Origin of the sequence: Micromonospora sp. URMC 106, from assembly GCF_051386395.1 — a bacterium.
Taxonomy (GTDB): domain Bacteria; phylum Actinomycetota; class Actinomycetes; order Mycobacteriales; family Micromonosporaceae; genus Micromonospora.
The window spans coordinates 1-52768 of the sequence record NZ_JBPQTP010000040.1 but is presented as its reverse complement, the minus strand read 5'-3'; the positions used below and the strand labels follow the sequence as shown (position 1 = coordinate 52768).

The 52768-nt window shown below is 73.4% G+C and carries 48 protein-coding genes and 1 pseudogene; 12 read left to right on the top strand and 37 right to left on the bottom strand.

Translation table 11 applies throughout. The annotated features are described in order from the left end of the window. Window positions 1-87: 87 nt before the first annotated feature. A pseudogene (locus tag ACSNOB_RS15095) lies at window positions 88-804 on the bottom strand (SseB family protein); the annotation flags it as partial. Between the two features lie 153 nt (window positions 805-957). On the opposite strand from ACSNOB_RS15095, the gene mycP reads away from it, so the two are divergent. Next, on the top strand, window positions 958-2238 hold the full coding sequence (gene mycP / locus ACSNOB_RS15090) for a type VII secretion-associated serine protease mycosin (protein WP_436687207.1): 1281 nt from the start codon (window positions 958-960) through the stop codon (window positions 2236-2238). A gap of 80 nt (window positions 2239-2318) precedes the next feature. On the opposite strand, the gene ACSNOB_RS15085 is transcribed toward mycP, so the two are convergent. Together ACSNOB_RS15085 and ACSNOB_RS15080 are read right to left on the bottom strand one after the other, a co-directional pair. Continuing rightward, window positions 2319-2612, bottom strand: a complete 294-nt coding sequence (locus ACSNOB_RS15085; protein WP_393102063.1) for a WXG100 family type VII secretion target — start codon at window positions 2610-2612, stop codon at window positions 2319-2321. 26 nt (window positions 2613-2638) lie between these two features. Further along, the gene (locus ACSNOB_RS15080; RefSeq protein WP_393102062.1) at window positions 2639-2959 is read right to left on the bottom strand and encodes a WXG100 family type VII secretion target; all 321 of its coding nucleotides are present in this window, start codon (window positions 2957-2959) and stop codon (window positions 2639-2641) included. Between the two features lie 256 nt (window positions 2960-3215). Between ACSNOB_RS15080 and eccE the strand changes: the two genes are divergently transcribed. The 4 genes from eccE to rarD all read left to right on the top strand — a co-directional run bounded on the left by eccE (window position 3216) and on the right by rarD (window position 7152). Then, complete coding sequence (eccE, locus tag ACSNOB_RS15075) at window positions 3216-5105, top strand: type VII secretion protein EccE (RefSeq protein ID WP_436687206.1); 1890 nt, start codon at window positions 3216-3218, stop codon at window positions 5103-5105. 162 nt (window positions 5106-5267) lie between these two features. After that, window positions 5268-5654: a phage holin family protein gene (locus ACSNOB_RS15070; protein WP_393102061.1), complete on the top strand. Its 387-nt coding sequence runs from the start codon at window positions 5268-5270 to the stop codon at window positions 5652-5654. A gap of 80 nt (window positions 5655-5734) precedes the next feature. Further along, entirely contained in the window at window positions 5735-6235 is a 501-nt protein-coding gene (locus ACSNOB_RS15065; RefSeq protein WP_436687205.1) for a GNAT family N-acetyltransferase, read from the top strand. Then, window positions 6232-7152, top strand: coding sequence for an EamA family transporter RarD (gene rarD, locus ACSNOB_RS15060; RefSeq protein WP_436687204.1), 921 nt, complete (start codon window positions 6232-6234; stop codon window positions 7150-7152). The genes ACSNOB_RS15065 and rarD overlap by 4 nt, the downstream gene beginning before the upstream one ends. 105 nt (window positions 7153-7257) lie before the next feature. Here the strand turns inward: rarD and ACSNOB_RS15055 are convergent, their stop codons facing one another. Further along, entirely contained in the window at window positions 7258-8541 is a 1284-nt protein-coding gene (locus tag ACSNOB_RS15055) for a DUF418 domain-containing protein (protein ID WP_436687203.1), read from the bottom strand. Between the two features lie 109 nt (window positions 8542-8650). On the opposite strand from ACSNOB_RS15055, the gene ACSNOB_RS15050 reads away from it, so the two are divergent. Continuing rightward, complete coding sequence (locus ACSNOB_RS15050) at window positions 8651-9406, top strand: TetR/AcrR family transcriptional regulator (RefSeq protein WP_436687202.1); 756 nt, start codon at window positions 8651-8653, stop codon at window positions 9404-9406. Here ACSNOB_RS15050 and ACSNOB_RS15045 read toward each other — a convergent pair. After that, window positions 9387-10079, bottom strand: coding sequence for an anti-sigma factor family protein (locus ACSNOB_RS15045; RefSeq protein WP_436687201.1), 693 nt, complete (start codon window positions 10077-10079; stop codon window positions 9387-9389). The two genes, ACSNOB_RS15050 and ACSNOB_RS15045, sit on opposite strands and share 20 nt — an antisense overlap. Beyond that, window positions 10076-10570: a sigma-70 family RNA polymerase sigma factor gene (locus ACSNOB_RS15040; protein WP_436687208.1), complete on the bottom strand. Its 495-nt coding sequence runs from the start codon at window positions 10568-10570 to the stop codon at window positions 10076-10078. The genes ACSNOB_RS15045 and ACSNOB_RS15040 overlap by 4 nt, the downstream gene beginning before the upstream one ends. 249 nt (window positions 10571-10819) lie before the next feature. On the opposite strand from ACSNOB_RS15040, the gene ACSNOB_RS15035 reads away from it, so the two are divergent. Beyond that, entirely contained in the window at window positions 10820-12895 is a 2076-nt protein-coding gene (locus ACSNOB_RS15035; protein WP_436687200.1) for a PhoX family protein, read from the top strand. Window positions 12896-12991: 96 nt separating this feature from the next. On the opposite strand, the gene ACSNOB_RS15030 is transcribed toward ACSNOB_RS15035, so the two are convergent. Then, window positions 12992-13774, bottom strand: a complete 783-nt coding sequence (locus tag ACSNOB_RS15030) for an IclR family transcriptional regulator (protein ID WP_436687199.1) — start codon at window positions 13772-13774, stop codon at window positions 12992-12994. A gap of 154 nt (window positions 13775-13928) precedes the next feature. On the opposite strand from ACSNOB_RS15030, the gene ACSNOB_RS15025 reads away from it, so the two are divergent. Further along, window positions 13929-15110: an MFS transporter gene (locus ACSNOB_RS15025; protein WP_436687198.1), complete on the top strand. Its 1182-nt coding sequence runs from the start codon at window positions 13929-13931 to the stop codon at window positions 15108-15110. Window positions 15111-15195: 85 nt separating this feature from the next. Here the strand turns inward: ACSNOB_RS15025 and ACSNOB_RS15020 are convergent, their stop codons facing one another. From ACSNOB_RS15020 to paaA, 26 genes are all read right to left on the bottom strand, one after another. Then, complete coding sequence (locus ACSNOB_RS15020) at window positions 15196-16281, bottom strand: polyprenyl synthetase family protein (protein ID WP_436687197.1); 1086 nt, start codon at window positions 16279-16281, stop codon at window positions 15196-15198. Continuing rightward, complete coding sequence (gene nuoN / locus ACSNOB_RS15015; RefSeq protein WP_436687196.1) at window positions 16263-17828, bottom strand: NADH-quinone oxidoreductase subunit NuoN; 1566 nt, start codon at window positions 17826-17828, stop codon at window positions 16263-16265. Before nuoN ends, ACSNOB_RS15020 begins: the two co-directional genes overlap by 19 nt. Before the next feature lie 52 nt (window positions 17829-17880). Further along, complete coding sequence (locus tag ACSNOB_RS15010) at window positions 17881-19416, bottom strand: NADH-quinone oxidoreductase subunit M (protein ID WP_393102052.1); 1536 nt, start codon at window positions 19414-19416, stop codon at window positions 17881-17883. Window positions 19417-19480: 64 nt separating this feature from the next. After that, on the bottom strand, window positions 19481-21439 hold the full coding sequence (gene nuoL / locus ACSNOB_RS15005) for an NADH-quinone oxidoreductase subunit L (protein ID WP_436687195.1): 1959 nt from the start codon (window positions 21437-21439) through the stop codon (window positions 19481-19483). 11 nt (window positions 21440-21450) lie between these two features. Continuing rightward, a complete protein-coding gene (nuoK, locus tag ACSNOB_RS15000) occupies window positions 21451-21750 on the bottom strand; it encodes an NADH-quinone oxidoreductase subunit NuoK (RefSeq protein WP_089002424.1) in 300 nt (99 codons plus the stop codon). After that, window positions 21747-22517: an NADH-quinone oxidoreductase subunit J gene (locus ACSNOB_RS14995; RefSeq protein WP_436687194.1), complete on the bottom strand. Its 771-nt coding sequence runs from the start codon at window positions 22515-22517 to the stop codon at window positions 21747-21749. The genes nuoK and ACSNOB_RS14995 overlap by 4 nt, the downstream gene beginning before the upstream one ends. After that, window positions 22514-23155: an NADH-quinone oxidoreductase subunit NuoI gene (gene nuoI, locus ACSNOB_RS14990; RefSeq protein WP_393102049.1), complete on the bottom strand. Its 642-nt coding sequence runs from the start codon at window positions 23153-23155 to the stop codon at window positions 22514-22516. The genes ACSNOB_RS14995 and nuoI overlap by 4 nt, the downstream gene beginning before the upstream one ends. A gap of 1 nt (window position 23156) precedes the next feature. After that, window positions 23157-24512: an NADH-quinone oxidoreductase subunit NuoH gene (gene nuoH, locus ACSNOB_RS14985; protein WP_436687193.1), complete on the bottom strand. Its 1356-nt coding sequence runs from the start codon at window positions 24510-24512 to the stop codon at window positions 23157-23159. Beyond that, window positions 24509-26998 carry an NADH-quinone oxidoreductase subunit G gene (locus ACSNOB_RS14980; RefSeq protein WP_436687192.1) on the bottom strand — a complete coding sequence of 830 codons (2490 nt, stop codon included), beginning with the start codon at window positions 26996-26998 and terminating at the stop codon, window positions 24509-24511. The genes nuoH and ACSNOB_RS14980 overlap by 4 nt, the downstream gene beginning before the upstream one ends. A gap of 55 nt (window positions 26999-27053) precedes the next feature. After that, a complete protein-coding gene (gene nuoF, locus ACSNOB_RS14975; protein WP_393102046.1) occupies window positions 27054-28370 on the bottom strand; it encodes an NADH-quinone oxidoreductase subunit NuoF in 1317 nt (438 codons plus the stop codon). Next, window positions 28367-29545, bottom strand: a complete 1179-nt coding sequence (gene nuoE, locus ACSNOB_RS14970; protein ID WP_436687191.1) for an NADH-quinone oxidoreductase subunit NuoE — start codon at window positions 29543-29545, stop codon at window positions 28367-28369. Before nuoE ends, nuoF begins: the two co-directional genes overlap by 4 nt. Continuing rightward, entirely contained in the window at window positions 29542-30867 is a 1326-nt protein-coding gene (locus ACSNOB_RS14965) for an NADH-quinone oxidoreductase subunit D (RefSeq protein ID WP_393102044.1), read from the bottom strand. The genes nuoE and ACSNOB_RS14965 overlap by 4 nt, the downstream gene beginning before the upstream one ends. After that, window positions 30864-31601 carry an NADH-quinone oxidoreductase subunit C gene (locus ACSNOB_RS14960; protein WP_393102043.1) on the bottom strand — a complete coding sequence of 246 codons (738 nt, stop codon included), beginning with the start codon at window positions 31599-31601 and terminating at the stop codon, window positions 30864-30866. The genes ACSNOB_RS14965 and ACSNOB_RS14960 overlap by 4 nt, the downstream gene beginning before the upstream one ends. After that, the gene (locus ACSNOB_RS14955) at window positions 31598-32269 is read right to left on the bottom strand and encodes a NuoB/complex I 20 kDa subunit family protein (protein ID WP_393102042.1); all 672 of its coding nucleotides are present in this window, start codon (window positions 32267-32269) and stop codon (window positions 31598-31600) included. Before ACSNOB_RS14955 ends, ACSNOB_RS14960 begins: the two co-directional genes overlap by 4 nt. A gap of 14 nt (window positions 32270-32283) precedes the next feature. After that, window positions 32284-32649 (bottom strand): NADH-quinone oxidoreductase subunit A, encoded by a 366-nt coding sequence (locus ACSNOB_RS14950; protein ID WP_091099323.1) that lies wholly within the window; start codon window positions 32647-32649, stop codon window positions 32284-32286. A 133-nt stretch (window positions 32650-32782) separates the two neighbouring features. Then, complete coding sequence (locus ACSNOB_RS14945) at window positions 32783-34060, bottom strand: geranylgeranyl reductase family protein (protein WP_436687190.1); 1278 nt, start codon at window positions 34058-34060, stop codon at window positions 32783-32785. Window positions 34061-34240: 180 nt separating this feature from the next. Continuing rightward, window positions 34241-34471, bottom strand: coding sequence for a hypothetical protein (locus tag ACSNOB_RS14940; RefSeq protein WP_393102040.1), 231 nt, complete (start codon window positions 34469-34471; stop codon window positions 34241-34243). Window positions 34472-34579: 108 nt separating this feature from the next. Further along, window positions 34580-35290, bottom strand: coding sequence for a demethylmenaquinone methyltransferase (locus ACSNOB_RS14935; protein ID WP_393102039.1), 711 nt, complete (start codon window positions 35288-35290; stop codon window positions 34580-34582). 100 nt (window positions 35291-35390) lie between these two features. After that, complete coding sequence (locus tag ACSNOB_RS14930; protein WP_436687189.1) at window positions 35391-36614, bottom strand: cell wall anchor protein; 1224 nt, start codon at window positions 36612-36614, stop codon at window positions 35391-35393. Window positions 36615-37010: 396 nt separating this feature from the next. Next, a complete protein-coding gene (locus tag ACSNOB_RS14925) occupies window positions 37011-38183 on the bottom strand; it encodes an LPXTG cell wall anchor domain-containing protein (RefSeq protein ID WP_436687188.1) in 1173 nt (390 codons plus the stop codon). 341 nt (window positions 38184-38524) lie between these two features. Continuing rightward, window positions 38525-39715 (bottom strand): cyclic dehypoxanthinyl futalosine synthase, encoded by a 1191-nt coding sequence (gene mqnC, locus ACSNOB_RS14920; protein WP_436687187.1) that lies wholly within the window; start codon window positions 39713-39715, stop codon window positions 38525-38527. Between the two features lie 174 nt (window positions 39716-39889). Next, window positions 39890-40999 carry a 1,2-phenylacetyl-CoA epoxidase subunit PaaE gene (gene paaE, locus ACSNOB_RS14915; protein WP_436687186.1) on the bottom strand — a complete coding sequence of 370 codons (1110 nt, stop codon included), beginning with the start codon at window positions 40997-40999 and terminating at the stop codon, window positions 39890-39892. After that, the gene (gene paaD / locus ACSNOB_RS14910) at window positions 40996-41472 is read right to left on the bottom strand and encodes a 1,2-phenylacetyl-CoA epoxidase subunit PaaD (protein WP_436687185.1); all 477 of its coding nucleotides are present in this window, start codon (window positions 41470-41472) and stop codon (window positions 40996-40998) included. Before paaD ends, paaE begins: the two co-directional genes overlap by 4 nt. A 142-nt stretch (window positions 41473-41614) precedes the next feature. Beyond that, window positions 41615-42340, bottom strand: a complete 726-nt coding sequence (paaC, locus tag ACSNOB_RS14905; protein ID WP_436687184.1) for a 1,2-phenylacetyl-CoA epoxidase subunit PaaC — start codon at window positions 42338-42340, stop codon at window positions 41615-41617. Between the two features lie 76 nt (window positions 42341-42416). Beyond that, a complete protein-coding gene (gene paaB, locus ACSNOB_RS14900) occupies window positions 42417-42737 on the bottom strand; it encodes a 1,2-phenylacetyl-CoA epoxidase subunit PaaB (protein WP_393102032.1) in 321 nt (106 codons plus the stop codon). Continuing rightward, window positions 42734-43801: a 1,2-phenylacetyl-CoA epoxidase subunit PaaA gene (gene paaA / locus ACSNOB_RS14895; protein WP_436687183.1), complete on the bottom strand. Its 1068-nt coding sequence runs from the start codon at window positions 43799-43801 to the stop codon at window positions 42734-42736. Before paaA ends, paaB begins: the two co-directional genes overlap by 4 nt. A 360-nt stretch (window positions 43802-44161) precedes the next feature. Between paaA and ACSNOB_RS14890 the strand changes: the two genes are divergently transcribed. After that, the gene (locus tag ACSNOB_RS14890) at window positions 44162-45118 is read left to right on the top strand and encodes a hypothetical protein (protein ID WP_436687182.1); all 957 of its coding nucleotides are present in this window, start codon (window positions 44162-44164) and stop codon (window positions 45116-45118) included. Next, window positions 45118-46059 (top strand): hypothetical protein, encoded by a 942-nt coding sequence (locus ACSNOB_RS14885; RefSeq protein ID WP_436687181.1) that lies wholly within the window; start codon window positions 45118-45120, stop codon window positions 46057-46059. The genes ACSNOB_RS14890 and ACSNOB_RS14885 overlap by 1 nt, the downstream gene beginning before the upstream one ends. 17 nt (window positions 46060-46076) lie before the next feature. Here ACSNOB_RS14885 and ACSNOB_RS14880 read toward each other — a convergent pair whose 3' ends face one another. From ACSNOB_RS14880 to ACSNOB_RS14870, 3 genes are read right to left on the bottom strand one after another with little or no spacing between them, the layout of a single operon-like run. Next, complete coding sequence (locus ACSNOB_RS14880) at window positions 46077-46928, bottom strand: menaquinone biosynthetic enzyme MqnA/MqnD family protein (protein ID WP_436687180.1); 852 nt, start codon at window positions 46926-46928, stop codon at window positions 46077-46079. A gap of 34 nt (window positions 46929-46962) precedes the next feature. Continuing rightward, a complete protein-coding gene (locus tag ACSNOB_RS14875; protein WP_436687179.1) occupies window positions 46963-48279 on the bottom strand; it encodes an MFS transporter in 1317 nt (438 codons plus the stop codon). Window positions 48280-48320: 41 nt separating this feature from the next. Continuing rightward, window positions 48321-48902, bottom strand: a complete 582-nt coding sequence (locus tag ACSNOB_RS14870) for an ArsR/SmtB family transcription factor (RefSeq protein ID WP_393102026.1) — start codon at window positions 48900-48902, stop codon at window positions 48321-48323. Between the two features lie 280 nt (window positions 48903-49182). On the opposite strand from ACSNOB_RS14870, the gene ACSNOB_RS14865 reads away from it, so the two are divergent. Further along, entirely contained in the window at window positions 49183-51369 is a 2187-nt protein-coding gene (locus tag ACSNOB_RS14865; protein WP_436687178.1) for a HelD family protein, read from the top strand. Between the two features lie 36 nt (window positions 51370-51405). Here ACSNOB_RS14865 and ACSNOB_RS14860 read toward each other — a convergent pair whose 3' ends face one another. Next, window positions 51406-51696, bottom strand: a complete 291-nt coding sequence (locus tag ACSNOB_RS14860; RefSeq protein WP_436687177.1) for a DUF1905 domain-containing protein — start codon at window positions 51694-51696, stop codon at window positions 51406-51408. A 308-nt stretch (window positions 51697-52004) separates the two neighbouring features. On the opposite strand from ACSNOB_RS14860, the gene ACSNOB_RS14855 reads away from it, so the two are divergent. Next, window positions 52005-52766, top strand: a complete 762-nt coding sequence (locus tag ACSNOB_RS14855) for a VOC family protein (RefSeq protein ID WP_436687176.1) — start codon at window positions 52005-52007, stop codon at window positions 52764-52766. Window positions 52767-52768: the final 2 nt, after the last annotated feature.

Here is a 52768-nt window from a genome sequence, read left to right as displayed (position 1 = left end):
GTGGAACCGGCTGCCGTTGGCGCCGACGAACCGGTGTGTCCACGGCCCTTCGGTGAGGACACAGGACTCGTCGACGGCCCCCACGGCGTCGCCGCGCACGGCCTCGCCGGCGGTGGGCTCGCCGTACTGCGGGCCCGGCCAGGTCGACGGGTGCGGGGGTGGGGCGGTCGTGCGGGGCGGCTCCGGCGGTCGGGCCGGCGCCGGCACCCTGCCGGTGGTCGGCGCCGCCATGGGCTCCGGCCGGGCCGGGGCGCCGTTGGCCGGCGCCGCACCGGCCAGGGCGGCGCGTCCCCGGCGGTCGACGGCCGGCCGGGCGCCCGGCCCGTCGGGCGTGTCGTGACCGGTGGCCTGGGCCCGCGCCCGGGCGACCGTCTCCGCCCGTTCCAGCCGCGCCCGCGCGCCCAGGGTGCGGCCGGGCAGCCGGACGTCGCCGCGGGAGAGCTGGGCGACGAACCAGGCCGGCAGGTAGCCCTCGACGGGCAGGCCGGGGTTCACCGCCAGCCACCATTCGTGGTTGGGCCAGCCGGCGGCCAGGTCGGCGTACGTGGTGCGGCGGCTGGAGCCGGCGCTCTCCCCGAGGCACGCCCGCATGGCCGCGGCGGAGGTGAACGCCAGCACATGGGTGCGACCGCCGGTGGTCCAGGTGCCCCAGCCCATCGGCGCCTTCCCGGCCAGCGCCTCGGCGGAGACCGGCAGCAGCAGCTCCGTCTGGGCCAGGATGCGGAAGTAGAGCTGCTGGTCGTTGGCGCGCAACGCGTCCCGCATCGCCGCCTCGGCGTCGGTGGCCGGCTCCCATTCGGTCACGGCCACCCCTCCTCCCGCGAACAGGCCATAGGCATCGCGTACAACCTACAAGGTAGTAACAAGATCACAATGGCTGGCCGGGCGGCGGTCCGCGCCGTCGCGCCGGAGGCGCTAACATCCCGTCCCGGAGTCGACACGATACGGAGGCGGTCGATGTCCCGGTCCCCCGCGCGCCCACTCCTGGCTGCCCTGACGGCGACTCTGCTGACCGCCGCACCCGCCGCCCCGGCGGCCGCCGCGGGTTCGACCCGGGCCGCCGCGGAACCGGTCGCCGCCGGCCGGTCCGGTCCCGCCGCGCTCACCGCGCGGGCGGCCCCCGGCTGCCCGTCACCGCTGGCCCCGGTCCGGCCGGTGCCCGCACCCCCCTGGCCCCAGCAGCGGTACGCGCCGGAGCGGCTGGCGCCGCTGGCCACCGGGGCCGGGGTGACGGTCGCGGTGATCGACTCCGGGGTGGACCGCCGGCATCCGCAACTGGCCGGCCGGGTCCTCGACGGCACCGACCTGCTCGACCCGGGTGGCGACGGCAGCCGGGACTGCGCCGGTCACGGCACCGGCGTGGCGAGCATCATCGCCGCCGGCCCCCGCGACGGCGTGGCGTTCCACGGGCTCGCCCCGGGGGCCCGGATCCTGCCGGTGCGGGTCAGCGAGCAGCAGGTCGTCGAGGGGCGGGAGTCGGGGCGCACGGTCAGCGCCGAGGACTTCGCCCGCGCCATCCGCTGGGCCGTCGACCACGATGCCGACGTGCTCAACCTCTCCGTCGTGCTCTACGCGGACAACCCGGCGGTGCGGGCCGCGATCGGCCACGCGGTCGAGCAGGACGTGGTCGTGGTGGCTGCCGCCGGCAACCTGCACGACAGCGGCGACCCCCGGCCCTACCCGGCCGCGTACGACGGGGTGCTCGGGGTGGGCGCGATCGGGGCGGACGGGGCGCGCGCCGCGTTCTCCCAGACCGGCTCGTACGTCGACCTGGTCGCCCCGGGCAGTGACGTGCTGATGGCCGCCCCCGGCCAGGGCCACCACCGGGCCGAGGGGACCAGCTACGCGGCGCCCTTCGTGGCGGCGACGGCCGCGTTGCTGCGGCAGTACCGGCCGGAGCTGACCGCGGCGCAGGTGGCGCAGCGGATCGTGGCCACCGCCGACCCCGCCCCAGGCGGCGGGCGGGGCGGCGGGTACGGCGCGGGGGTGCTGAACCCGTACCGGGCGGTCACCGAGACCGGTGGCGGGGCACCGGAGCGCCCGCGCCCGGCCACCGCGCTCGCCGACGACCGGGCCGATCCGGCACTGGTCGCGCAGCAGGCCCGCCGCGCGACGGCCCGGGACCGGGCGCTGCTGGTGGCCGGGGTCACCGGGGCGGTCGTGGCGGTGGCGGCGCTGCTGGCGCTGGTCGTGCCGCGCGGCACCCGCCGTCGCTGGCAGCCCGCCGGCCCGCTCTGAGGCGGGCCGCCCCGGAGGGACCCGTCGAACGACGATGGTGGCGTCGACCGGTCAGGGTCGGCGCCACCATCGCGCGGGGCTCACTGGAACAGGCCGACGTTCTTCTTCTCCGTGTCGAGATAGTCGGCCGCGGAGTCGTCGACCGCGAGCTTGATGTCGCGCAGCATGGCCTGCAGGTCCTGCGAGGCGGAACGCCAGCGGGTCTGCCGCTGCTCGTACGCCTGCCGGGCCTCGCCGGACCAGCTCGCGACGAGCGGGGCAGCGTCGCGTTCGAGCTGGCCGAGCTGCGAGTCGAGCGTGTTCAGCGCCCTCTGGATGTCGGCGCTCGCCTGCTGCAACGCGGCGAAGTTGACGACCAGCACACCGTGGTCCATCAGATGTCTCCTCCCCCGAGACCGGGTCAGAGCGGCAGCTGGATGCCGCCGCGGTTGGTGGTGGACACGCGGCTGGCGGCCTCGCTGTCCGAGACGTCGTACTGCTGGCCCGCCGTGCGGATGGCGCCGGCGGTCTCCCGCAGCGCCCGCTGAAGCGTCGCCTGGTCCTGCCCCCACTGCTGCTTGACCTGCTCGAAGGAGCGCCCACCGGCGCCTCGCCAGGCCTGCTGCAACACCTCCAGCTGGGCCATCAGACTGCTCAGCATGGACTGCAAGGACTGGTCGACCTGCTCGAACTTCCCGGCGGTCTGCTGCATCACCGCTGCTTCTGCCTGGGTCTGGGACACCCCGGACGTCACCTCGTCTCCTCGGTCGTGGCTGGCCGTCGGCACGCCCGCTTACCGGGCGCCCCGCTCGCGCCGCCCGGATGTCGAGCACGGCGGGCGCGGGGTCAGCAAAACTCGTCGCTGACGGTAGCCGCCCGGTCGCGGTTCTGCTACCCCGTCGGTATCCCCTGTGGACAACCGCGCTCCCCGTTCCCCGCGCCCGCCCTTACGATGGGCGGCGTCGATGTCGCGGGGAGTGACCGGTCGAGGAGGCGCGGTGACGGTGACGACCACCACGGGCCCGGCCCTGCCCGCGACGCCAGCGGTCGCCGCCGCCGGACCGGTTCCGCCCGCCCCGGCCGGTCCCGGAGCGGGCGCTCCGGGGCCTCGCGCCGTCCCGCCACCACAGTGGATCCCGGCCACCCGGCGGCGGACGGCCGGCGTCCGGGCCGGTCAGGTCGTCGCCGCGCAGGTCGCCGTGGCCGCCCTGGTCGCGGCCGTCGGCCGGGGCGCGCTCGCGACCCTGGCCGCCGTGGCGGTGGCCGCGCTGCTGCTGCCCGCGGCATGGGTGCGGCTGCGGGGGCGCTGGCTCTTCGAGTGGCTGGCCACCGGCCTCGGCTACGCGACCCGCCGCCGCGCGCTGCCCCCGGCCACCGGCCCGGCGGCCCTGCTGGACCTGGTCGACCCGGGCGCGGTCGTCCGCCCCGCCGAGCTGGCCGGCACGCCGGCCGCCGTGCTCGACGACGCCGCCGGCATGGTCGCCCTGCTGGAGGTCGGCGACCCGGCCGACCTGCTCGGCGACGGCCCCCGCGCGCTGCCCCTCCCGGCGTCCCTGCTGTCCGCGGCCGCGCCGGACGGGCCGCCGGTCCGGCTCCAGCTCCTGCTGACGGGCGCGCCGGCACCGACGGTCGGCGCGGGCGGCGGCACGGTCGCCACGTCCTACCGGCAGCTCACCGACGGGCGGCTCGCCGGCCTGGAACGGGCCGTTCTCGCCGTGCGGGTGCTCCGTGCCGAGGGCTGGACCAGCGAGGAGCTGCGGCGGGCGCTCTCCGGCACGGTACGCCGGATCGTGCGCCGCCTCGGCGCGGTGCCCGCCCGCCCGCTGGGCGAGCACGCGACGCTGCGCGTGCTGGCGGAGCTGGCCCACCACGACGACCACCCGGCGCGGGAGTCCTGGCAGGCGGTGCGGGCCGGCGATCTGCTCCAGACCACGTTCCGGCTGCTCCGCTGGCCCGACGCGGGCACCGACGCCGGCCGGCGGCTGGCGCCCCGGCTGCTCGCGCTGCCCGCGACGGCGACCACGGTCTCGCTCTGCGCGGGGCCGTGGGCGGGCGCCGACCCCGCGGCGGCGCCGACCGAGTTGGCCGTACGGCTGGCCGCCGCCACCCCGGCGGAGCTCTCGGTCGCCGCCCAGGCCCTGCGCCGGCTGGTCGGTGAGGCGGGCGGCGAGGTGCACCGGCTCGACGGCGCGCAGCTCGTCGGGCTGGCCGCCACGCTGCCGCTCGCGGCGGCGGACGCGCCGGGGCCGGGGCCGGCGCCCGACGGGCTGGAGCTGACCGTCGGCGAGGCGGGCCTGATGGTCGGCACGAACCGGCACGGCGGCGCGGTGACCGTCCGGCTGTTCCGGCCGGAGGGCACGAGGGTGATGCTCGTCGGCGGGGTACGCGCGGCGCAGCTCGTGGTGCTGCGGGCCATGGCGCTCGGCGCCCGGGTGGTGGTGCAGACGGCGCGCCCCCGCAGCTGGGAGCCGTTCGTGCGGGGCGTCGGCACCCCGGGCGCGATGATCCCGCTGCTTCCGCCGGGCCGGCCGGTGGACGGCGGGCCGGGCTCGCCGCTGTGCCCGCTGCTGGTGGTCGTCGACGCCGGCTCGACGCCGGCCGACCCGGAACCGGGTCCCCCGTGGCGGGCCACGCTGCTGGTACGCGACGAGCTGACCCCGGCGGACGCCGACGCGCTGGGGCGGGCCGACCTGGCGGTCCTGCAACCGCTCGACCCGGCCGAGGCCGCCCTGGCCGGCGCCGCGCTGGGCCTCGGCGGCTCGGCGGAGTGGCTGACCCGTATCCGGGACGACATGGTCGCGGTGGTCAACCGGCGGGCGTTGCGCTGGGCGCTGCTCTCGCCCACCCCGATCGAGTCGCAGCTCATCGGCCGCCCCGCCCGCCGCTGACCACTCCGTGCCCCCGGCCCGCGCCGGCCGGATCGGCCCGCGCCGATTGGGTCAGCCCACGCCCGCCGGGTCGGCCCGTGCCCGCCGGGCCAGCTCACGCCGGCCGCGATCCGCCCGTCTCGCGGGTTCCGCGGGTGGCGGGTCCGTGGCACGATCCCGGCCATGGGTTTCCTCAAGGGGCTGCTGATCCGGCTGGGCAGCACGGCGCTGGCCTTCTGGCTGGCCACGCTGCTCATCCCGGGCATCACGCTGGACTCGGAATCCGCCGTCGAGGCGGTCACCACGCTGCTCCTCGTCGCGGTGATCTTCGGCGTGGTCAACGCGGTGCTCCAACCGATCATCAAGACCGTCGGCTGCGGCTTCTACCTGCTGACCCTCGGGCTGATCGCGCTGGTGGTCAACGGGCTGCTGTTCCTGCTCACGAGCTGGATCGCCGACCAGGCCGGGCTGCCGTTCCACGTCGACAGCTTCTGGCCGGAGGCGGTGCTCGGCGCGCTCTTCGTCGGCATCGTCACCTGGATCCTCGGCGCCGTCCTCGACCGGGACTGACCCGCTGCGCCGCCCGGGGCCGACCAGATCCCGGGAATTGGCTGCCGAGCGGCGCGGGTCGCCGGGCTAGCGTCACCGGGGTGACGACCCTGACCCGCGGCGACGGCTACCTGCTCAGCACCGATCCGGACCGGATCGACCTGGACCGCGTGCACCACTGGCTCTCCACCGACGCGTACTGGGCGATCGGGCGGGACCGGGAGACGGTGACGCGCGCGTTCGCCGGGTCGCTGCCGTTCGGGGTCTACCGCCCCGGTGACGGGCGGCAGGTCGCGGTCGCCCGGGTGGTCACCGACGGGGCCACCTTCGCCTGGCTCTGCGACGTCTACGTCGACCCCGCGGAGCGGGGCCGGGGGCTGGGCACCTGGCTGGCCGGCGCGGTCCGCGACCACCTCGCCGGCCTCGGCGTACGCCGGATCCTGCTGGCCACCTTCGACGCCCACGAGGTGTACGCGAAGGTCGGCTTCGCCCCGATGACGGATCCGCACCGCTGGATGCAACTCGACCAGCGGGAACAACCCGTGAGCCCGGTCACCGGCAAGGATCCGGGTGGCCAGTCGCCCCTTACGGTGGAGGCGTGACGCCACTTCGCCTCGGCTACCTCTACGGCTTCGGTGCGTACCTGCTCTGGGGCTTCTTCCCGCTCTACCTGAAGCTGCTGCGCCCGGCCGGGCCGATGGAGATCCTGGCCCACCGGATCGTCTGGTCGGTGGCGTTCGTCGCCCTCCTGCTGGCCACGATGCGCAACGTGGGCTTCCTGCGGGCGCTGCTGCGCCGGCCCCGCGCGCTGGCCGGCATCGGCGCGGCCGCCGCGCTCATCGCGGTCAACTGGGGCACCTACATCTACGGCGTCAACTCCGACCGGGTGGTGGAGACGGCCCTCGGCTACTTCATCAACCCGCTGGTGGTGGTGCTGCTGGGCGTCACCGTGCTGCGCGAGCGGCTGCGCCCCGCGCAGTGGGCGGCGCTGGGCATCGGCGGGCTGGCCGTGGCCGTGCTGACCGTCGACTACGGCCGGTTGCCCTACCTGGCGCTGGTGCTGGCGCTCAGCTTCGCCGGCTACGGTCTGGTCAAGAAGCGGCTCGGCCTGCCCGCCGCGGAGGGACTCTTCGTCGAGTCGGCGGTGCTGGCGCTGCCCGCGCTGGCGTACCTGGGTTGGCTGACCGCCGACGGCGACGCCACCTTCGGGCACGTCTCGGTCGGGCACACCGCGCTGCTGGTGTCGGCCGGCGCGGCGACCGCGATCCCGCTGCTGCTCTTCGCCGGGGCGGCGAACCGGCTCCCGCTCACCGGGCTCGGCATGCTCCAGTACCTCGCCCCGATCCTCCAGCTCGGCTGCGGGGTGCTGATCTTCCACGAGCCGATGCCGCCGGCCCGGCTGGCCGGCTTCGCCCTGGTCTGGGCCGCGCTGATCGTCTTCACCGTCGACGCCCTCCGCAACTCCCGCCGCGCCCGTGCCCGCGCCCGCGCCGCGGCCCCGGCGCCCGCCCCGGCGTAGCGCCGGCCGACGCGACCGGCGCGCCGGGGCACGGGTGTGCGCGACCGGCGCGCCGGGGCACGGTGTGCGCGTCCCCGGCGAGCCGGGCCGGCCCGACGGCGCGGGTCAGCCGCGCTGGCCGAGCGCGGCGGCGGACGGCTCGCTTACGCCCGGTCCGGCCCCGGTGCCGGCGGGACCGGCGGGCGGCGGCCCGGCCCGTCCGGCCGGCGGGTGGTCGGCGGGCGGGACGAGGAAGGCCGGCCGGCGGGCGTTCGTGAGCCACCGCAGCGCCCACTCGACCGGGCCGTAGCGGAACCGGCGCAGCCAGAGCGCGCTCACGACCAACTGGACCGCGAACACCGTCACCGCGAAGGCGACGAGCGCCAGCGGGGAGAACGTGCCGGCGAGCCCGAGACCGACGCCGGTGAAGGCGGCCAGGCCGGCCACCGACTGGCCGAGGTAGTTGGTGAGGGCCATCCGGCCGGCCGGGGCGAGCGCGGCCCGGACCGCCGCCGCACGCGGGTTGTGCATGATCCGCAGCAGCGTCGCCACGTACGCGGCGGCCAGCAGCGGCGCCGTCGCGACGCTCGCCGCCACCCCGAGGGAGTTGCCGTTGCCGCCGCTGGCGGTGTAGACGACCGAGCCGAGCAGCCCGACCGGGAACCCGACCCACTGGATCCGGCGCAGCACCGGCTCGCCACCGGTGACCCGGGCCAGCCACTGCCGGCGCCCGGCGACCATGCCGACCAGGAACATGCCCAGCGCGGTCGGGCCCTGCATGGACGCCGCCTGGAGCAGCAGCAGCGGCAGGCCGGCGAGGTGCTCCCCGATGACGGCCTCCCAGCCGCCGCGCAGCGCCCGCGTCGCCTCCTCACCGTTGGCCAGCGCCTCGGCCTCTCCCGGCAGGAACGCCGAGCGGTCCACGAGGAGCGCGCCGGCGACCGCACTGACCACCACGAGGGCGTAGAGGACCACCGCGATCCGGATCGCGGTGCGGTCCCGCACGTCACGCAGCAGGAGCAGCACCAGGCACGCCACCGCGTACGTGACGAGCACGTCACCGCCGTAGAGGAAGACGGTGTGCAGGGCGCCGATGACGAAGAGACCGGCGACGCGGCGGAGCATGCGCGCCGAGAAGGCGGCCCCGGCCCGGCGCGCCGCCGCCATCTGGAGCGTGAAGCTGTATCCGAAGAGGAACGAGAAGAGCACGTAGAACTTCATGTCGACGAAGACGGAGGAGAGCACGCGCACGGCGTGGTCGAGCCCGGAGTCGAAGTCGGGGTCGGTCACCAGGTTCCCCGGATAGCCGGAGGCCATGAAGGTGACGTTGACGACGAATATCCCGAACAGCGCGAATCCCCGTACCGCGTCGACGTCGAGGACCCGCCGCACCGCGCTCTGTGTAGTCACAATCCACCCTACTCGTGATCTGCGTATGAGATACAAAGTACGCCGTACAGAGTTGCCGAGATCTAGAGTGAGCACAAGACCCCCGGGCGGAGGACGAGGAGATTTCGACGTGGCGCAACAGCCGCTGCCCCCCGTGGTGGCCCGGATGTGGGGCCGCGAGGCCACCCCCCGGCACGGCCCCCGTCCCAGCCTCGACCTGGGCCGGATCGTCGACGCCGCGATCCGGATCGCCGACCGCGAGGGCCTGGAGGGGGTGACGATGAGCAGCGTCGCCAACGAGGTCGGGATGGCGACGATGTCCCTGTACCGCTACGTCGGCAGCAAGGACGAGCTGTTGACCGTGATGGCGGACGCCGCCGTGCCCGAACCACCCGTCCTCGACGGGCAGCCGTGGCGCGACTACCTGACCGTCTGGACCCGGGCCAACCGGGACTTCCTGCTCGCCCGGCCCTGGCTGCTGGCGCTCGGCCAGCACACCCCGCCCGCCGGGCCCCGGGCGCTGCGGTGGCTCGACCGCGCGCTCGCCGCGCTCGCCGGCACCGGGCTCGGTCACGGCGAACGGCTCAACATCGTGACCACCCTGACCGGCTACGCCACCCGGCAGGCGTCCCTGGCCCACGCCCTCAACGGCGCGGCCGGCGCGATCTCCGGGCTGGCCGACTACGGCCGCGTCCTCGCCGAGGTCGTCGACCCGGACGGTTATCCGGAACTGGCCGCCGCCCTGCGCGCGAACGCGTTCGGCGACGCCGAACAGTGGATCGACGACGCTGACTTCACCTTCGGGCTCGACCTGCTCCTCGACGGCATCCAGGCGCTCGTCGCGCGGCAGGGCGCGGCCGGGGGCGTCACGGGATCGGGTAGGTGAGCAGCGGGGGCCCGTCGGCGCGGTGCAGGGTGATGCGGACCAGTTCGGCGTCGGTGAAGCGGGTCGCGCCGGTGATCCGCAGGTCATCGCCGGGAGCGGCAAGCCAGGAGGCGACCTGCTCCGTCGCGCCGTCCCGGCCGTGGGCCACCAGCCGGAAGGCGTACGCCTTGGCGTAGCCCGCCCTGGCGTCGTACCCGCAGCGCATCCGCACCTCGGTGCCCCAGTCGGTGCCGGTCAGGGCGATCTCGGCGTGCACCGGCACGGTGCCGGCCACCGGCTCCATGGCGACCATCCGCACCTCCCCCGGGGGCGGGGCGACCGCCTCGCGGGGCAGCAGGGCGGCCGTGCCGACGCCGACGACCAGGGCCAACGCGGCGGCGGCGAGGGCGGTGAGGGCGTACCGGCGACGGGCGGCCGACCGTTCGCGGCGGCGGCGCTCGCGGGCGGCGGTGAGCAGCTCGGGCACCCGGGGGTTCTCCGGCGGCGGCACGAACTGCTCCAGGCCGGCCGGGTCGAGCCGGCCGAGCAGGCCGGGCAGGACGGCGATCTCGGCGACCGCCTGGCGACAGGCGGCGCAGCCGGCGAGGTGCCGCTCGTACGCCGCCCGCTCGGCGGGAGCCAGCGCACCCAGCACGTACGCGCCGTCGTCGTGCGCGAACTCGCACCGGGTCATCCGGTCACCCCCATCTCGGCAAGGACCAACCGTAGTGAGCGCAGGGCGTAGTGCGTCCGCGACTTCACGGTGCCCGGCGGCACGCCCAGCCGGGAGGCCGCCTCCGCCACCGACCGGCCCTGGTAGAAGCACTCCACCAGCACCTCCCGGTGGGTGGGGCTGAGCCGGTTCAGCGCCTCGGCGACGGTCCAGGCCTCCACCGCGCGCTCCGCCTCGTCGACGGTCTCCGGGGGCTCGGGCAGCTCGTCCGTGAAGACCTCGCCGACCCGGCTGGAGCGGCGCCGCCAGGCGTCGATGGCCAGGTTGCGGGCGGTGGTGAAGAGCCAGGCGCGGACCGAGCCGCGCGTCGGATCGAGCGACTCCGGGTGCCGCCAGGCCCGCAGCAGCGTCTCCTGCACCAGGTCCTCGGCCCGCTGCCGGTCGCCGTTGACGAGGCGCAGGGCGTGCGCGTACAGCGCCTCCGCGTGCTCGTCGTGCAGCGCGCGGAGCAGTTGGGCGTCGTGGTCGCTGATGGCGGTCTCCTCGCTCTCGGGCGCGAGTCCGGCGGTGGCGTTCGCACGGGAATACGCGCGGTCGCCGCGATCGGTTCAGCCGCAGGTCATCGTGGCCGTCCCGGCGCAGGTGTTCACGCCCGGTTCACGCCGCCGCCGACGCCCGCTCACCGCGTCCTCCTACCGTCCGGCGGGTACGCACGCCAGCGGCTGTCCGGCGTGCACCGACCCCTCCAGGAGGCTCCTTCCATGAGCGACCGTCCCCGGCTGCTCCCGTTGCTGGGCGCCACCCGCCACGGCAGCCGCGACGCCATGACCTGTCTCTACCGGTGCGGCAACGCCTGCGACCACCCGGTGCCGAACACCTCCGACAACGCGTACTTCGGTGACGTGGTGGGCGCGGAGGTCTCCCGGCGCGGCGTGGTCCGGGCCGGCGCGGTCGGCGCGCTGGTCCTCGGCTTCGGTGGCGCGGCGGCCGGCGCGCTGGCCGCCGGCTTCGGCCGTCCGGCCGGCGGCGTCGGCAGCGGCGCCCTGACCTTCAAGCCGGTCCCGCCCAACACCCTGGACAGCCTCGTCGTCCCCAACGGGTACGACCACGCGGTCGTCATCCGCTGGGGCGATCCCGTCGTCCCCGGCGCGCCCGAGTTCGACCTGCACGGTCAGACCGCCGCCGCGCAGGCCAAGCAGTTCGGCTACAACAACGACTTCGTGGGGGTGCTGCCGCTGGACGGTCGCGGCCGGCGGGCGCTGCTCGTGGTCAACCACGAGTACACCAACGAGGACCTGATGTTCCCCGGCTTCACCAGCCAGGACGCCCTCTCCGTGGAGCAGCTCCGGATCGCCATGGCCGCGCACGGCATGTCCGTGGTGGAGCTGGAGCGGGTGGACGGCACCGGGCAGTGGCGGCCGGTGGCGGCCGGCCGGCGGCCGTACAACCGGCGGATCACCGCGCTCGCCACGAAGTTCGAGCTGACCGGCCCGGCCGCCGGCTCGGACCACCTGAAGACCGCCGCCGACCCGAAGGGTCGTACGGTCGTCGGCACGTTGAACAACTGCGCCGGCGGGGTGACCCCGTGGGGCACCGTGCTCTCCGGCGAGGAGAACTTCAACCAGTACTTCGTCGGCGGCGACGCGGTGGTCGCCGAGCTGAAGCCGAGGCTGGCCCGCTACGGCATCACCACCACCGCCCGCTACCCGAGCGGCAGCCGCAAGTGGGAGCGCGCCGACGAACGGTTCGACCTGGCGAAGCACCCGAACGAGGCGAACCGGTTCGGCTGGATCGTGGAGATCGACCCGTTCGACCCGGAGAGCCGCCCGCGCAAGCACACCGCGCTGGGCCGGTTCAAGCACGAGGGCGCGAACGTCATCGTCGCGAAGAGCGGGCACGTGGTCGCGTACATGGGCGACGACGAGCGGTTCGACTACCTCTACAAGTTCGTCTCCGACAAGAAGTTCATGAAGGGCAACTCCTGGGTCGCCCGCCGGCACAACCTCACCCTGCTGGAGTCGGGCACCCTCTACGTCGCCGAGCTGAAGCAGAGCAGCGCCGGCGAGATCGACGGTTCCGGCAAGCTCCCCGCCGACGGCGCGTTCAACGGCCGGGGCCGCTGGATCAAGCTGGTCAGCGGCAACCGCTCGTACGTCGACGGGATGACCGCCGCCGACGTGCTGACCTTCACCCGGCTCGCCGGCGACAAGGTCGGGGCGACCAAGATGGACCGCCCCGAGGACGTCGAGCCGAGCCTGCTCACCGGCAAGGTGTACGTGGCGCTGACCAACAACACCGACCGGGGCAAGGCCGAGAAGCCGGCCGCCGACGAGGCGAACCCGCGCAACCTCAACAAGCACGGCCAGGTGCTGGAGCTCATCGAGGACGGCGGCGACAACTCCGCCGAGACGTTCGCCTGGTCGCTGCCGATCGTCTGCGGCGACCCGGCCGACCCGTCGACCTACTTCTCCGGGTACGACAAGACGAAGGTCTCCCCGATCTCCTGCCCGGACAACGTGGCGTTCGACGCCACGGGGAACCTCTGGATCTCCACCGACGGCAACGCGCTGGGCAGCAACGACGGCCTCTTCGCGACCGCCGTCGAGGGGCCGGAACGGGGCCACCTCAAGCAGTTCCTGACCGTGCCGGTGGGCGCGGAGGCCTGCGGCCCGTTCATCACCGGCGACAACCGCTCGGTCTTCGTGGCGGTGCAGCACCCCGGTGAGATCAGCGGGGCGTCGGTCGAGAAGCCGGCGTCGAACTGGCCGGACGGCGACTACGCCAAGCCCGGCGTGGTGGTGACCTGGCGTCTGGACGGCGGGCCGATCGGCAGCTGACTCCTCCTCGGGCGGTCCGGCGCCGGGGGCCCTCGCCCAACCGGGTGAGGGCCCCCGGTCGTTTCCGTCCGGACACCGCCCCGCGGCGCGGCCGGGTCAGCTGTCGGCGGCCAGGCAGTCGGCGATCGTCCGGGCGACGGTGAGCAGCTTCGCCCGGACCACCCGGGCGGAGGTCATCATCTCGCCGGCCGGCAGCGCGCAGGCCAGCACCACCCGGCGCTCCATGTCCTTGTCGGGGCTGACCAGCACGGCGGCGCAGGCCACGCCCTGCCGGAACTGGCCCAACTCCAACTGCATGCCCCGCCGGTCGCCGGCGGCCAGGTCGGCCTCGAACGCCTCGGGGGTGGTCAGGGTGGCCGAGGTGAACGGGCGCATGCCGTATTCCCGCAGGTAGCGGAAGCGCTGCTCGGCCGTCAGCGTGGCGAGCAGGGCCTTGCCCAGGGCGGTCGCGTGCGCCCCCTCGTCGAACCCGGGCACCATGTCCTCCAGGTACGGCGAGCGGGGCCCCTCGGCGACGGCCGTGACCGCCACCTGGCCGCCCACGAACCGACCCAGGTAGTGGCTGTAGCCGGTGTCCAGGGCGGCCCGGCGCAGGCTCTCGCCGACCGCCGGCGGCCCCCGGAACGCCGTCACCAGCTCGCGGTAGCGGTCGGCCACCTCCAGACCCACGATGTACGTGCCGTCCTCGCGCCGGATCACGTAGCCCTCGTAGGCCAGGGTGCGGACCAGGTGGTAGGTCGTCGCCACGGTCAGCTCACACCGACGGGCGATCTGCTTGACGGTCAGCCCCTTCGGGGCACGACCGACCGACTCGAGCACTCGTAGCGCGCGGGACACGCTCCGGATGAGGTCCGAAGGTTCCGCCAAGGGGTCGCGCACAACCACCTCCGCCGCCGGGGACTTACACCATATGAAAAACAGGCCCGGTGCGAAATGCCCGTTCGGATGGAGGATGCCAGATCATCACGAACCGTGCGTACCCCTGCCGCCACGATCCGTGACCCGAAACGGGCTCGGGTAGCTTGGCCGAGCCATGACCAGCACCGCACTCGACCCCGCTCCGGGCGTCACCCCGCCCCGCCCCGCGCGTGCCGCCGCCGGCGCCGTCGCGGTCACCATCGCGTCCGTCCTGCCGGTCTTCCTGGTCGGCGGGCTCGCCGTGCAGATGGGCGACGACCTCGGCTTCTCCCCCGCCGGGCTCGGGCTGGCCGTCTCCGTCTACTTCGGGGTCGGCGCGCTGGCGTCGGTGCCGTCCGGGCGGCTCGTCGAGCGGTACGGGCCGGCCGTGGTGGCCCGCAGCGCCATCCTGCTCTCCGCCGGGGCGATGCTCGCCGTCGCCGCCCTCGCCCGGTCGTACGCCGTGCTGGTCGGGCTGCTGGCGCTCGGCGCCGCCGCCAACGCCCTCGGCCAGCTCGCCAGCAACGCCGCGCTGGCTCGGCACGTGCCGGCGCGGCGGCAGGGGCTGTCGTTCGGGGTGAAGCAGGCCGCCATCCCCGTCTCCACCCTGCTCGCCGGTGCGGCGGTGCCGACGGTCGCGCTGACCGCCGGCTGGCGCTGGGCCTTCGTGGCGGCCGCGGGCGCGGCCCTGGCGGCGCTGCCGGCCGTACCCGCCCGGGAGCCCCGCCCGGACCGGACGACCACGCCCACCCGGGCCGGGCGTGCCACCGCGGCCCTGCTGGTGGTCGGGGCCGCCGCGATGCTCGCCGCGGCCGCCGCGAACGCGCTGGGCACCTTCGTGGTGGACTCCGCCGTCGACCGGGGACTGACGCCCGGGCTGGCCGGACTGACCCTGACCCTCGGCAGCGCGGTCTGCGTCGTCGCACGGGTCGGTGCCGGCTGGCTCGCGGACCGGCGCGCCACCGGTCACGTGGCCGTCATCGCCGGCATGCTCGTGCTCGGCGCGGGCGGGCTGGGCCTGCTCGCGGCGGCCGGCCCGGCGCCGCTGGTCCTCGGCGTGGTGCTCGGCTTCGGCCTGGGCTGGGCGTGGCCCGGGCTGATGACATTCGCGGTGGTCCGGCTGCATCCGCAGGCCCCGGCCACCGCCACCTCGATCACCCAGACCGGGGTGTACGCGGGCGGCTGCCTCGGCCCGCTGGGGCTCGGCGCGGTGGCCGCCCACGCCGGCTACCCGGCGATGTGGCTGACCGCCGCAGCGGCGATGCTGGCCGCCGCAGCCCTGATGCTCACCGGCAGCCGGCTGCTCACCCGCCGGTGACCGGGCCGGGCGACCCTCGGCCCGGCACCACGGGCACGAGTGACCGGCCGGGCCGGTCGCGCCCCACGCGGGGCGGGCCGGGGTGTCAGCTGGTGCGGTCGGCGATGTAGTCGCAGAGGGATTCGAGGGCGCGGCGGGCCGGGCCCTGCGGGAGCGGCGCGAGCTGCTCCCGGGCCTCCTCGGCGTAGCTGCGGACGGTCTCCCGGGCCCGCTTGAGCGCCGGGCTCTCGCGGAGCAGGCCGAGAGCCTCGGCGTGCAAATCGTCGTCGGTCAGCGGGCCGGTGGCCAGGATCTCCCGCAGCCGCACCGAGGCGGCGTCGGCGTCGTCCGAGCCGAGCGCGTAGAGCACCGGCAGGGTCGGCACGCCCTCACGCAGGTCGGTGCCGGGCGTCTTGCCCGACTCCACCGACTCGGAGGCGATGTCGAGCAGGTCGTCGGAGAGTTGGAAGGCCACGCCGATGGTCTCGCCGTAGCCGGCCAGGGCCTCGATGTGCTCCGGCGAGGCGCCGCCGAACATGCCGCCGAAACGGGCCGAGGTGGCGATCAGCGAGCCGGTCTTGCCGGCGATCACGTCGAGGTAGTGGGCCACCGGGTCGTCCCCGGGACGGGGGCCGACGGTCTCGGCGATCTGGCCGTGCACCAGCCGGGCGAAGGTGCGCGCCTGCAGGCGTACGGCCTCGATGCCCAGGTCGGCGGCGATGTCGGCGGCGCGGGCGAAGAGGTAGTCGCCGACGAGGATGGCGACCGAGTTGGTCCACCGGGAGTTGGCGCTCGGCGCGCCCCGGCGCACGGCGGCCTCGTCCATCACGTCGTCGTGGTAGAGCGTCGCCAGGTGGGTGAGCTCCATCACCACCGCGGCGGGCACGACCTGGGCGTTGGTCGGGTCGCCGAACTGCGCGCCCAGCGCCACCAGCAGCGGGCGGAACCGCTTGCCGCCGGCCTCCACGAGGTGCCGGGCGGCCTCCGTGACGAACGGGTCGGCGCTGGCCACACTGGCCCGCAGCTCGGCCTCGACGCTCTCCAGCAGGCCCAGCACGGACGCCTCGACGCGGGGGTCGGCGAGATAGAGGCCGAGCGCGCCGAACTGACTCGTGCTCACCCTGGTCCGACGGCCGCCGGACCCGGGGGCACCTGAACGCTCGCCAGCCGGATTCACCACGCCATCAACCATGCCACACCCCTCCGACCTGCCCGGGACGGGGGATACGGCGCGGGGGCGACACCGAGGACCAGGGTGGCGATCACGCCGATCATCAGCGCGGCGGAGGTCAGCCCGCCGGGCACGGCCACGGTGGGGGTCGACTCGCCCGGCTCGGAGAGCCACATCATCACCACGACCCGCAGGTACGGGAAGGCCAGCACCATGCTGGTCAGCACGCCGGCGATCACCAGCCACGCCTGCCCGCCGTCGAGCGCCGGGCCGAAGACCGCGAACTTGCTCGTGAAGCCGCTGGTCAGCGGGATGCCGGCGAAGGCGAGCAGGATGAAGGTGAAGATCCCGGCGTAGAACGGCGAGCGCCGCCCCAGCCCCGCCCAGCGGGACAGGTGGGTGGCCTCCCCGTCGGCGTCGCGCACCAGGGTCACCACGGCGAACGCGGCGAGCACCGAGAAGCCGTACGCGACCAGGTAGAACATCGTCCCGGAGACGCCGTCGGCGCTCGGCGCCAGCACGCCGACCAGCAGGTAGCCGGCGTTCGCGATCGAGGAGTACGCCAGCAGCCGCTTGATGTCGGTCTGGGTCACCGCCAGCACCGCGCCGATCAGCATGGTCAGCACCGCCACCGCGCCGAGGACCGGGGTGAAGTCCCACCGGGCCCCGTCGAAGGCGACGTGGAACACCCGCAGCAGGGCGCCGAACGCGGCCACCTTGGTGCAGGCGGCCATGAAGGCGGTGACCGGGGTCGGCGCGCCCTGGTAGACGTCCGGCGTCCAGACGTGGAACGGGGCGGCCGCGGCCTTGAAGAGCAGGCCGATGGCGAGCAGCGCCATGCCGGCGAAGAGCAGCACCGGGCTGGCCGGGGAGTCCGCGACGGCGGCGTGGACGGTGGCGAAGTCGACGCCCGCCGGCCGGCCCGGGATGCCCGAGGTGAAGCCGTACACCAGGGCCACGCCGAACAGGAAGAAGGCCGAGGCGTACGCGCCGAGCATGAAGTACTTCAGCGCGGCCTCCTGGCTCAGCAGGCGCCGGCGACGGGCCAGCGCGCAGAGCAGGTACAGCGGCAGCGAGAAGACCTCGAGCGCGATGAACATGGTCAGCAGGTCGTTCGCCGCCACGAAGATCAGCATGCCGCCGATCGCGAACGTGGTCAGCGGGTAGACCTCGGTGAGGCCGTTCTTGCCCTCGGCCTGCCGCCGGTCGTCGGCCGACTCGGCGGTGACCGCGGCCTGGGCGACGAACGCCCCGCCCCGCTCCACCGAGCGCTCGCCGATGAGCAGCAGCGCCATCGCGGCGAGCACCAGGATCGCGCCCTGGAGGAAGAGCGTCGGCCCGTCCACCGCGATCGCCCCGCCGATGGTGATCGACCGCTCGTCGGCCGCCAGCACCACCATGGTCAGCGCGGCGAGCACCGCCAGCAGGGCCAGCGACAGCTGCACCACGTGCCGGAGCCGGCGGGGCACGAACGCCTCGACCAGCACGCCGAGCAGCGCGGCGCCCAGCATGATCAGAGTCGGCGCGAGCGCCGCGTAGTCGATCGACGGCAGTTTCAGCTCGGTCACTGCGCAAACCTTTCGTTCGCGACTGCGGGGCTCGCGAGCTCACGCCTCGCGCTCACTTTGCCGCCTCCTGGACGGTGCCGCCCGAGGTCGGGGCGGGGTCGGTCCGGCCGACGTCCTGCATGGTCGCCTGCACGGCCGGGTTGATCACGTCGGTCACCGGCTTCGGGTAGAAGCCGAGCAGCACGATCAGCGCGATCAGCGGGGCGACCACGAACTTCTCGCGCAGGTTGAGGTCGCGCCGCATGCCGTCGACCTCGGTCAGCGCCGGGTTGAGCGTGCCCTGCGTGGTGCGCTGCACCATCCACAGCACGTACGCGGCGGCCAGGATGATGCCGAGCGTCGCGATCACCGCGACCGGCTTGTTCACCGTGAACGTGCCGATCAGCACCAGGAACTCGGAGACGAACGGCGCGGTGCCGGGCAGCGCGAGCGAGGCCAGACCGGCGAAGAAGAGCACTCCGGCCAGGATCGGCACCAGCTTGCCGGCGCCGCCGAAGTCGCTGATCAGGGCCGAGCCGCGCCGGGCGATGAGCATGCCCACCACCAGGAAGAGCAGGCCGGTGGCGAGCCCGTGGTTGACCATGTAGAGCACGGCGCCGGTGCCCGCCTGCGTGGTGAAGGCGAAGATGCCCACGCCGATGAAGCCGAAGTGCGCGATCGACGTGTACGACACCAGCCGCTTGAGGTCGTTCTGGCCCACCGCCAGCAGCGCGGCGTAGATGATGCCGATCAGGCCCAGCGCCAGCGCCCACGGGGCGAACCACTTGGCCGCGTCCGGGAACAGCGGCAGGCAGTAGCGCAGGATGCCGAAGGTGCCGACCTTGTCGAGCACGCCGACGAGCAGCGCCGCCGCGCCGGCCGGGGCCGCGCCACCGGCGTCCGGCAGCCAGGTGTGGAACGGGAAGAACGGCGCCTTGATCGCGAACGCGAGGAAGAAGCCGAGGAAGAGCCAGCGCTCCGTGCCCGTGGAGATGTCCACCTGGGACAGCGCCTGCCAGTCGAAGGTCTTCCCGCCGACCACCCAGAGGCCGATCACCGCGGCGAGCATGAACAGACCGCCGACCAGGGAGTAGAGGAAGAACTTCACCGCCGCGTACTGCCGCTGGTGGCCGCCGTAGCTGCCGATGAGGAAGTACATCGGCACCAGCATGACCTCGAAGAACACATAGAACAGGAACACGTCGGCGGCGGCGAAGACGCCGATCATCGTGCACTCGAGGACGAGCAGCAGCGCGAAGTAGACCGGCACCGACCGCTTCGACGACTCGGCGTCGTGCCAGGACGCCAGGATCACCAGCGGCACCAGCACCGCGATCAGCATCAGCATGACCAGCGCGATGCCGTCGGCGGCGAAGGTGAAGTTGACGCCCCAGTTCGGGATCCACGCGTAGGACTCGCGGAACTGGAAGCGGTCACCGCCGACCTTGAAGGTCACCCACATGACCACCGACAGCGCCAGCACCAGCAGCGACCAGCCGAGCGCCACCTGCTTGGCCAGCTCCGGCCGGCTGCGCGGCAGGAAGGCCACCACCAGGGCGCCGACCAGCGGTGCCACGGTGAGCACCGAGAGGAACGGGAAGTCGGACATTATGCGGCCTTACCTCCGTCGTCACTGCGCGGTCCGCCGACGACGGCCGCCTGGAAGAGGTCGATCACGCCAGCCACCCCGCCTCGACGGCCAGGAACGCCGCCACCACCAGCAGCGCGCCGGTCAGGATCGAGGTGGCGTACGACCGGACGAAGCCGGTCTGGAGCCGCCGGAGCCGACCGGAGCCGCCGCCGACCGCCGCGGCGAGGCCGTTGACCAGCCCGTCCACGCCCCGGTTGTCCAGGTAGACCAGCGCCCGGGTGAGGAAGATGCCCGGCTTCTCGAAGACCGCCTCGTTGAACGCGTCGGTGTAGAGGTTGCGCCGGGCGGCGGTGACCAGCACCCCGGCCGGCTGCGGCGCGGTGGCCGTGCCGCCCCGGAACAGGAACCAGGCCAGGCCCGCGCCGACCACGGTCACCAGCAGTGAGAGCACGGTGATCACGGTGTGCGAGAGCACCGCGTGGTGGCCCTCCTCCTGGCCGCCCAGCCCCGCGGTGGCCTCCAGCCAGTCCGGCACCGAGGTGGCGAGCAGGAAACCCGCCCCGACCGAGCCCACGGCGAGGAGGATCAGCGGGATGGTCATGAGCTTCGGCGACTCGTGCGGGTGCGCGATGTCCTCCGTCCAGCGCTTCGGCCCGTGGAAGGTGAGCACGAAGAGCCGGGTCATGTAGAACGCGGTGAGCCCGGCGCCGAGCAGCGCTGCCATGCCGAAGAGCCAGGCCGTCCAGTCCTCCCGCTCGAACGCGGCCACGATGATCGGCTCCTTCGAGAAGAAGCCGGAGAACGGGAACATGCCGATGATGGCGAGCCAGCCCATCATGAAGGTGATCCAGGTGATCTTCATGTGCTTCGACAGCCCGCCGAAGCGGCGGATGTCGACCTGGTCGTTCATCCCGTGCATGACCGAGCCGGCGCCGAGGAACATGTTCGCCTTGAAGAAGCCGTGCGCCAGCAGGTGCACGATCGCCAGGGCGTACGCCGCGCCGCCGAGGCCGACGCCGAGGAACATGTAGCCGATCTGGCTCACCGTCGACCAGGCCAGCACCCGCTTGATGTCGTCCTTGGCCGCGCCGATGACGCAGCCGATCAGCAGGGTCAGCGCGCCGACGCTCACCACCACGAGCTGGAGGGTGGAGTTGGCCGAGAAGATCGGGTTGGACCGGGCGATCAGGTAGACGCCGGCGGTGACCATGGTGGCGGCGTGGATGAGCGCCGACACCGGGGTCGGGCCCTCCATCGCGTCCGGCAGCCACGCCTGGAGCGGGAACTGGCCGGACTTGCCGGTCGCGCCGAGCAGCAGCAGCAGGCCGAGCACCAGCACGGTGGTCGCGCCCAGCGCGCCGACGCCGTTGAAGACCTCGTCGTACTGCGTGGTGCCGAGGGTGGCGAACATGATGAAGATGCCGATCGCCAGGCCGGCGTCGCCGACCCGGTTCATCAGGAACGCCTTCTTGCCGGCCGTGGCGGCGCTCGGCCGCTCGTACCAGAACGAGATCAGCAGGTACGACGCCAGGCCGACGCCCTCCCAGCCGAAGTAGAGCATCACGTAGTTGTTGCCGAGCACCAGCAGGAGCATGGCGGCGACGAACAGGTTGAAGTACCCGAAAAACCGCCGCCGGCCCGCGTCGTGCGCCATGTACTCGACCGCGTAGAGGTGGATCAGGAAGCCCACCCCGGTGATCAGCAGCACGAAGACGGCGGCCAGCGGGTCGAAGAGCAGACCGAAGTCCACCCGCAGGTCGCCGACCGTGATGAAGTCCCAGAGGCTCAGCTCGACCGACTTGTTCTCCAGGCCGCGCAGCTGGAAGAAGTAGGTCAGGCCCAGCACGAACGCGGCGCCGATGGCCGCCACCCCGAGCCAGTGCCCCCAGCGGTCGGCCCGCCGGCCCAGCAGCAGCAGGATCGCCGCGCTGACCAGCGGGATCGCCACCAGCAGCCAGACGCTGCCCAGCAGCCCGTCCGCCGTCGCGTAGGCGATGGTGCCCGCCGGCTCAGCCGGGGCGTTCGTCAGAATCGTTCCCACCGCAGGACCCCTCAGTACTTCAGCAGGTTGGCGTCGTCGACGCTCGCGGAGCGCCGGGTCCGGAAGATCGCCATGATGATGGCGAGCCCGACCACGACCTCGGCCGCCGCCACCACCATCACGAAGAACGCCATGATCTGGCCGTTGAGGTCACCGTTGATCCGGCTGAAGGTGACCAGCGTCAGGTTGGCCGCGTTGAGCATCAGCTCGACGCACATGAACAGCACGATCGCGTTGCGTCGGATGAGCACGCCGACCGCGCCGATGGTGAACAGCACCGCGGCCAGCACCAGGTAGTAGTCGGGCGTCACTTGTCGGTCCCCTTCAGCGAGATCTCCCGGTCGGTGAGCTCGCGCACCGGCAGGATGTCCGGGGTGCTCCCCTCGGTCAGCCGGCCGTCGGGCAGGCGGGCCGGGGTGGCCACCGAGGAGGAGGTCGCGTAGACACCCGGGCCGGGCTTCGGGCCCGGGTAGTTGCCCGGGGCGAAACGCGCCCGCATGGTCGTCGGCTGGTCCATCTTGTCCTGCTTGCGCCGCTCGAGGTGCGCCAGCACCATCGCGCCGACCGCGGCGGTGATGAGCAGCGCCGAGGTCAGCTCGAAGGCGAAGACGTACTTGGTGAACAGCAGCCGGGCGATGCCCTGCACGTTGCCCTCGGCGTTGGCCTGCTCCAGGCCGACGGCCGTGGTGCCGTCCAGCGCGCGCCAGAGCCCGCCGCCGACGAGGCCGGCGAAGCCGAGCCCCAGCACCACCGCGGCGACCCGCTGCCCGCGGAGCGTCTCGATCAGCGAGTCCGAGGCGTCCCGGCCGACCAGCATCAGCACGAACAGGAACAGCATCATGATCGCGCCGGTGTAGACGATGATCTGCACCATGCCGATGAACGGCCCAGCCTGGAGCACGTAGAACACGCCCAGGCAGAGCATGGTCAGCACCAGCCAGAGCGCCGAGTGCACGGCGTTGCGCGCCGCGACCATCCCGATCGCCCCGATCAGCGCCAGCGGGGCCAGGATCCAGAAGGTGACCTGCTCCCCGCCGGAGACACCGCCCGCCGCGGCGAGCACCGTCTGCGTGGTCATGCTCCGTCCCCCTTGCCGGCCGCGGCCCGCTGGGCGTGCTGCTCGGCGCCGGGGAAGGTCACGCCGGGGTGCTCCTCCACCTGGTACCGGCCCGGGTTGTTGGCCGAGTGCTCGGCGCCGGCCGAGGTGCCCGGGTTGGTCAGCGCGCCGACGTAGTAGTCCTTCTCGCTGTCGCCCAGCCGCATCGGGTGCGGCGGCTGCTCCATGCCCGGCAGCAGCGGCGCGAGCAGCTGCTCCTTCGTGAAGATCAGGTCCTGCCGGCTGTCCCGGGCCAGCTCGTACTCGTTGCTCATGGTGAGCGAGCGGGTCGGGCAGGCCTCGATGCAGAGCCCGCAGAAGATGCACCGGGCGTAGTTGATCTGGTAGACGCTGGCGTACCGCTCACCCGGCGAGAAGCGCTGCTCGTCGGTGTTGTCGCCACCCTCGACGTAGATCGCGTCCGCCGGGCAGGCCCAGGCGCACAGCTCGCACCCGATGCACTTCTCCAGCCCGTCCGGGTGCCGGTTCAGGATGTGCCGCCCGTGGTAGCGCGGCGCCGAGACCGGCGGCTTGAACGGGTAGTCGGTGGTGACGACCTTCCTGAACATGTGCGAGAAGGTGACACCGAAGCCCTTGAACGTTCCGGTGATCGCGCCCACGTCACACCTCCCTGGAGTCCGAGCCGGCGGCGATGTTGGCCGGCTCCCGCTCGGCGACCACGCGCCTGGTGCGCGGGCTCGGTGGTACCTGCAGGTCCATCGGGGGCAGCGGGAAGCTGCCGTGCGGCCGGTTGTCGACCTGTTCCTGGACGGTCGGCTTCGGCTGCGGCTTCCGGCTCGGCCACAGCAGCGTGGCGAGGAGCAGGATGCCGGCCGGGATGCCGACCGCGATCAGCTTGCTGCGCGAGTCCCAGTCCTCGATCGAGCGCAGGCCGGACAGGACCAGGATCCAGACCAGGTTGATCGGGAGCAGCACCTTCCAGCCGAAGCGCATGAACTGGTCGTAGCGCAGCCGGGGCAGCGTGCCCCGCAGCCAGACGAAGACGAAGACCAGCAGGACGACCTTGGCGAAGAACCAGAGCATCGGCCACCAGCCGGAGTTGGCGCCGGCCCAGATCGTGGTGATCGGCGCCGGGGCCCGCCAGCCGCCCAGGAAGAGCGTCGTGGTGACCGCGGACATGGTGACCATCGAGACGTACTCGCTGAGCATGAAGAGCGCGAACTTCAGCGAGCTGTACTCGGTCATGAAGCCCGCGACCAGCTCGGACTCCGCCTCGGGCAGGTCGAACGGCGCGCGGTTGGTCTCGCCGACGGTGGCGATGAAGAAGATGACGAAGCTGGGCAGCAGCAGGATCGCGTACCAGCCGGGGGCCGGGACCTCGACGCCCGCGATGCTCAGCCGGGTGCCGTCCGCCTGGGCGGCGACGATCCCGCTGGTGGACATCGTGCCGGCGGTCATGAACACCGCCACGATGCTCAGGCCCATGGCGACCTCGTACGAGATCATCTGGGCGCTGGAGCGCAGGCCGCCGAGGAGCGGGTAGGTCGAGCCGGAGGCCCAGCCGCCGAGCACGATGCCGTAGATGCCCATCGACGAGCAGGCCAGCAGCACCAGCACCGCCACCGGCACGTCGGTGACCTGTAGCGGCGTCCAGTGGCCGAAGATGCTCACCATCGGGCCGAACGGCACCACCGACAGCGCGGTGACCGCGCAGATCACCGAGATGGTCGGCGCGAAGAAGTAGACGACCTTGTCGGCCGCCTTCGGCAGGATGTCCTCCTTGAAGGCCATCTTGAGGCCGTCGGCGAGGGTCTGCAGCAGGCCGAACGGACCGACCTGGTTGGGGCCGGGCCGCACCGCCATCCGGCCCACGACCCGCCGCTCGAACCAGACGCCGAGCAGGGTGGCGAGCAGACCGAAGACGAAGGCGAAGACGATCTTGATGAGGACCAGCCACCACGGGTCCCGGCCGAAGTCGGCCAGCGTCGGGTCCTGGGCCAGGTAGACCGCGTTCACTGGATTGCACCCCCTGCGTTGAGGAGCGGGCCCGGGCGGTCGGTCGCGTCGGCGGCGACCGCGGCGGCGGAGATCCGGACGACCGCGCCGGACGTCGCGCCGAGGCTGCGCCGCACGGTCGCGCCGGGCGAGTTGGTCGGCAGCCAGACGACGCCGTCCGGCATCTCGGTGATCGCCGCCGGCAGGGTCAGCGCCCCCCGGTCGGTGCCCACCGTCACCGGGTCGCCGTCGGCGACGCCGAGCGCCTCCGCGGTGCCCTTGCCCAGCCGGACCACCGGCGGGCGGGCGGTGCCCGCGAGGTGCTCGTCGCCGTCGGTGAGGCTGCCCAGGTCGATCAGCTGGTGCCAGGTGGCGAGCACCGCCTCGCCGGCGCCGGGCTGCGGCACCGTGGCCGGCTCCACCGCCGGCGCGGCCGGCCGGTCGGTGCGGGTGCGCGGCAGCGCGCCCAGCTCGCGGCGGACGCTGAGCACGTCGCCGGTGCCGAGCCGCACGTCGAGCTGCGCGGCGAGCGCGTCCAGCACCCGGCCGTCCGTCATCGCGCCCGTGTTCAGCACCGCCTCGAAGGTGCGCAGCCGCCCCTCCCAGTCCAGGAAGCTGCCGGCCTTCTCCGCCACCGGGGCGACCGGGAAGACCACGTCGGCCCGGCGGGCCACCGCGCTCATCCGCTGCTCCAGGCTGACCAGGAACGGCACCGCGTCCAGGGCCGCCTCGGCCAGCCGGGGGTCGGCCAGGTCGGCCGGGTCGACCCCGGCCACCACCAGCGCGCCGAGCTGGTCGTTGGCGGCGGCGGCGAGGATGCCGTCGGTGTCCCGGCCGGCCTGGCTCGGGATCACCCCGGCCGCGACGTCCCAGGCCTCACCCAGCTCCGCCCGGGCCGCGGGCTCGGTGACCAGCCGGCCACCGGGGAGCAGGTTGGGCAGGCAGCCCGCGTCGACCGCGCCGCGGTCGCCCGCGCGCCGCGGCACCCAGGCCAGCTTCGCGCCGGTACGCCGGGCGACGTCCGCGGCGGCGGAGAGGCCGCCCGGAACGCTCGCCAGCCGCTCGCCGACGATCAGGATCGCGCCCTCGGCGCCCAGCGCCTCGGCGACCGTGGCGTGCTCGGCGAGCACGGTCGCCTCCTCGCCCGGCACCACCCGGGCCAGCTTGGCCCCGAGCTTCTCCAGGCCGCGGGTGGCGAACGGCGCGATCGCGTAGACCGTCAGCTTCTTCTTCAGGTACGCCTTGCGCAGCCGCAGGAAGAGGATCGGGCACTCCTCCTCCGGCTCCAGCCCGACCAGCACCACGGCCGGCGCGTTCTCCACGTCGGCGTACGTGACGTCGGTGACCCCGGCGACGGAGCTGGCCAGGAAGTCGGCCTCCTCACGGGAGACCGGCCGGGCCCGGAAGTCGATGTCGTTGGTGTTCAGCGCGACCCGGGCGAACTTCGCGTACGCGTAGGCGTCCTCGACGGTCAGCCGGCCGCCGGTCAGCACCGCCGTGCCCCGCCCGCCGTCCCGCGCCGCGCGCAGCCCCTCGGCCGCCACGGTCAGCGCCTCGCTCCACGACGCCTCGCGCAGCTCGCCGGTGCGCTCGTCGCGCACCAGCGGGGTGGTCAGCCGGTCGAAGGCGCGGGTGTACTGGAAGCCCCACCGCCCCTTGTCGCAGTTCCACTCCTCGTTCACCGCCGGGTCGTCGCCGGCCAGCCGCCGCAGCACCTTGCCCCGCCGCCAGTCGGTGCGCTGGGCGCACCCGGCCGAGCAGTGCTCGCAGACGCTCGGGGTGGAGACCAGGTCGAACGGGCGGGCGCGGAAGCGGTACTGGGTGCCGGTCAGCGCGCCGACCGGGCAGATCTGCACGGTGTTGCCGGAGAAGTAGGAGTTGAACGGGACGTCGCCCGCCTCCTCGCCGGGCTCCGCGCCGTACTCCTCGTCCCGGTAGATGTTGATCTCCTCGGCGGACGACCGGCCCATCAGGTCGATGAACTTGTCGCCGGCGATCTCCTCGGAGAACCGGGTGCAGCGCTGGCAGAGCACGCAGCGCTCGCGGTCGAGCAGCACCTGGGTGCTGATCGGCAGCGGCTTCGGGTACTCCCGCTTGTGCTCGTGGAACCGCGAGTCGCTGCGACCGGTGGACATCGCCTGGTTCTGCAGCGGGCACTCGCCGCCCTTGTCGCACATCGGGCAGTCGAGCGGGTGGTTGAGCAGCAGCAGCTCCATGACCCCCTCCTGCGCCTTCTTGGCGACCGCGGAGGTGAGCTGGGTGCGCACGACCATGCCGTCGGCGACGGTCTGGGTGCAGGAGGCGACCGGCTTGCGCTGCCCCTCCACCTCGACCAGACACTGACGGCACGCGCCGGCCGGGGCCAGCAGCGGGTGGTCGCAGAACCGGGGGATCTCGGTGCCCATCTGCTCGGCGACCCGGATCAGCAGCGCCCCCTTGGGGGCGGTGACCTCGACGCCGTCGATGGTGAGCGTGACGGTCTCGGGGGCCTTGACCACGTCAGTCATCAGAGCCGCCTTCCATTCGCGACTGCGGGACTCGCAAGCTCGTTCCTCGCGCTCATCAGTGCGCTCCCACCAGCTGCTTGTCCGACAGCTTCGGCGCGGTACGTCCCTCGATGTAGTCGAGGTAGTCCTGCTTGAAGTACTTCAGCGACGAGGTCACCGAGCTGGTCGCACCGTCACCCAGGCCACAGAACGAGCGGCCGAGGATGTTGTCGCAGGTGTCGAGCAGGGTGTCCAGGTCCTCGTGGGTGCCCTGGCCGGCGAGGATCCGCCGGTAGACCCGGACCATCCAGTAGTTGCCCTCGCGGCACGGGGTGCACTTGCCGCACGACTCGTGGTGGTAGAACTCCAGCCACCGGTAGGTCGCGTAGACCGGGCAGTCCTGGTCGGAGAAGATCTGGGTGGCCGTGGTGCCGAGGATCGAGCCGGCCGCCGCCACCCCCTCGAAGTCCAGCGGCACGTCCAGGTGCTCGGCGGTGAGCAGCGGCGTCGACGAGCCGCCGGGCGTCCAGAACTTCAGGTTGTGGCCGGGCTGCATGCCGCCGGCCAGCTCGATCAGCTCCCGCAGCGTGATGCCCATGGAGCACTCGTACTGGCCGGGGTTGGCGATCCGGCCGGAGAGCGAGTAGATCATCGGGCCCGAGGACTTCTCCGTGCCCATGGTCTTCCACCAGTCCGCGCCGCCCAGCACGATGTACGGCACGCTGGCGATGGTGCCGACGTTGTTGACCACGGTCGGGCTCGCGTACAGGCCGTGGGTCGCCGGGAACGGCGGGCGCAGCCGGGGCTGGCCCCGGAAGCCCTCCAGCGAGTCCAGCAGCGCCGTCTCCTCGCCGCAGATGTACGCCCCGGCGCCGGAGTGCACCACCAGGTCCAGGTCGAAGCCGCTGCCCTGGATGTTGCGGCCGAGGTAGCCCCTGGCGTACGCCTCCTGCACGGCGTTGCGCAGCCGGCGCGCGGCGTGCACCGCCTCGCCCCGGATGTAGATGTAGGCGCGGCTGGCCCGGATCGCGTACGACGCGATGATCACGCCCTCGACGAGCGAGTGCGGGTCGTGCGTCATCAGCGGGAGGTCCTTGCAGGTGCCCGGCTCGCCCTCGTCGGCGTTGACCACGAGGTAGTGCGGCTTGCCGTCGCCCTGCGGGATGAACCCCCACTTGAGACCGGTCGGGAAGCCGGCGCCGCCGCGACCGCGCAGCCCGGAGTCCTTGATCAGCTGGATCAGGTCGTCCGGGTGGGCCTTGAGCGCCTTGCGCAGGGCCGCGTAGCCGTCGAGCTTCTCGTAGGTGCCGATCCGCCAGGCGTCCGGCGACAGCCAGCGCTTGGTGAGTACCGGCGTCAGCTTGGCCAGGGTCTCCGGCCGGGGAGTGGTCACTTCTGGACCCCCGTCTCGCTCGCGCGGGCGGAGCCCGCGCCACCGGCGCCGGCCCCCGCCTCGGCTTCCTTGAGGTTGCGCTCCTGCGCCCCGGCCTCGTCGCCGGCGGGCTTGCCGTCGCCGGCCGGCGCGTTGGCCGCGGCTCCGGCGGCCTCCGCCGCCTGGGCGTCCCGGGGCGCCGGCGGCACGGCGTCCGTCGGGACCTTGGTGCCCGGCGCGTCCGGCACGGCGGTCGCCGCGTCGGGCTGCCGGGTCTCGGCGGCCCGTACCTCCGGCGACTTGTCGTCCGGCGCCTTCACGTCGCGGGTGGTGCTGCCGGCTGCCTCGGCGGCGCGGGCCGGCTCGCCGACGCCCGCGTTGGCGGCCGTACCCGGACGGGCGGCGCCGCCGTTCGACGCGGCCTTGGCCGGCTCGGTCCTGGCCGGCTCCGGGGTCGGCTTCGCGGCGGCCTCGGTCCTGGCCTTCGCCTCGGCGGCGGCCCTGTCGGCCTCGGCCTTGCTCCGGATCGGGGTGTTCGGGTCGAAGCCCGGCACCGAGATGCCGTGCTCCTGCGCCAGCCGCAGCCCGCGCAGGGTGGGCTCCCCCGGCCCGCCGTCGGCGACCGCGCCCTCGCGCTCGTCGGCGAAGCCGGCGAGCTGCACCGCCATCTCCTTGAGCGTGCAGAGCCGGGCGCCCCGGGTCGGCATCGGCCGCCCACCGGCGCGCAACTCGTCGACCACGCCGACCGCGGTCTGCGGGTCCACGCCGTCGAAGAAGTCGTAGTTGACGGTCATCACCGGCCCGTAGTCGCAGGCCGCCAGGCACTCGGCGTGCTCCAGGGTGATCTTGCCGTCGGCGGTGGTCTCGTCGTGCCCCACGCCGAGGTGCTCGGCGAGGGTGTCGTAGACCTTCTGGCCACCGAGCACGTCGCACATGGTGTTGGTGCAGACGCTGACCAGGTAGTCGCCGGTCGGCCGGCGCTTGTACATGGTGTAGAAGGTGGCCACCGCGCCGACCTGGGCCTTGTTCAGGCCCAGCACCTCGGCGCAGAACTCCACGCCGGCCGGCGAGACGTAGCCCTCCTCGGCCTGCACCAGGTGCAGCAGCGGCAGCAGCGCCGACCGGGACCGGTCGGCCGGGTAGCGGGCGATGATCTCCCGCGCCCGGGCCCGGGTCTCGTCAGTGAAAACGCTCATCGGTCACAACCACCCATCACGGGGTCCAGCGAGGCGCCGCCGGCGATCACGTCGGCGATCAGGCCGCCCTCGGCCATCGCCGGGAGGGCCTGGAGGTTGACGAAGCTCGGTTCGCGGTAGTGCACCCGGTACGGCCGGGTGCCTCCGTCGGAGACGGCGTGCACGCCCAGCTCGCCGCGGGGCGACTCGATGCCGACGTAGACCTGGCCCGGCGGCACCCGGAAGCCCTCGGTGACGAGCTTGAAGTGGTGGATCAGCGACTCCATCGACTGACCCATGATCTTCGCGACGTGCTCCAGCGAGTTGCCCATGCCGTCGACGCCGATGGCGAGCTGCGCCGGCCACGCGATCTTCTTGTCGGCGACCATCACCGGGCCCGGCCGGAGCCGGTCCAGCGCCTGCTCGACGAGCTTGAGCGACTCCCGGATCTCGGCGAGCCGGACCAGGTAGCGGCCCCACACGTCGCCGTCGGTGTGCGTCGGCACGTCGAACTCGTACGTCTCGTAGCCGCAGTACGGCATGGTCTTGCGCAGGTCCCAGGCCAGGCCGGCGGAGCGCAGCACCGGACCGGTCACGCCGAGCGCCACGCAGCCGGTCACGTCGAGCACCGCGACGTTCTTCGTCCGCTCGATCCAGATCGGCTGCCCGGAGAGGAGGTCCTCGTACTCCTTGAGCTTCTTCGGCATCAGCTTCAGGAACTCGCGGATCTTGACGATCGCCTCGTCCGGCACGTCCTGCGCCACGCCGCCCGGCCGGACGTACGCGTGGTTCATCCGCAGGCCGGTGATGATCTCGAAGATCTCGAGGATGTGCTCCCGCTCGCGGAAGCCGTACAGCATCATGTTGATCGCGCCCAGCTCCATGCCGGTGGTGGCCAGCCAGACCAGGTGCGAGGAGATCCGGTTCAGCTCCATCATCAGCACCCGGATGGTGGTCGCCCGCTCGGTGATCTGGTCGGTGATGCCGAGCAGCTTCTCCACGGCCAGCGCGTACGCCGTCTCGTTGAACAGCGGGGAGAGGTAGTCCATCCGGGTCACGAAGGTGCTGCCCTGGACCCAGTTGCGGTATTCGAGGTTCTTCTCGATGCCGGTGTGCAGGTAGCCGACGACCGAGCGGGCCTCGCGGACCGTCTCGCCCTCCAGCTCCAGGATCAGCCGGAGCACGCCGTGCGTGGACGGGTGCTGCGGGCCCATGTTGACGACGATCCGCTCGTCGTTGATCGGGTCGGTGCCCGACACGACGCTGTCCCAGTCGCCACCGGTGACGGTGAAGACCTTGCCCTCGGTGGTGTCGCGCTCGGTGGCGTAGTTCGACGTGGTCACTGGTACGACCTCCGCTGGTCCGGCGGTGGAATTTCAGCGCCCTTGTACTCGACGGGCACGCCGCCGAGCGGGTAGTCCTTGCGCTGCGGGTGCCCCTCCCAGTCGTCCGGCATGAGGATCCGGGTCAGGTTGGGGTGGCCGTCGAAGACGATGCCGAACATGTCGTACGTCTCGCGCTCCTGCCAGTCCGCCGTCGGGTAGACCGAGGTGACGCTCGGCAGGTGCGGGTCCTCGGCGGGAACCGCGGCCTCCAGCCGCACCGTGCGGCGGTAGGTCATCGAGGTGAGCTGGTAGACGACGTGCAGCCGGCGGGAGTCGGCGCCGAGGTAGTCCACCCCGGACACCGAGGAGCACAGCTCGAAGCGGAGCGCCAGGTCGTCCCGCATCACCTGGCAGACCTCGGCGATCCGTTCCGGGCGGATGTGCAGGGTCAGCTCGCCCCGGTCGACCACGACCTTCTCGATGGCGTCGCCGAAGGCCGGGTACGCCTCCTCCAGCGCGTCGCGGACCTCGTCGAAGTACCCGCCGTACGGCCGGGGGGCGTCCTCGATGGTCCGGCGCTGGCGGACCAGGCCGCCGAAGCCGGAGACGTCGCCGGAGCCCTGGTTGCCGAACATGCCGCGGCCGGCCGGGCTGGCCGGCGGGTACTCGGCCGGCGCGGTGCTGCTGGCTCCGGCCGGCGTCACCGGTACCGGCACGCCGCCGTCGTTCGCCTTGTCGTTAGGTGCGGTCACTTGACGCCCCCGTGCAGGTGGTTCTGGGCCTTCATCCAGTTCTCGATCCGCAGCTGCTCCTCGCGACCCTCGCGGACCGCCTTGGTCCACTCGGCCCGCCGGGCCTTGTCGCTGCGGTACGACGACGGCATCGAGCCGTACGGGACGACCGGGACGTCACCTCGGGCCTGGCGCGCCTCGAGCATCTTGCGGCCGTTCGGGCCGAGCGGCTCGTACATGATCTTCTCGCGCAGCTTGAGGACCGCGTCGATGAGCATCTCGGGCCGGGGCGGGCAGCCGGGGAGGTACATGTCCACCGGGACGACGTGGTCGACACCCTGCACGATGGCGTAGTTGTTGAACATGCCGCCGCTGCTGGCGCAGACGCCCATCGAGATCACCCAGCGGGGCTCCGCCATCTGGTCGTAGATCTGGCGCAGCACCGGGGCCATCTTCTGGCTCACCCGGCCGGCCACGATCATCAGGTCGGCCTGCCGGGGCGAGGCCCGGAAGACCTCCATGCCCCAGCGGCCCATGTCGTAGTGCGGGCCACCGGCGGCCATCATCTCGATCGCGCAGCAGGCCAGGCCGAAGGTGGCGCCCCAGACCGACGACTTCCGCGACCAGTTGACGAGCTTCTCCACCGAGGTGAGCAGGACACCGGCGGGGAGCTTCTCCTCGATACCCATCTGAGGTTCCTCCCTCAGTCCCAGTCCAGGCCGCCGCGCCGCCAGACGTAGGCGTAGGCGACGAAGACCGCGACGATGAACAGGACCATCTCCACGAAGCCGAAGATCGGCAGGGCGTCGAACGAGACCGCCCAGGGGTAGAGGAAGATGATCTCGATGTCGAAGACGATGAAGAGCATCGCCGTCAGGTAGAACTTGATCGGGAACCGGCCGCCGCCGACCGGCTGCGGGCTGGGCTCGATGCCGCACTCGTACGCCTCGAGCTTGGCCTTGTTGTAGCGCCGGGGACCGGCGAAGCGGGCGGCGCCCACGGAGAACAGCGCGAACCCCGCGGCGAGGGCGAACAGCCCGATGATCGGTGCGTAAGGCGAGAGCGACATCGTTTTCTCCTGCTCGTCCTTCCCTGCCCCTGGTCCTTGACAAAAATCACACTATTCACGTCCCTCGCGACGGTTGTCGGCGGGGGTCGATCTTTGTCCGCGCCGCGGCCGTCGCCGGCCGCGAACCCGGCCGTCACACGGCTGGCGCCACCTTCGTCATCGCGTTGATGACCCGGTCCATCGCGTCCCCGCCCCGGGGGTCGGTCAGGTTGGCCAGCAGCTTGAGCACGAAGCGCATCAGCATCGGGTGCGGCATGCCGTGCTTCGTGGCCATCCGCATGATCTCGGGACGGCCGATGAGCTTCACGAAGATGCCGCCGAGCCGGTAGTAGCCACCGAAGCGGGCCTTCAGCTCCGTCGGGTAGGCGGTCAGGGCACGCTCGCGCTCCGCGCCGGCCGGGCGGGCGAGCGCCTGCACGGCGATCTCCGCGGCCAGCTCGCCGGACTCCATCGCGTACGCGATGCCCTCGCCGTTGAACGGGTTGACCATGCCGCCGGAGTCGCCGACCAGCAGCACGCCCCGCGTGTAGTGCGGCACCCGGTTGAAGCCCATCGGCAGCGCGGCGCCGAGGATCGGCCCCTCCGCGTTCGCCTCGTCGGTCATGCCCCAGTCGGCCGGGGTGTTGGCCAGCCAGTCGGTGAGCAGCCGGCGGTAGTTGGTCTTGCCGAACGCGGACGAGGAGTTGAGCACGCCGAGGCCGACGTTGACCCGGCCGTCACCCAGCCCGAAGATCCAGCCGTACCCGGGCAGCAGGTTGTCGCCGCTGTCCTTGCTGCGCAGCTCCAGCCAGGACTCCAGGTAGTTGTCGTCGTGCTTGGCCGGCGAGCGGTAGTAGCGCCGGACGGCGACCCCGATCGGCCGGTCCTCCCGCTTGGCCAGCCCGAGGGCGAGCGGGAAGCGGCCGGAGACCCCGTCGGCCGCGACCACCAGCGGCGCGTGGAAGGCGGCGGGCTCCTTGTCGGGGCCGACCTCCGCCTCGACACCGACCACCCGACCGTCCGGGTCGAGCACCGGGCCGACGACGTTCACGCTGGTGCGCAGCTTGGCGCCGGCGGCGACGGCCCGCTGGGCGAGCAGGTCGTCGAAGTCCAGCCGGGTGCGCACCAGGCCGTAGTTGGGGAAGCTCGCCAGGTCGGGCCAGTCCAGCTCCAGCCGGACGCCGCCGCCGATGACCCGCAGGCCCTTGTTGCGCAGCCAGCCGGCCTCGGGCGAGGTGTCCACACCCATCCGGACCAGCTGCCGCACCGCGCGCGGGGTCAGCCCGTCGCCGCAGACCTTCTCCCGGGGGAACTCCGTCTTCTCCAGCAGCAGCACCCGTACGCCGTGCCGAGCCAGGTGGTACGCGGTAGCCGACCCACCGGGACCGGCGCCCACGACGATCACGTCGGCGTCATGCTCCACCGCGGTCATCTCGCGCCTCCTCCCGCATGCTCGTGAAATGCTTCACAAGCCAGACGGAGGGAGTCTATGACCGGCGTCATATCCCCGCCGGATCAGGGGTACCTAACTTGCCGGAAACCTGCCCGTCGAGGTCGGGACCGGGCGTCCACCGAGGTCGGACCGGGTGCCCGCCGAGGTCCGGACCGCGCGTCAGTGCCGGGCGGGGGTGGCCGCGTCCAGGCCGGCGTCGAGCCGGATCGTCTCGGGCAGGTGCTCGCGCAGCGCGCCGCCGGCGGCGCGGTCCAGCGCGGCCAGCACCTCGGCCACCACCTGACGGACGTCGGCGGGATCCGCGCCGGCCAGCTCCCTGAGCTGGGCGATGAGTTCGGCCGCGTCGTCGTCGGTGGCCTCCGCCCCGGCCGCCTGCTCTGGTCCCGTCATGGGGCGAGCTTACGGGGCAAAGTGGACCAAAAACGGATATTCACGAAAGAGACGGGTACCGCCGTAGCGGCCCCCGGCCGGGGTACCGCCGTAGCGGCCCCCCGCCGGTCAGTCGCGGACCGCCCGGTGCAGCGCCGCCAGGCCGCCGGTCAGGTTCCGCCAGGCCACCGAGCCCCAGCCCGCCGCCTGGATGCGCTGCGCCAGCGCGGCCTGGTCCGGCCAGGCCCGGATCGACTCGATCAGGTAGACGTACGCGTCGGGGTTGCTGGACACCACCCGCGCCGCCGTCGGCAGCCACCGCATCAGGTACGACAGGTAGGCGGTGCGGAAGACGGCGTTGGTGGGGTGGCTCAGCTCGCAGATCACCAACCGGCCCCCGGGCCGGGTGACCCGGGCGAACTCCCGCAGCGCCGCCTCGGTGTCGACGACGTTGCGCAGCGCGAACGAGATGGTCACCGCGTCGAAGACGCCGTCGGCGAAGGGCAACCGCAACGCGTCACCCGCCAGCAGCGGCACCGACGGACGGGTGCGCTTGCCGGCGTACAGCATGCCCAACGACAGGTCGGCGCCGACCGCGTACGCCCCGGACCGGGACAGTTCCTCGGTGGAGACACCCGTGCCCGCGCCCACGTCCAGCACCCGCTCGCCGGGGAGCAACCCGAGCGCCTGCCGGGTGGCCCGGCGCCACGCCCGGTCCCGGCCGGCCGTCATCACCGTGTTGGTCAGGTCGTAACGAGCCGCCACGCCGTCGAACATCGCGGCGACCTCGTGCGGCTGCTTGTCCAGGCCGGCGCGCTGGCCCTGCGGGGTACGGCTCACCCCTCCACTCTGCCAGCCCGGCTCCGGCCGCCGCCCGGCGGGTCGGCGGGCACGCGACAGGGGCGGGGTGGTCGCCCACCCCGCCCCTGTCCGGCGTCACTCAGTCGGTCGACTTCTCGTCGCCGGGGGCGACCAGGACGACGTCGCGCCGCCGGGAGATCAGCAGCAGCGCGCCGCCGGCCAGCAGCACGGCCGCGCCGATGCCGCCGATCAGGCCGGCCTGCACGCCGGTCACCGGCAGCCCGCCGCCGTCACCGTCCCCGCCGCCCGTGCCGCCGCCCGGGGTCGTGCTCGGGGTCGGCGTCGGCTCCCCGCTCGGGGTCGGCGTCGGGGTCGGCTGCGCCGACAGGTCGACGAACGCCTCGAAGACGGTGTGGTTGTCCGTCTCGTCGACCTCGGTGAAGGTCTTCCGCTGTGCCGGCCCGGCGACCTTCGCCTCCGCCTCCGGCTCGCCCTCGGCGGCGTCCAGCCCGTACGCGAAGAGGACGCCCTCCCGGAGCACCGGCTCGGTCACGTCGTCGCCGACGGTCACCCGCACGTCCGCCGTGTAGTACTCGCCCGGCTCGACGACGGCGCCGGAGTCCTCGCAGAACGCCTGCGCCCGGCCCTCGAAGTCCTGCTGGAGGCAGCCCTCGGGCAGCTTCGCGAAGCTGACGCCGGCCGGGAGGGAGAGGCCGTAGAAGAGGCCGGTCGCGGGCCGGCTGCCGTCGTTGTAGACCGCCCAGTCCAGCGGGACCGTCTCGCCCCGGCGGACCGGCTTCAGGTCGGGCTCGTCGGCCACCGCGCCGTTGACCACGACGTTGGCCTGGACGTCCTGCACCCAGGAGGTGAGGTCGTAGCCGGGCTTCGTCACCGTCACCGGCACGTCGACGCTGTTGTTCTCCTTGTCCGGGTCGGCGGTGGCCGAGCTGATCGTCACCTTCAGCACGCCGCCGTCGCCCCTGCGCCCGGCGCTGAACAGCGGGACGCCGAAGTCCTCGCTGGTGCCGCCCCGCAGGTCGCCGAGGAGGCAGGTGAAGCTCTTGCCGGTCACCTCGCAGCCGTCCGGGACGACGAAGCCGACCTTCTTCTTGAGGCCGCTGGTGTCCACGGTCACGGTGACGCCCTTGGCGTCGACGTCGCCCGCGAGGTTGTTGACGGTGAACTTGAACGGCTTGGCCTTGGCGGCGTCCACGCCCCTGGCGAGCTGGCCGCTGATCGGCACCAGGTCCAGATCCGCCTGGTCGGCGGCGTACGCCGGGACGGCGACGGTGGTCAGGCCGCCCGCCGCGAGGAGCGCCACGGCGCCGGCGCGGGCCAGGGCCGAGCGGTGGAACAGGGTCATCGATCCCCCGGGGGTTAGGGAAGAAACGGATGGTTGCGGAACCGAGCGGACCGTATCGAAGGTCGATGCGAACGCGCCAGCACGGGGATCATCTTTCATCCGTCCGTCCGACCCGGCCGAACGGACGGAGGGGGCGGGACGGATGCCCGTCCCGCCCCCTCCTCGGACGTCATGCGCACGGACCGCACGGGCCGAAGAGGACGGCCTGAGGCCGTCGGCTTCTCGTCCCCGGGGCGGTCACGCCCGGCGTCGGGTCGTCCCCTGAGGAGTGCCGGGTCGGCCGACCCGTCCCGGACCCGCGCACGCAAGGGACAGCGGGGGCGGGATGGTCACCCATCCCGCCCCCGCTGCCGTGCGTTATGTGAACGACCCGCGCGGGTCGATGGAGGACGACCGTCAGGCGGTCGGCTTCTCGTCGCCCGGGGTCACCAGGACGACCCGGCGGCGCCGCGCGACCACGAACATCGCCGCACCCGCGATCAGGACCGCGCCGCCGATGCCGCCGATCAGGCCGGTCTGCGGACCGGTCAGCGGCAGGCCCGGCTCCTCGCCGCCGCCGCCCGCGCCGCCCTTGGCGGTCACGACGACAGCGTACGCGTCGGTGTTGTCGGTGGCGTCCACCTCGGTGGCCGCCACGGCCTCGGCGTTGGCCGGGAGCGCGCTCTTGCCCGCGGCGCGGACGGTGCTCGCCTGGCTGCCCAGCGCCTCGACGGTGACCTGGCCACCGGTCAGGCTGCCCGCCTTGACGTCCTTGCCGACGGAGAGCAGGTGGTAGAACCGGCCGCCCGAGATCAGCTCGTCGCCGTCCTTGTCCTGCGACACCGGGATCAGGTCGGCGTCGCGGTAGGTGCAGACGAGCGAGGTCTTGGCGGTGTCGTACTCGCAGCCCTCCTCGGCCTCGGCGAAGGTCACGCCCTTGGGCAGCTTGACGCTGATCTTCAGCCCGGCGGCGGTGGCGTCACCCTGGTTGAAGGTGGAGTAGATGAGCTGGGCGGTGTCGCCGGCGCGCAGGTCACCCGCGACCTTGATCTTGTCGCCCTCGACCGTGACGGCCTTGGTGACGTCGCCCGCCACGACGGTCAGGTCCGGGCCGGTGCCCTCGACCTTGACCTTGACGGTCACCTCGTTGTTGGACTCGTCGGGGTCGGAGCCCTCGTGCAGGATGATCGCGCTGATCTGGCCGGCGTCACCCGTCGCGCCGCCCTTGCGGGTCAGCGGGAAGCCCCAGTCGATGTCCCCGCCGGCGGGCAGGGTGTCACCCTCGATGCCGCAGAGGATCAGGCCGTCCTCGCGCGGGTTGCAGCCGCTCTCGTTGATGTCGACCTTGCTGGTGTCCAACTTGCTGATGTCGAGCCCGACCACGATGCCCTTGGCGTCCACCTTGCTCTTGTTGAGCAGGGAGACGGTCGAAATCTTGCCGGGCGCGCCCACCGCGATGGTGGTGCCGCTCGCCTCGATGGCCAGGTCGGCCGAGGTGTCGGCCAGAGCCGGGGCGGCGAAGAGGCCCGCGGCCAGGATCCCGGCGGCGCCGGCGCCGGCGAACGCCAGCGCACGGTTACGGAAGATCATTGGAGAGTTCCCCCCGTGGGGTGCAGGAACGGTACGGGCCGGGACGTTAGCGGTCCGCGATCAAGCCCGCCACCCCGCCGGCCACCGGGTTGATCAGCGCGGCTAAGAAATGCTTAAGGATTGCCCGGATTGATATGTCTTGCTGCCCTCGGCCAGCCGACCAGGCGGCTGGAACGGCAACCGAATCGAGATCATCGGCTGGCAGCCAGTCACCCGATCGGCCGGGGGCCGGGACCACCGCTGGTCACGCTCGGTCAACTCGCCGTTCACCGGGCCGGTCGGTGTACGGCGACGCCCCACCGTCGGTCGACGGTGGGGCGTCATCGGTGCGGTGGCACCGCTCAGCGGGCGTCGACCAGCGGGAGGCTCTTCCCGGCGCCGCCGCCCGGCAGCGCGATCGAGGAGAAGTGCGAGACGACCCGCTCGTCGGTCGGGTCGTCGGCGGGGGTCCGGTGCACCGCGAGGCGGTTGTAGAGGGTGTCGCGCTGGGCGGGGATCCGGTCCGCCGAGCGGATCATGCCGATCAGCTCGTGCAGGTTGGAGCGGTGCCGCGCGCCGGCGGAGGAGATGACGTTCTCCTCCAGCATGATCGAGCCGAGGTCGTCCACGCCCATGTGCAGGGCGAGCTGCCCGACGTCCTTGCCGGTCGTCAGCCAGGACGCCTGCAGGTGCGGCACCGTCTCGAAGAAGAGCCGGGCCACCGCGACCAGCCGCAGGTACTCGAGGGTCGTGGCCTGGGTGCGGCCCTTGAGGTGGTTGTTCTCCGGCTGGTACGTCCACGGGATGAACGCCCGGAAGCCTCGCGTGCGGTCCTGCACGTCGCGAATCATCCGCAGGTGCTCGATCCGCTCGGCGGCCGTCTCGCCGGTGCCCATCATCATCGTGGCGGTCGACTCGACGCCCTGCCGGTGCGCCAGCTCCATGACCTCCAGCCAGCGCTCGCCCGACTCCTTCAGCGGCGCGATCGCCTTGCGGGGGCGCGCGGGCAGCATCTCGGCGCCGGCGCCGGCGATCGAGTCCAGGCCGGCCGCCTTGATGCGGGCGATGGCCTCGTCCAGGCTGACGCCGGAGACCTTGGCCATGTGCAGGATCTCGCTCGGACCGATCGAGTGGATGGCGAGCTGCGGGTACGCCTTCTTGACCGAGGAGAACAGCTCCTCGTAGTACTCCACGCCGTAGTCGGGGTGGTGCCCGCCCTGGAGCATGACCTGGGTGGCGCCCAGCTCGACCGCCTCACCGCACCGGCGCAGGATCTCCTCGGTCGGGTGGGTCCAGCCCTCCTTGTGCTTGGGGGCCCGGTAGAACGCGCAGAACTTGCACGCCGTCACGCAGACGTTGGTGTAGTTGATGTTGCGGTCGATCAGGTACGTGACGATGTTGTCCGGATAGCGCCGCCGGCGCACCGCGTCGGCGGCCTCGCCCAGGGCGTGGAAGGGCGCCTCGGTGTAGAGCAGCAGGGCCTCCTCGGGCGTGATCCGCCCGCCGTCCGCGCCGCGCTGCAGGATGTCGTCGATCTCCCGGCTCACCGTCACGCCTCCGAGCCTACGTCGGCCGCCCGCGCACCCGCACCGGGCACCACCGCCGGTGACCCGCGCCCCAGGTGCACCGGGACCAACCGCCGGCCCGGGTGGCCCCGGCACGGGCACGGCACGCGGAACCGTCGGGGCGCGCCGTCGCGTCGACCCCGGCCGCCGCCCGGCGGACGGTCAGGCGTCGTAGTCGACCGTGAGCCGGTCGGTGGTCGGGCTGGACTGGCAGGTGAGGACGTAGCCGGCGGCCACCTCGTCCGGCTCCAGGGCGTAGTTGCGGGCCATCGTGACCGCCCCGTCGACCACCTTGGCCTTGCAGGTCGAGCAGACCCCGCCCTTGCAGGCGTACGGCAGCTCGCCGCGGACCTTGAGCGCCGCGTCCAGCACCCGCTCGTCGCGGCCCATGGTGAAGCTCGACGACCGGCCGTCCAGCACGATCGTCACCTCGGCGCCGGCCCCCGGCTCGTCGGCCGGGCGCCGCGGCGGGGCGGGGGCCTCGTCGACGTGGAACAGCTCCGTGTGCACCGCCGACTCCGGCACGCCGCGCCCGGTGAGCACCTCGCGGGCGTCCAATACCATGCCGTACGGGCCGCAGAGGAACCACTCCTCGATGGCGTCGCCCGGGACGATGGTGTCCAGCAGCCGGCCCAGCCGGTCGGCGTCGATCCGGCCGGAGAGCAGCGGCGACTCGCCCTGCTCGCGGGAGAGCACGTGCACCAGGTGCAGCCGGGTCGGGTGGCGGTCCTTGAGGTCGGCCAGCTCCTCGGCGAACATCACCGTGTTCGCCGTGCGGTTGCCGTACACCAGGGTGAAGGTGCTGGCCGGCTCGACGGCGAGCGCCGTCGCGACCAGCGCGAGCACCGGTGTGATCCCCGAGCCGGCGACCACCGCGCCGTAGTGGCGGGCCCGGTCCGGCGCGAAGGCCGTGGTGAAGTGCCCGAGCGGCGGCATCACCTCGACCGTGTCGCCGCCACGCAGCGCGCCGCAGGCGAACGCGGAGAACGCGCCGCCGGGGATCTCCCGCACGCCGATCCGCAGCCGGCCGTGCCGGGCCAGTTCCTCCGGCGTGGAGCAGATGGAGTACGACCGCCGCACGTCCTCCCCCGCGTCGGTGCCGCGCCGGACGGTGAGGTGCTGGCCGGCGGAGAACGCGAAGGTCTCCCGCAGCTCCGGCGGCACCGCGAAGGTGATCGCCACGGCGTCGCCGGTGAGCCGGTCGACGGCGGCGACGGAGAGCGGGTGGAAGACGGGCCGGCGACGAACCGGGCGGGTGATGGTGACAGTCACAGCGCCTTCAGGTGGTCGAAGGGTTCACGGCAGGAGCGGCAGCGCCAGAGCGCCTTGCACGCGGTGGAGCCGAAGCGGCTGACCTGCTCGGTCTCGGGCGAGCCGCAGCGCGGGCAGCGGACGGCGAGGGTCAGTGGCACCACGGTGCCGGTGCGGACGGGGGCCGGCGGGGCGATGCCGGCGGCGGCGAGCTTGGCCCGGCCGGCGTCGGAGATCCAGTCGGTGCTCCAGGCCGGGCTGTAGACGGTGCGCACGTCGGCGTCGGGGTGACCGGCGGCGGCCAGCGCCCGGCGGATGTCGGCGCGGATCACGTCCATCGCCGGGCAGCCGGTGTAGGTGGGGGTGATGGTCACGACGACCCGGCCGGTGGCCGGGTCCTCGTCGACCGCCCGCAGGATGCCGAGGTCGGCGATGGTGACGACCCGGATCTCCGGGTCCACCACCGCCGCCACGGCTGCCCTGGGGTCGGTCACGGGTGCCCCCTTCCGTTCGCGACTGCGGGGCTCCGCTGCGCTGCACTCCTCGCGCTCACCGGTGCCCCCTTCCGTTCGCGACTGCGAGGCTCCGCTGCGCTGCACTCCTCGCGCTCACCGGTGCCCCCTTCCGTTTGCGCGCTCACCACTTCGCCCCGGGGTGGGCGCGGTGCAGCACCTGCATCTCCGCGAGCAGGTAGGACAGGTGCTCGGTGTGCACCCCGTCCCGCCCGCCGGCCGGCGCCCAGCCGCCCTCCGGCCGGGTCAGCGTGGCCTCGTCGAGCACGGCGGACACGGTGGCGTCGAAGTCGGCCCGCAGGGTGGCCGGGTCGACCGGCGCCGCCGGATCCGCCGCGAACAGCTCGTGGACGTACGGCCAGACCTGGTCGACCGCCGCCTGCATGCGCCGGTGCGACTCCTCGGTGCCGTCGCCGAGCCGCCGCACCCACAGCGAGGCGTGGTCGAGGTGGTAGGCCGACTCCTTGCGGGCCTTGGCCCCGATCGCGGCCAGCCGCTCGTCGGCACAGCCGGCGAGCGCGGTGTAGAGCGGCAGCTGGTAGGCCGCGAGGAAGAGCAGCTTCGCCATGGTGACCGCGAAGTCGCCGTTGGGCAGCTCCACGAGCAGGCAGTTGCGGAACTCGCGGTCGTCGCGGAGGAACGCCAGCGCGTCCTCGTCCCGGCCGGCGCCCTCCAGCTCACCCGCGTACGACAGCAGGAGCCGGGCCGCGCCGAGCTGGTCGAGGGCGATGTTGGCCAGCGCGATGTCCTCCTCCATCTCCGGCGCGCGGGTGGTCCACTCGGCCAGCCGCTGGGCGGCGACGAGGGCGTCGTCGCCGAGGGCGAGGGTGAAGTCGAAGGGACCGGTCACGCCGACACCTCGCTCCGCCCTGCGGCGGCGCGACGCGCCCCGGTGCCGAGCCGAACGGTTCGCTCGCTGCGCTCGCTCACAGGTGCGCCACCCCGTCCGGCACCTCGTAGAAGGTGGGGTGGCGGTAGACCTTGTCGGCCGCCGGGTCGAAGAAGGCGTCCTTCTCGTCCGGGCTGGACGCGGTGATCGCGCCGGCCGGCACCACCCAGATGGAGACGCCCTCCTGGCGCCGGGTGTAGAGGTCCCGGGCGTTGCGCAGGGCCAGCTCGGCGTCGGGGGCGTGCAGGCTGCCGACGTGGGTGTGCGACAGCCCGCGTCGGGCCCGGACGAAGACCTCCCACAGCGGCGAGGGATCCTTCGCGCCGCGCTGTCCGGTCCGCTCGCTGTGCTCGCTCACGCGGCCACCTTCTCCTTCTTCTCCACCCGCTTGGCGGCGTACGCCGCGGCGGCCTCGCGCACCCAGGCGCCGTCGGCGTGGGCGCGGCGGCGGTGCTCCATCCGCTGCCGGTTGCACGGCCCGTCGCCCTTGATGACCCGCATCAGCTCGTCGTAGTCCGGCTGGGTGAAGTCGTACGACTGTCGGGACTCGTTCCAGCGCAGGCCCGGGTCGGGGATGGTCAGGCCGAGGATCTCGGCCTGCTGCACGCACATGTCCACGAAGCGCTGGCGCAGCTCGTCGTTGGAGAACCGCTTGATCTTCCAGGCCATGGACTGCGCCGAGTGGGTGGAGTCGGTGTCCGGCGGGCCGAACATCGCCAGCGACGGGTACCACCAGCGGTCGACCGCGTCCTGCGCCATCGCCTTCTGCGCTGCGGTGCCGTGCGACAGCGTGTGCAGGATCTCGTAGCCCTGCCGCTGGTGGAACGACTCCTCCTTGCAGACCCGGATCATCGCCCGCGCGTACGGCCCGTAGGAGCAGCGGCAGAGCGGCACCTGGTTGACGATGGCGGCGCCGTCCACCAGCCAGCCGATCGCGCCGACGTCGGCCCAGGTCAGGGTGGGGTAGTTGAAGATCGAGCTGTACTTCTGCCGGCCGCTGAGCAGCAGCTCGACCAGCTCGTCCCGGCTGATCCCGAGCGTCTCGGCGGCGGCGTAGAGGTAGAGGCCGTGGCCGGCCTCGTCCTGCACCTTCGCCAGCAGGATCGCCTTGCGCTTGAGGGAGGGGGCGCGGCTGATCCAGTTGCCCTCCGGCTGCATGCCGATGATCTCGGAGTGCGCGTGCTGGGCGATCTGCCGGATCAGCGTCTTCCGGTACGCCTCGGGCATCCAGTCGCGCGGCTCGATCTTCTGGTCGGCGTCGATGACCTCGGCGAAGTACGCCGCGAGATCCTCGTCGGGGCCGGGGGCGCCGTTGCGCCGCCCCCGCTCGGCGGCCTCCCGCAGGGCCGCCTCCGCCGCCTCGACCTCACCGAGCAGGCCACCGCCGGGTGCGTCCTCGGCGGAGAAGTCGTTGCCATACATGAGGTCAAGTGTTACAGCTTGCAACTCGCCGCACCAGAGGGGTGTAACAGGTTTCGGAAGCCGGCCCAGGGCGGCGCGACAACCGATGCCGGACGGCCAAACTATGACTTGGGTCACGAGGCAAAGATGAATCACCCCAATGGCCACATAGCGGCCCGATATCCCGCCTTCATGGCAAGTTGCCAGGTGTCGGGTTCTGGCGCGCCACCGATCCGCACGTAGACTTCCCCCGGTCACACCGATCGGCTGCCGACGATCGCCCCCAGGAACACGGAGGCCGCCCCCGGCCTCGGCGAGCCGCCGATCCGTCCGGACAACAAGCCGGTCCCCCCGGCCCTGACATCTGGAGCTCACCCACTCATGCGATCCCGCGTGACCCTGGTGCTCGCCGTCGTGGCGGTCCTCCTCGGTGGCGGCCTGCTCGTGCCGGCCGCGTACGCCCGACTCGCCGGCGACGACGCCGCGAGCGGCGGAAGCGGCGGCGGGAGCGTCGCGGCGCCCGCGCCGACCCCGCCCCCGCCGCCGACCCTGGCCGCCGGACCGGTCTCGGTGAACTTCAAGGGCGAGTTCTTCTCGTGGGCCCTGATGGACCGGGAGACCGGCGAGATCTCCGGGTCGAAGAACATGGCCTCCACCAGCTCCACCGAGTCGATGATCAAGGCATGGTTCGCGGCGGACTACCTCCGCCAGCTCGGCGACAAGCCGCTGTCGGCCGAGCGGAGGAAGCAGATCGTGACCGCCATCCGGGACAGCAACGACGACGCGGCCAACGCCCTCTACGGCGCGGTGGGCCGCGCCGCCACGATCAGGCGGATGGTCAGCACCTGCCAGCTCACCGACACCGGGCCGGGCAACGTGCCGGGCTACGTGGGCTGGTGGAGCTTCACCCGGATGTCCCCGCGCGACGCCGTCCGGCTCGGCGACTGCATCGCCGACGGCACGGCCGCCGGCCCGAAGTGGACCAAGCTCCTGCTGGACGAGATGGCCAAGGTCCGGGGCAGCACGGCCGCCAAGGACCAGAAGGCCCGCTCGGGCGGCGGCCGCTGGGGCATCATCGACGGCCTGCCGGAGTCGATCCTCAGCCAGGGCCCGGTCAGCATGAAGAACGGCTGGACCCCGTTGAACTACGACGGCAACTGGCACGTGAACTGCCTCGCCGTCACCGAACGGTGGAGCCTGGCGGTGATGCTGCGCTACCCGCAGAAGAGCGGGCTCAACTACGGCGCGCAGACCTGCGCATCGGTCGCCAGCCAGTTGGTGACCCCACAGCCCGGCGCCGCCCTCAGGGTGCCGCAGCAGCCGGCCGGGAAGCTCTGATGGCGCGGCAGGGCCGGGACGACCGGCGCGGCGACGCCTCCCCCGTCAAGCTGATCGCCGTCGCGGTGATCCTGATCGGCCTGGTGCTCGTGTCGCTGCGGCTGCTGCCGGGTTCGCCGTTCGAGTCCACCGCCGCCGCCACGTGGGGCGAGCCGGCCGCGCCGGCCGACCGCGGCGCGAGCACGCCGGGCGACCGCAGTTCCCGGCCGTCGCCGTCGCCGAGCCCGGAGCCGGAGCCGCTGCCGTTCGAGGCGAAGGACCTCGACCTGGACATCGACGGCTGGTACTCCTGGAGCGTCCTCGACCGCCGGAGCGGCGAGATCATCGGCTCGGACAACATGGACGAGACCAGCACCACCGCCTCGCTGATCAAGGCGTGGATCGTCGCCGACTACCTGCGCCGGGCCGACGAGAAGGACCAGACGCCGAGCGACGCCAAGCTCGCCGACGCCACGAGGATCATCCGGGACAGCGACAACACCCGGGCCCAGCAGTTCTACAACGCCATCGGCGGGTCCGCCTCGATCAGGCGGCTGCTCGCCATGTGCGAGCTGACCGACAGCAAGGTCGCCCCGGACGGCGGGTGGAGCCGCACCGCGCTCTCCCCCCGGGACACCGCCCGGATGGGGGCCTGCATCGCCGACGGCCGGGCCGCCGGGCCGAAGTGGACCAAGTGGCTGATCAACGAGATGCGGCTGGTCCGCGGCGCGGGTGACTTCGGCATCCGCAAGGCGTTCCCGGCGGCGGAGCGCAAGACCATCGCCATCAAGAACGGCTGGATCGACCGGACCAGGGAGCAGGAGATGCACATCAACTGCCTGGCCATCGGCGACACCTGGACGATGGGCGTGATGGTCCGCTACCCGATCGGCAAGGGCTACGAGTACGGCATGAAGAACTGCCAGAAGATCACCGCGGCCCTCCTCCGCGACCCCGTCTGACGCTCGACCCTCCCGGGTCAGCCCGTGAAGAAGTCGGGGCCGGTGTCGGGCAGGGCCGGGGCGGCGCCGAGGGCGGCGGCGCGGCGCGCGAACTCGCGCAGGCCGGCCACCTGACGGTCGCCGAGCGAGAAGTCCAGCGCCCGGAAGTACGACGCCAGGGTCTCCGCGTCGAACGGCTCCCAGCGCGCGCCCGCCTCGGCGACCTGGTCCAGCTCCGCGAGGCAGAGGTCCCGCGAGCGCAGGAACGCCTCGTGCACCTCCTTGACCAGGCCCGGGTGGGCGGCGGCGAAGTCCCGGCGTACCGCCCAGACGGCGAAGACCATCGGCAGGCCGGTCCACTCCCGCCACGCCTGCCCGAGGTCGGTGACCTCCAGCCCGCGCTTCGGCGCCTCGTAGAGCGCGCGCAGCGCCACGTCACCGATCAGCACCCCGGCGTCGGCCTCCAGCAGCATCTGGGTCAGGTCCGGCGGGCAGCGGAAGTACTCGGGATTCACCCCGTACCGCTCGCCGAGCAGGAGTTGGGCCAGGAGGACCCCGGTCCGCGAGGTCGAGCCCAGCGCCACCTTCCCGTGGGCGAGCTCGGCCAGCGGGCGGGTGGAGACGATGTTGACCGACAGCACCGGGCCGTCGCTGCCGACCGCCAGGTCGGGCAGGAGCAGCAGTTCGTCGGCGTGGCGCAGGTACTCCACGTGCGAGATCGGGCCGATGTCCAGGTCGCCGGCGACCAGCGCGGCGCTCAGCCGGTCCGGCGAGTCCTTGTGCAGGTCGACGTCGATCAGGGCGCCGGAGCGCATCAGCCCCCAGTAGATCGGCAGGCAGTTCAGGAACTGGATGTGCCCGACCCGGGGGCGTGCGACGTGCTCAGCCATGTCCCGACCGTATCCCCGCGATCCGCCCGGGGGCTCAGCGGGCCGGCGCCGGAGTGGCCAATCCCGCATCCGCCCCCGCCGCCGGCGCGGTGCCCGCCGGCACCTCGTGCGCGTCCGCGGGCGGGCCGGCGACCGCCCGCGCGGGAGCCGCGCGGGCCGCGCGGCGGAGGGGCAGCGAGACGGCGGCCACCGCCAGCAGCCCGGCCAACCCGCACCCGGCGACCAGCGGCCGGGGCTCGACCGCCTCCAGCAGGAGGCCGCCGGCCAGGAAGCCGACCATCGCGGCGCCCTGGACCGCCGCGCCGAAGGAGGCGAAGGCGCGGCCCCGCGCCGCCTCCGGCACGCGGCGGGCCAGCAGCACGTTGTTGAAGACGTTGCTGCCGCCGTTGAACACGCCGCCGGTCAGCCAGATCGGCACCAGGAGCAGGGCCGTCGGTACGGCCGCCGAGGCCAGCACCATCAGGCAGCAGGCGCCGAGCAGCGCCAGGCTGGCCCGGACCAGCGTGCCGTCGCGGTCGAGCCGCCGGACCACCCGCGCGAAGAGCCACGCGCCGGTCAGGACGCCGAGGGTCCAGGCGCCGGTCACCAGCCCGTACACGGTGGTCGAGCTGCCCAGCGTCTCCCGGATGAAGAACACCTCGATCACGTTGATCGCCCCGACGGCGCCGAACACCCCGGCGACGCTGGCCACCAGCGCGACCAGCAGCGGGTCGTGTCGCAGCCGCCAGGCCGGCGGCGCGGCGGCGTCGCCGGCCACCGCCGGCCGCGCGGGCCCACGGCCCCCTCTGCGGGTACGGATCAACAGCCCGGCCGCCACCAGCGCGAGGTAGGTGCCGGCGGCCACGAGCAGCGGCAGTCGCGTGCCGAACCCGCCCACCAGCAGCCCGGCCAGCGCCGGGCCGGCGAGCGTGCCCAGCGTGCCCGCCGACTGGTTGAGCGCGCTGGCGCGGGGCAGGTCCTCGGCGCGCACCATCGCCGGCACCAGCGCGGAGAGCACGGGCTGGGTGAGGGCGAGGCCGGTGGCGAGCAGCCCCACCAGCACGATCACCAGGCCAGGGTGCCCGGCATGGGCGAGCGCGAGGCAGACGCCGGTCTGGGCGAGCCCCGCGGCCACCAGCAGGACGCGGCTGTCCACCCGGTCCGCGAGCCGGCCGGTCAGCGGCGCGAGTGCCACCAGCGGCAGGGTGGCGGCCAGCAGCAGGCCCGAGACGGCGATCCCGCCGGCCCCGGCTGACTGCAGCGCCAGCGTGAGTGTGCTGGCGGCGAGGAAGTCGCCGCAGGTGGAGACGCCCCGGGCGGCGGTCGCGAGCCAGACGTCCGGCCAGCGCGACGGACCAGATGTGAAGGACATACTTCGAAAATAATCCTTCACACCTGATGGGACAACCCCCTTCAGTCCACCGGCAACGCCTTGTAGTGGACGGAGACGGTGCGCGCCGAGGGCGGCGGGTCCACCCGCGACCGCTTGCGGTACGGCTCGAACAGGCGGTCCACCGCCTCGTTGAGCTCGCGCAACTCGGCCGCCGTGAGCAGCAGTTGCGAGTCGGCGAGCCGGCTCGCCGCGTACCACTCGGCCGGCTCTTCGGGCGCGCGCCGCAACCAGTCCCGGCTGCGCTCCAGGTCGCGGGCCAGCCACGCCTCCACCAGCGCGCGCTCGGCCGCCCTGGCCTCCGGCGCCGCGGCGCGCCCGGCCTCGACGGTCCAGCTCGGGCTGACCGTCCGCCAGACGCGTTCCCGCGCGTCACCGCGGGTCGGCGCCGGCTCCACCAGGCCGGCCTTCGCCAGTTCCCGGAGGTGGTAGCTGGTGGCGCTCGGGGAGAGACCGACGATCTCCGCGCACTCGGTGGCGGTCGCGCCGGCCTCGATCGAGCTGAGGTGTTCCGTGATCGCGAGTCGGGCCGGGTGGGCCAGCGCACGCATCACCTGCGGATCGCTGATGGTCACCCGGGGTCGCTCGGCACGCGGCTCCGTCATCCCCCCATGATCCCGGCCGCCGGTCGTCGACGGCCACCGGCCACCGGCAGCCGGTGCGACGCAGTTGCCGGCGACGCCGGGGGCGGATCTCCCGGGCCCGGGGCGGTCCCCGGGTGGGGCGGGTAATTCGGTGGAGCGGGAGCCCGTGGGCGCGTAGGCTGACAGGCCGCTTGACGGCCAGGGTGACGTGAGCACCGCATCGGACGTCCCGCGCCGGGGGCCGGCCATCCGCCCGCCGGACACGCGAGCGATCAGCAGATGACCTCGATGGGGATTCAGCGTGACCGCAGTCGACCTCGACCTCGACACCGACCTCGCCGCCGAACGCGAGCACCTCGCCACCTCCCGGGCCGCCCTGAGCCGGATGCGGGAACGCGCCGAGGCCCTCTTCGCCACCGGCGACCAGGTGGCCGGCGACGCGTACGCCGCCGAGACGCTCGGGCGCACCCTGGCCCGCCGGGTCGCCGAACTCGCCGACGACCCGACCACGCCGCTCTTCTTCGGCCGCCTCGACTTCGGCCCGCCCGCCGACGGCGCGTCCACCGACGGCCCGCCCACCGACCACGAAGCGGGCGCCGGGCACCCGGACCACGCCGGCCGGCGCTACCACGTCGGGCGGCGGCACGTCACCGACGAGCGGGGCGAGCCGCTGGTGCTGGACTGGCGGGCCCCCGTCTCCCGGTCGTTCTACCGGGCCAGCGCGAGTGACCCGCAGGGGGTGGCGGTGCGGCGCCGCTTCGGGTTCAGCAACGGGGCGCTGACCAGCTTCGAGGACGAGCACCTCGACCGGGGCGAGGAACTCGGCACGGCCAGCCGGATCCTGACCGCCGAGATCGAGCGTCCGCGCGTCGGGCCGATGCGCGACATCGTCGCCACGATCCAGCCCGAGCAGGACGAGTTGGTCCGGGCCGACCTGGCCGACTCCATCTGCGTGCAGGGCGCGCCGGGCACCGGCAAGACGGCGGTCGGCCTGCACCGGGCCGCGTACCTGCTCTATCTGCACCGGGAGCGGCTGCGCCGGGCGGGTGTGCTGATCGTCGGGCCGAACCGGGCCTTCCTGTCGTACATCGCGGCGGTGCTGCCGGCCCTCGGCGAGGTCGAGGTCGAGCAGGCCACGGTGGAGGACCTCGTCGGCCGGGTGCCGGCGCGGGCGGTCGACGACCCGGCGGTCGCGGCCGTCAAGCACGACGCCCGGATGGCCGAGGTGCTGCGCCGGGCCGTCGACGCGCACATCGGCGAGCCCACCGAGCCGATCATGGTCTCGGACGGCTCGTACCGCTGGCGGATCGGGCTGGACCCGCTGCACCGGGTGGTCGAGGAGACCCGCCGGGAGCGGCTGCCGTACGCCACCGGGCGGGAGCGCGTCCGGGCCCGGGTGGTGGCCCTGCTCCAGCGCCAGGCCGAGGCGCGGCGCGCCGAGTCGCCGAGCGACGCCTGGCTGCGCCGGATGGGCAGGTGCGCCCCGGTCACCGCCTTCCTCGACGCGGTCTGGCCGGCGCTCACCCCGGAGGGGCTGGTGCACCGGCTGCTCACCGACGCCGACCTGCTGGCCACCACCGCCGAAGGGCTGCTGACCACCGCCGAGCAGGCGCTGCTGCGCGGGACGGCCGCCCCGGACGGGACGCCCGGCCCGGCGGCGGCAGCCGGTGCGGCGGACGCCCCGCGCCCGGCGCGCCGCCCCGCCGCGACCGGGACGAAGCTCGGGCGCACCCCGAAGGCCACGAAGTGGACGGCCGCCGACGCGGTGCTGATCGACGAGGCGGCCGGGTTGATCGAGCGGCCGGCCGGCTTCGGTCACGTCGTGGTCGACGAGGCACAGGATCTCTCCCCGATGCAGTGCCGGGTGATCGCCCGACGCAGCGAGCACGGGTCGATCACCCTCCTCGGCGACCTGGCCCAGGGCACCGCCCCGTGGGCCGCCGCCGACTGGCGGGAGTCCCTGCGCCACCTGGGCAAGCCGGACGCCGTCGTGGTGCCGCTGACGGTCGGTTTCCGGGTGCCCGCCGCCGTGGTCGCGTTCGCCAACCGGCTGCTGCCGGCGCTCGCCGTCGACGTACCGCCGGCGGAGTCGCTGCGGCGCGACGGCACGCTCGACGTGCGTACCGTCGGCAACCTGACCGCCGCGGCGGTGGCCGAGGTGCGCGCGGCGCTGGCGTTCGACGGCTCGGTGGCGGTGATCGCCGCCGACGACGCGGTCGGCGGGCTGCGGGCGGCGCTGGACGCCGCCGGGATCGAGACCGCGACCGTCGACGAGCCGGCCGCCGCGGCGCGCGTGACGGTGGTGCCCGCGACCCTGGTCAAGGGCCTTGAGTACGACCACGTCATCGTCGTCGAGCCGGCGGCGATCGTGGCGGCCGAGCCACGCGGCCTGCACCGGTTGTACGTGGTGCTCACCCGGGCCGTCTCCCGCCTCGCGGTGCTGCACGCCGCGCCGCTGCCCGAGCCGCTCGGCCCGGCGCCGTCCTGACGATCACGGCAGCGCGGAGACGGCCACCACTGCGGCCTACATCCGCCCCGGGTCGACCTCGATCGACACGGTGACGACGTCGCCGTGATCCTTGCCCGAGCGGATGCGCGCCGGCACGGCCAACAGCCAGCCGGCCGCCCTGTCCCGCCAGACGCTGGTCGCCCAGGCCTGCCCGTCGACCGTGGCGATCACCGGCGCTCGACCGAACGCCCCGGCGGTGTCGGGCGCGTGCTCGGGCGGCACGGGCGCGAACACCCACCCGCCTGCCGACCAGCGAACCAGCGTCGCCTCGAACGTCGGCTGCGGCGGGGTGCCTGCATGGGCCATCGTCGCTCCCTTCGGCGGGTGTCGGCGGGCGGGAGGGGCGACCCGCGCCGCCACCATGTTCCGGCAGGGCTGCGACAGTCCGGACACGTCTTCGAGCGGGCGGTCGCGCGGACGTCCCACCGTGGCGTGGCCCTACTGGGTGGTCCGGGTGGTGCTGCCGGCGGGCCGGGCGGGTGGGCGGACCGGTGCGACGAGGGTCGACGGTTCAGCTGACGTTTCGTCCGATCCGCCCCGAGGTGGCGCGGGTCGGTGCCACGATGCCGGCAGGGGCACGCCGTCGTGGCCGCCCCCCGCCGAGAGGGGTCGACGTGAGCACCGTCCCGCCGGGCACACCCTGCTGGGCCGACCTCGCCACCCCCGGTCTCGCCGACGCGCGGCGGTTCTACCCGGAGCTGTTCGGATGGACGGGCCGGATCGACCCGGAGCCCGAGGCGGGCGGCTACACGGTCTTCCTGCTCGGCGGCCGGGCGGTGGCGGGCGCGGGACCGCCGGCCATCCCCGACCAGGTGCCGATCTGGTCGACGTACCTGGCGACCGACGACGCGGACCTCGTGGCCGGCCGGGTCGAGCGGGCCGGCGGGCAGGTCGTGGTGCCGCCGTTCGAGGTCTTCGACCGGGGACGGATGGCGGTCTTCGCCGATCCGGCCGGGGCGGCCTTCAGCGTCTGGCAGCCGATGGCGATGCCCGGGGCCGAGGTCTTCGACACGCCGGGCGCGCTGACCTGGACCGAGCTGGTCACCCCCGACCCGGAGGGGGCGAAGGTCTTCTACGAGCTGGTGTTCGGCTGGCACCCGGACGACCAGCAGGTGGGCCCGGTCACCTACACGGGCTGGCGGCTCGGCACCCGGATCGTGGCCGGCATGGTGCCGCCGCTGGGCGACGGGTTCCCGACGGACACGCCCGCGTACTGGTCGGTGTGGTTCGCGGTTGCCGACGCCGACGCGGCCGCCGCCCGCGCCGCCGAGCTGGGCGGCACCATCCTGGTGCCGCCCCAGCCGACCCCGATGGGCCGCTACGCCGCCCTCCGCGACCCCCACGGCGCCCTCTTCAACGTCCTCACCCGCCCCTAACC

Coding starts and splice junctions, on each gene's coding strand:
- mycP (WP_436687207.1), top strand. CDS start 958: ATGTCCCGGTCCCCCGCGCGCCCACTCCTGGCTGCCCTGACGGCGACT.
- ACSNOB_RS15085 (WP_393102063.1), bottom strand. CDS start 2,612: ATGGACCACGGTGTGCTGGTCGTCAACTTCGCCGCGTTGCAGCAGGCG.
- ACSNOB_RS15070 (WP_393102061.1), top strand. CDS start 5,268: ATGGGTTTCCTCAAGGGGCTGCTGATCCGGCTGGGCAGCACGGCGCTG.
- ACSNOB_RS15045 (WP_436687201.1), bottom strand. CDS start 10,079: ATGACCCGGTGCGAGTTCGCGCACGACGACGGCGCGTACGTGCTGGGT.
- ACSNOB_RS15035 (WP_436687200.1), top strand. CDS start 10,820: ATGAGCGACCGTCCCCGGCTGCTCCCGTTGCTGGGCGCCACCCGCCAC.
- ACSNOB_RS15025 (WP_436687198.1), top strand. CDS start 13,929: ATGACCAGCACCGCACTCGACCCCGCTCCGGGCGTCACCCCGCCCCGC.
- ACSNOB_RS15020 (WP_436687197.1), bottom strand. CDS start 16,281: ATGGTTGATGGCGTGGTGAATCCGGCTGGCGAGCGTTCAGGTGCCCCC.
- ACSNOB_RS15010 (WP_393102052.1), bottom strand. CDS start 19,416: ATGTCCGACTTCCCGTTCCTCTCGGTGCTCACCGTGGCACCGCTGGTC.
- ACSNOB_RS14995 (WP_436687194.1), bottom strand. CDS start 22,517: ATGACCACGCAGACGGTGCTCGCCGCGGCGGGCGGTGTCTCCGGCGGG.
- ACSNOB_RS14980 (WP_436687192.1), bottom strand. CDS start 26,998: ATGACTGACGTGGTCAAGGCCCCCGAGACCGTCACGCTCACCATCGAC.
- nuoE (WP_436687191.1), bottom strand. CDS start 29,545: ATGAGCGTTTTCACTGACGAGACCCGGGCCCGGGCGCGGGAGATCATC.
- ACSNOB_RS14955 (WP_393102042.1), bottom strand. CDS start 32,269: ATGGGTATCGAGGAGAAGCTCCCCGCCGGTGTCCTGCTCACCTCGGTG.
- ACSNOB_RS14950 (WP_091099323.1), bottom strand. CDS start 32,649: ATGTCGCTCTCGCCTTACGCACCGATCATCGGGCTGTTCGCCCTCGCC.
- ACSNOB_RS14945 (WP_436687190.1), bottom strand. CDS start 34,060: ATGACCGCGGTGGAGCATGACGCCGACGTGATCGTCGTGGGCGCCGGT.
- ACSNOB_RS14940 (WP_393102040.1), bottom strand. CDS start 34,471: ATGACGGGACCAGAGCAGGCGGCCGGGGCGGAGGCCACCGACGACGAC.
- ACSNOB_RS14930 (WP_436687189.1), bottom strand. CDS start 36,614: ATGACCCTGTTCCACCGCTCGGCCCTGGCCCGCGCCGGCGCCGTGGCG.
- ACSNOB_RS14925 (WP_436687188.1), bottom strand. CDS start 38,183: ATGATCTTCCGTAACCGTGCGCTGGCGTTCGCCGGCGCCGGCGCCGCC.
- paaA (WP_436687183.1), bottom strand. CDS start 43,801: ATGTATGGCAACGACTTCTCCGCCGAGGACGCACCCGGCGGTGGCCTG.
- ACSNOB_RS14890 (WP_436687182.1), top strand. CDS start 44,162: ATGCGATCCCGCGTGACCCTGGTGCTCGCCGTCGTGGCGGTCCTCCTC.
- ACSNOB_RS14885 (WP_436687181.1), top strand. CDS start 45,118: ATGGCGCGGCAGGGCCGGGACGACCGGCGCGGCGACGCCTCCCCCGTC.
- ACSNOB_RS14880 (WP_436687180.1), bottom strand. CDS start 46,928: ATGGCTGAGCACGTCGCACGCCCCCGGGTCGGGCACATCCAGTTCCTG.
- ACSNOB_RS14875 (WP_436687179.1), bottom strand. CDS start 48,279: ATGTCCTTCACATCTGGTCCGTCGCGCTGGCCGGACGTCTGGCTCGCG.
- ACSNOB_RS14870 (WP_393102026.1), bottom strand. CDS start 48,902: ATGACGGAGCCGCGTGCCGAGCGACCCCGGGTGACCATCAGCGATCCG.
- ACSNOB_RS14860 (WP_436687177.1), bottom strand. CDS start 51,696: ATGGCCCATGCAGGCACCCCGCCGCAGCCGACGTTCGAGGCGACGCTG.